A 54,868-nucleotide genomic window follows, 5' to 3' on the forward strand; every position below is an offset into this window, starting at 1 on the left:
CTTCCACCCCGCGGGAATTCGATGCGAAGACCAAGCAGTGGAAGGACGGGAGAGCGCTGTTCCTGCGCTGCACCCAGTGGCGTCAGGCCGGCGAGCACGTCGCTGATTCCCTGTCCAAGGGGGATCGGGTGATCGTGGTCGGAAAGCTGTCCCAGCGCGAATACACCGACCGCGACGGCGTCAAGCGCACCGTCATGGAGTTGGTGGCCGACGAGGTGGGGACGTCGCTGAAATACGCGGTGGCCAGACCGGTCCGGTCCAAGAACCGCAATGGCGGGCGGCCGAATCCGAAGGACGGGAACGCTCTCGGTGTCAGCGATGACCCGTTCAGCGATTTCCAGCCGAGCACCGATGAGGTGGCCTGATCATGGCGTGCGCACTGAGCCGGGCCGAGGAGCCCAACGGCAAGAAGTCGACCCAGCACTGGCATCAGTTGCCCACCAACGTGGTGCTGGACCTGGGCGAGTCCGACCCGGCGGTCGTTCTCGCGTGGCAGCCCGACCCCGAGACCGGGGTACAGGCGTACCTCAGTCTCGTCGAGGCCGCCGCGCTGGCCGAGGCGCTGATCACGACGCTGGAGCACTGCGAGTCGTTCACCAGCAACGACGGTCAGGACTCGGTGCCGGATTGGGTGCGCGACTCGTCCCCGAACGGGATCCCGCGCTACTTCGGTCCCGACGCGCGGCCGCTGGAGGAGTTCTGATGAACATCCTCCTGTGCCGCAACGCCATTCACCACAACGCCCGGAAAGGAATCTGATCATGGCGTACCTGGGGACCGCTGCACACGCCTGTGCGGACGGATCCGGTTTCGGTGGCCGCGGAGCGATCGAAATGCATTGGCACAACATGCCCGATGCCACGGTCGAACTGTTGTCCGCCGAGGACTGCCGCGGAGATATCCGGATCCGCTGGCGGTTCGACGCCACCATCGAGGGAATGTTCGCCAACCTCACGGTCAACGAGGCCCGCACCCTGCGGGACAACTTGACCGCGGCGATCGCGACCTTCGAACCAATCACCACGGCTGGCGACATCGACAACGAGGTCGACAACACAGTGCCCGTCAACGTGGACGGCACCGTGCTGACGTCGCCGGAACACCCGGTGCACTGCTGCCGGTGTGGTGGTCGGATCGCGTTGGTGTCCAACAGGAATGACTACTGGTGGACCCACGAACCGTTCTCCATCAACGACCACGAACCCGTCCTGACCGAACCGATCCCGTGCGCGCAGTGCGGTGCGGCGGTCGACTTGGTCGACGACGGAATCGAGGTCTACTGGGTCCACAGGGTCGATTCCATCAACAGCCACACCGCCATCCCCGCGCCCGCCGCGCCGGAGATCGGGGAGGTGGCGTGATGGGACGCAGTACCCTCGCCGCGCGAGCCGAGCGCTACGGACGGTTGATGGTGGCCATGCAGCCGGGCGCGCAGTTCCGGTTCACGTTCCTCTACGCCCTCGGCGGTGAGTATCGGTCGGTGACGGCTGAACTGACTCGCCCGGGTCTGGTGGAACTGATGGCCGCGGTCACCGACGCCCTCCGGGACGGCACTCCCGTCGTCGACAGTGAACCCGCTGTCGCGGACGCGAAAAGCCATTCCGTGTGGGTGGCCGAGCTGATCAAGGAACGCGACGAACTGAAGGACTACTGCAAGGAACTGCTCGATCAGGTGCAGTGCCTGCAGTGGGACCTCGGTGCGCTCCAAGCCCAGCACAACCTGTGCCCGGAACGGTCGGCGAACGGGAGCAAGTGATGGACCCGAACGTCGCACTGGCCCAGGTCCGGCAGTTGCTCCAGTCCAAAGACGAACTGGGGCTGTGGAAACGGGACTACGACTGCAACGACGCAGTCCGCATCCTCATCGACCTCGCCGATGGCGTGGCCGCGCTGGACCATTCACTGTCCCAGGGCGGCTACCTGCCCCGAGAGTGGGAATGGGCCCGGACCGCGGGGAGGGCGTGATGGTCATGATGGCCGAAGTTCACGTCATCGACCGATCAGCGCTGTCCGCGGTGATCGGGACCGCGCTGGAATACCTGGCCGAGGTCGGAGTCATCGTCGGTGACATCGCTGTCGCGGACGAACAGATCGTGTCGGCGATCCAGGCCCGGTGGACGGTGTTCACCGACAGCCCGGAGGTACCGGCATGACCGGCTCGGGATACCAGTGGTGTGGCTGCCGGGACTGTTTCGACATCGTGGTCGGACCAGCAACGGTGCTGATCCTGTGCGGGCTCTGCGAAGAGGCAGGGTGCGAGATTCAGGAAGGCGAGTGCCAGCGAGACGACGCCTACGAAGGTTGAGGCATCCGATCATGGCCAAGGCCAAGAAACCGATGAGCCGGCGAACGGAGCTACGGCTCGGGCGGGAGATCCAGGAACAGTACGACCGAGGTGCCAGCTGGGCCGCGATCACCGTGGACTTCGACCTACCGAAGTACAAGGTGCAGCGGCTGGCCAGAATCTACCGGGAGGACTGTGACCGGAGAGCTCACCAGAATCAGTTGACCTTGTTCGACTGAACGCTCCAGCCACAACCGAATATTGATTAAGCGGAGTCCGTGCCTGTCATTATCAGGCACGGGCTCCGCCCCTGTTTCTACCAGGTGATCCTTACTGATCTCGACACTTGCTGAAGCTCCGTCACGATGAGGTTTGCGCTGCGGTGCATGACCTGTTCGCTCAACGCGGCTCGTGGCCGAACTTCGGCCAAGGACCATATGGAGTCGACCCGTATCGATTGGCATGGTCTCTTCTTGCCGCCCAGACACCATGGGTAGCCTGCTGGCCTGCATCCGCACGGGGTGCTCCGGGTTATGTGTCGGTGGGTGTCTCTATGGTGTCGGCCATGACCGCTGGAGGCGTTGCCGGGGTGGGTTGCTGGGCGTATCTGCCTGAGCAGGAGCAGATTTGGCTGTCGGTGTTGTGGGGCAAGTCGGCTGGTCGTGCGGGTGGCACGGTGAACTTGCTGCTGTCGCACATGCTGGACACCGCGGCTGTTGCTGCGTTGATCTGGGACGAGTACCTGGCCGAGTCCGTTCGGTGGCAGGTTTCCGAGGCAGCCGGCGATGAGGAGGACGGGCGTCGGTTGTTCGCGTGGCTGTGCGGTGTCCATGATGTGGGCAAGGCGACGCCAGCATTTCAGTGCGTGGATGTCGAGGGCGCTGCTGCGGTCAGGGCCGTCGGCCTGGTCTGGGACGAGGCCGTGGTCAAAGTTCATCACTGGCGGCATGAACACGCGGGTGCGAAGGTTCTCGCGGAGTTCCTCAAGCAGGCGGGATGGTCTGCTGCGCAACATGGTTGGGTGTGGCCACTAGTGGCGGGGCACCACGGCAGGTTCCCGTCCTTCGGCGATTTGCGGCCGAAGGCTCGGACCGAGTTGAGGCTACGCGGGGGTGGCGATTGGCCCGCTGCCCAGCTGGCACTGCTTGAGGCGTTCACCAAAGCGGTTGGCTATGAGGATCTTCAGGCTGTCGAACCGAAGGCGGTGCCCTCGCGCGCATTGCAGTTACAGCTGAGCGGTTTCGTGGTGATGGCTGACTGGATCGCCAGCGACGAGGAACACTTCCGTGGACTGGATCAGCTGGGTGAGGTCAGCGCGGAGGGAGCCCGTAAGAGGGCGCGAGCCGCGTGGGACAGGCTCGGGCTGACTGGTGGCTGGGGGCGAATCGTTCCGCCTTCCGTCACTGATTTCACGGTGCGGTTCGGCGTCGAGCCGCGGCCTTCGCAGCGGGTGGCGATCGAATGCGCGGCTGGGATGGCGTGTCCGGGGTTGATGATCGTGGAAGCGCCTATGGGGGAGGGGAAGACGAAGACGGCATTGCTATGCGCGGAGGTGCTGTCGGCGCGGTTCGGATTCGACGGTGTGTTCGTGGGGATGCCGACCCAGGCGACGAGTGACCCGATGTTTACCGCGGTGCGTGCTTGGGTTGCGAAGGTCGACAAGGATGCTGCGGGTCGGGTGGCGTTGCTGCATGGCAAGCGTCGCTTCAACAAGGAATGGCAGGGTCTGGTCGAGGCAGGCCGCGACACCGGGTTCGCGGCTGTGGGCGAGGACGAGTTCGGGCTCGAAGATCTCTACGGGACTTCGGATTTCGATCCGTGCACTTGTGATCGGCCTGCGCGGACGGTGCCGGCGGAGTGGTTCTTCGGACCGAAACGGGGATTGCTCGCGCCGTTCGTGGTCGGCACTGTCGACCAGCTGTTGCTGGCGGCCACACGTACCAAGCATGTGATGCTTCGGATGGCCGGGTTGGCGGGCAAGGTTGTCATCCTCGACGAGGTCCACGCCGCCGATGTGTACATGTCAGCGTTCCTTGTCGAGGGGTTGCGGTGGCTTGGACAGGCGGGTATTCCGGTGATCTTGCTGTCGGCGACCTTGCCCCCAAGCCAGCGTGAGCAACTGCTCAGTGCCTACCTGGCTGGAGCTCGCCACCGAGAAGAGCTCGACCTGCCGTCGATGATCGAGGAAGCCGGGTATCCACGGGTGACCACTGCATGGGCAGACGACGCCGGTGAAGCAGTGATCGAGCAGGTTGCAGCGCCACCATGGCGAAGTGAGCCGCTACAGGTTCGGGTACAGGTGCTGCCCGAGGAGGACTCGATCAGCGATCTGTTGACCGATCGGCTTACCGACGGCGGGTGTGTGCTGGTGATCCGCAACACCGTGGCCCGAGCACAACAGACGTATCGGGAACTGCATGCGGTGTTCGGTGCGGCCGTCCATCTGTTGCACGCCCAGATGTGTGTGCGTCAGCGGGCTGAAGTCACCGAGGAATGCTTGATGTTGCTGGGACCGAGGAAAGATGGCACGCAGCGGCCGCTGACGATCTTGGTGGCGACGCAGATCGCGGAGCAATCTTTCGACGTCGATGCCGACCTGCTGGTCACCGATCTCGCTCCGATGGACCTGCTGTTGCAGCGGATCGGTCGTATGCACCGTCACGACGGCGTGTCGCGCCCGCCCGCAGTGCGGGAGCCAACCGTGGTGGTCACCGGCTTCACTCCCTACGCGAATGCCGTGCCTAGCTTCGACGTCGCCAGTGAAGCGATCTATGGCCGTTACCCGTTGCTGCGCAGCGCCGCCGCGGTCCTGCAGGCGTCGGGCAGGCAGTGGGACATCCCGGACAAGGTTCCCAAACTCGTGAACACTGCCTACGATCCGCAAACTCCTAGTCCGCAGGGTTGGGCCGACGCTGTAGCTGAGGCATGGCAGGAATGGTCGGATGATCAACGCCAGCGAGCCGATAACGCTGCGCGGTTCGTGCTGACTCGGTTCGGGGAACACGAGAACCCGACGCTGGCCGGATTGCATCGCGGCTCAGGCGAATACGTCTCCGATAGCGATGTTCGGGTGCGTGACGGCGAGGAAGGGATCGAGGTGATCCTCGTCCGTGCCGACGAGCTCGGGTATCGCAGCGAGAACGGACAACGTCTGGGGCCCAACGGCGAAGTCGCCGACGAGGTACTCGACCATGTCCTCGGCGGGACCCTGCGACTCCCCAGAAAGCTACGGGCCGCTGTCCTGGCCACGCTACGGCCGCTGGACGGATGGCGTGACCACCCATGGCTGCGCTACAGCCACGCCCTTGCGATCGACAACGACGGTCGCACAGCCGTAGGCGAGTATCGGGTCTGCTACGACGCGGCGCAGGGACTGATTTTCGAATGACCTCGCGGCGCACATGGTTGGGCCGCAAGATCCCCCGCAGATGCGGGGCCGACTTCGATGCCAGACGTTAGTCCGGGCCATACCCACCGCGAACATACCGGCGGGTTCCTTATCGGTCTCGCATATGGCTCGATCTCCATTGCGCTACCGTGGCAAACACTTTAGACGTTAATCGTTTCAAGCGAGGGGTGGGATGTGAATTCAGGTGATTTGATCAGATCAGTTCCTTTGGCGCCCTGCAGGTTCGACGACGGCTCGGTCGCCACGTTGCCAGTCGCGGACATGCTGGCGAACAGCCACCGGATCGTGGGCGTTGAGGTCGAAGTACCGACAATGCTGCCGGCGATACTGCGGCAGCTTCTGCTACCGATCACGGTGCATGCGCTGGGGTCACCGGCCACTCCAGACCAGTGGGGTGAGTGCTTCGAGCGAGGTCGGTTCGGTCAGGACGAGTGGGAGAGCATCGAGCGGTATCTGGCCGAGCGAGCCGATCGGTTCGATGTGCTAAGCCCCGTATCGCCCTTCGGGCAAGTGGCCGATCTGCGGACGGAGAAGGGGGATACCAAGGGAGCGGCGTTGCTCGTGGCGACCGCGCCGTCGGGCAACAATGTTCCGTTGTTTGCCGTCAGGACCGAAGCTGATCCGCTGCGGTTGCCTCTGGATGCTGCGGTGCGGTGGATGTTGCACACCCAATGCTGGGATCCCGCAGCGATCAAGACCGGAGTAATCGGCGACCCAAAAGCTAAGGGCGGCAAAACATCTGGAAACCCCACGGGGCCGCTCGGTCAATTGGGTGTGGTGATGCCGATCGGGCGCACCCTGTTTGAAACCCTCTTGTTGAACACTCCGATCGGTGTAGCGAAACGTCTCGGTGTCCCGCAGTGGGCGCGTGATCCGCTCGGTGCGCAGTGGGAGGTGCGTTCACCGGACGGTGTGTTGGATCTGTGGACGTGGCAGTCGCGGCGGATCCGACTCTTCGTCGAACTTGTCGATGGTGAGGCCGTGGTCGAGCGGGTAATCGTCGCGGCAGGGGACCGCTTCGCCGCTGGCGTTCCCGATTGGGAGACCCACACTGCGTGGCGAAGAGATAAACCGGCCACGGGATCCCCAGCGACGCCGTTGCGGCCGCTACGGCATATGGCAGGCAAGGCGGCATGGCGTGGGCTGGATGCGCTGCTGGCACTGGAGTCGGTCCCTGGTGATGCAGTGCAGACCAGCGAATTGCTCGATCAGCTCGCAGAAGTCGAAGGCGCGAACGTGATCGACGAGGAGTATCCGCTGCGGGTGGAGATCTTCGGCATCGTCTACGGCAATCAGTCCGCGGTCATCGAGGACCTGGTCCACGACACTATCTCTCTGCCGGTCGCGGCACTACGCGGTAGCGGGCGGGCATACGAGGTGCTGGTGGAGGCTGCCGATCAAGCGGAGCGACTGGTGAACGCGATCAACCGGCTCTCGGCGGATCTGCGCCGCGCGGTGGGTGCCGACCCAATCCCGTGGGATAAAGGCCAGCGACCGGGCGAGCAGTTGCTGGTCGCGCTGGATCCGGTCGTGCGGCGTCTGCTGGCCGGTGTGTCGGCTGACTCGGCTGACGAAGACAAGCTCACACGAGGGCAATTGGCGTGGGAGCTGATGGCCTACGACGCGGTGTTCCGCTGCGCCGAGCCGTTGTTCGCGCTGCCCTCGGCGGCATTCATGGGACGGACGGTGAAGTCGGGGTCCAAGGAGCAGCACTACAGCCTCGGGTTGGCGGCAAATTCCTTCCACGGCACGGTAAACAAGATCCTGGGTAGGGCTGCCGCCATGCGAGCACGCCTCGATGGAGAGGAATAACACTATGGCCCAACGATATTGGAACAAGTACATCAGTGGTGAAACCGGTAAGTGGACCGAGGTCCTTCCGCCCGGGGAGGACCTGGCCGCGCTGCGGTCGGGGCTGGGGCGTGAAGCGCTGACGGTACCGAAGATGTGGCAGTTCTACTCGGTCACCGCTGAACCTGACGGCGATCTGGAACGGTTCGGTGCGGCCAATACCCGCCAGCAGGCGGAGCATGCAGCCCTGACGCTTTTCGGAGTCCACCAGCAGTCCCAGCGGGTCTTGATGCACCAGCGCGACGCCGGGCTCGGTACGGCGCTACGTGCCTTGCGCCGCCATGACAAGAGCAGCGGCGACGCGGTGGACCGACGCGTGGAAGCTCTGGTCACGTCGACTTCGGTGGCGATGATGACCTACCGGCTACGTGGGCTGGTGATCCAGTTGCGTGATATCGGTCAGCCTTTGGACTACGACCGGCTGGTCAACCAAGTCGAACGCTGGCACTGGCCTGCGGGACGCCAGAGCGTCCGCAAAGGCTGGGCCCAGGGTTACCAGAGGTGGGGGGACCCCACCGAACCTGCTGGCAATTGATTCCAAACATCCTGTACTGCATACATATTCGAACAAGGACTACGTTCATGAAGACGAAGGTTCGTATCGACCTGCACATCCTGCAGACTGTCCCGCCGGCCAACCTCAACCGTGACGATCAGGGCAACCCGAAAGAAGCCATCTACGGTGGGGTTCGGCGATCCCGCGTGTCCTCGCAAGCGTGGAAGCGTGCCACGCGGATGCAGTTCGCCGACCAGATACCCGCCGAGGATCTGGGCACTCGCACACGGCGGGTGGCCGGTGAACTGGCCAAGCGATTGAAGGCCTGCACCACACTCGACGATGAGCAAGCCGCACGCATCGGGTCTGCGCTGCTGGCTCCTGTGGGTATCTCGGCGGGCAAGAAGGCCGGCGCGACAGCGTATCTGCTGTTCGTCGGCAACGGTCAGCTCGACGCCATAGTCGACTTGGTCGCTGGTCGTGCCACCGAACTAGCCGCATTTGATGACGCGGCGCTGGCCGAGGAGATGAGGGCGCTGCCGATCGCTGAGCAGTTCCGCGAGAACCATCCGCTCGACGTCGCTCTGTTCGGACGGATGGTCGCCGACATCCCCGCGTTGAATGTCGATGCCGCCGTGCAGGTTGCACACGCACTGTCGACCCATGCCACCGAAGCCGAGTTCGACTACTTCACCGCAGTAGACGACACCAACGAAGACGACGACCCCGGCGCGGGCATGATCGGCTCGATCGGCTTCAACTCTGCCACCCTCTACCGATACGCCACGATCGGGCTCAACCAGCTGCACCACAACCTCGGCGAGACCGACGCAGTACTCGATGCGGTCGATGCCTTCGTCGACTCCTTCACCCGATCGATGCCCACCGGCTACGGCAACTCCTTCGCCCACCGCACCCTGCCCTCTTTGGTCGCGGTCGTGGTGCGAGAAGACCAACCGGTCAACCTCGTCTCAGCGTTCGAGAAGCCGATCACCGCACCCCAAGGCGGAATCGCCGAACGTTCGGCACGGGCACTGGCCACCGAGCAGCAGCGCAGCGTCGAGCTGTGGGGTGACAAACCCGCCCACACCGCATTCGCCCACGCCTTCGGAAAAGACACCGAAGCCGAGCTCGCCAAAGCCTTCGGCACTTCGGTCACCTTCACCGCACTGCGCGAAGGACTTCGCGCTCAACTGCAGGGATACCTCGCCTGATGGCCGCTCCCGCCGACACCGTGGTGCTGCTGCTGCGATTGGCCGGACCACTGCAATCCTGGGGCGACAACAGCAGGTTCAACCGCCGCGAAACCCAGCCTGAGCCAACGAAATCCGGCATCGTCGGTCTGCTCGCAGCCGCCCTGGGCCTCGAACGCGGCGCCGACCTGACCGACTTGACCGACCTCTCGATAGGGGTGCGCACCGACCAGCCCGGCACATTGCTCCGCGACTTCCACACTGTGTCCGACTATCGCGGCGTCCCGCTCAAGCAGACCGGTGTGAACGCCAAAGGTCTTCAGAAGCCAACGGGCCCTGCGAAATACACTCACGTCACCTATCGCTACTACCTGCAGGACGCCGTGTTCGTCGTCGGACTCGAAGGGCGAGCCGACGTGGTCACCGACCTCGCCGCCGCCGTACAGCGACCAGCGTTCCCGCTCGCGCTAGGTCGACGCAGCTGCCCACCAACCCAGCCGATCATGCTCGGCCACCACGCGACCAACCTCCTGCAGGCCCTGTCCACACATGAGTGGCAGGCCAGTGACCGCGGCCGCGCAAACCACCTGCGCAACACCAAGCCCGCCACCGTCGATCTGCCCGTCACCATCGACGACCCGATCGGCGGGGAGGTCCGCAACGACGTCCCCGTCTCGTTCGGGCTGCGCGACAGGCAATTTCGGCAACGCCGCGTCCGCCACACCACCGTGCGTATCCCCAGCGGCGTCATCGATCCCGATCCCGCCGCTGACGGTGGCGCTGTTGTCGGGCACGACCCGTTCTCCCTCCTGAACTGGTGAAAGAGCGACCATGACCTACCTGTCCCGAATCCGTATCAACCCGCTGCGGTCCCCGAGCCGCAACCTGCTGGGCAATGCGCGCGCTATGCACAGCATCGTGATGCACGGCGTTCCCGGCGACGCGACCGGTGAGCGGATCCTGTGGCGCCTCGATGCCGACAACCCACACCGCCCGTGGCTGTACGTGCTGACCCACACCAAACCCGACTGGACCCACCTGATCGAATCCGCAGGCTGGCCCGGCGCCGAAGGCGAACACGCCCATATCGCCGACTACCGGCCATTGCTGGACAAACTACGCGCCGGCGACAGCTACGCCTTCCGTGTCACCGCGAGCCCCGTCCAAAACACAAAAGCACCAACCAAACTCACACAAGCCCAGAAAGACCGAGCCCAGGAGCGCCTCGACGCTGCCCAAACCACAGGCCGGCGGCCCCGCTCGCTACGCCTGGGACACCGCACCGCGGCCGCCCAGATGAATTGGTTCACCGAACGCACACCCGGCTGGGGATTCCGGATCCCTGCCACCGAGATCGAACCTCAGGTGCCCGGTATCGAACTCGATGACAGCCTCGCCTCGGAGGTGCTGATCCGGAACCGGCAGCGACTGAGCTTCGGGCACGGCACCTCACGCAGCACCAAACACCCGGTGGTGATCCACACCGCCACCTTCGAAGGACGGCTCGAGATCACCGACGCTCAACGCTTCACCGAGATCCTGCTGGCCGGGATCGGGCCGTCGAAAGCTTACGGGTGCGGGCTATTGACCTTGGCCGCATTGCCTGCCGCCTGAAATGGCCGATATCTGGTGGAAAGCCCACCCACATGACTTGCATCGCCTACAGGACCGCATCTCTACGGTGTACGTGGAACGCTCCCACGTCGACCGAGACGAAAACGCGGTCGTAGTGATCAACAAGAAGGAAACGGTTCGGATCCCAGCAGCATTGGTGGCCGCGATGCTGCTCGGGCCCGGCACTCGTATCACCCATGCCGCAGTCGCTTTGCTCGCCGATTCCGGCACCACGGTCTGTTGGATCGGCCAGCAAGGTGTTCGCATGTACGCGGCAGGAATGGGGTCTTCCCGCGGGGCAGGGTTACTCACCCAGCAGGCATACCTGGTGACCCGCCCGAAGGAACGGATCAAGGTCGCTCGCACGATGTATGGGATGCGGTTCCCCGGCGAGGATGTCAGCGAGCTGACCATGCAGCAACTTCGCGGCCGGGAAGGTACCCGGATACGGCGGATCTACCGTGATCACGCTGCACGCACGGGCGTCGAATGGAACGGTCGAAAGTACGTAGCCGGTGATGCCCACGCTGCCGGTGACGACCTCAACCGGGTGCTTTCGGCAGCCAACGCTGCGCTGTACGGGATTTGCCATGCCGTGATCACCGGACTCGGCGCGAGCCCCGGCCTGGGATTCGTCCATACCGGGTCTGCGTTGTCGTTCGTTCTCGACATCGCGGACCTGTACAAGGCCGAATACAGCATCCCGCTGGCGTTCGACCTGACTGCCGACGGGCTCACCGACGAACGTGACGCACGCCTGGGCCTACGTGACCTTATTGCCGAGCGACGGCTTCTGGCACAGATTGTCGACGATGTGCGATCACTGTTGAAGGTCGACGATCTGGCAGTAAGTGATACCGAACTGCCCCAACTATGGGATGAGCGGGTGGGTGTCGTCGACGGAGGCACGGATTGGGCCAGCCGAGAAGCCGACCTCGTACAGCCTGCGTTCGGTGACCAGCATGTGACAGTCATCGGACCTGAGCTCGACACACCGATCGAGTGGTAAGCCTGTGACAGTCATCGTCTTGATCGCTGTAGCGCCCGGACTACGTGGCCACCTCACCCGGTGGATGATCGAAGTCGATGCCGGGGTGTTCGTTGGCAAACCGAGCCGCCGCGTCCGCGATCGGTTGTGGCAGTTGCTTGCTGACCGAGTCAACGACGGCCAGGCCGTCATGATCGAACCTGCGAAGAACGAACAAGGCTGGACAGTTCGCACAGCGGGGCGAGATCGGTGGCACCCGGTCGACTTCGACGGTCTCATTCTCTCCGCGAGACGGCGACAACGGTAGGTATTTCCAACATGGCGCACGTGATCGAAGGGGCCAGTGCATTGCCACGGTGCTTATGCGTGGCCGAATCGAAGTCAATGAAAACGTGGCTCCATGCCAGAAAACCGGCAGGTCAGCAAGTGTCGGCCCCGCACCCGCGGGGATGGTCCACCGCGGCGCTGCTGCAGCTGGTGCCCGACAAGGTCGGCCCCGCACCCGCGGGGATGGTCCGCGCAGATCCCGAAAGAGGCCACGTTCATCGGGGTCGGCCCCGCACCCGCGGGGATGGTCCGCTTGGGTTCCACCTGGTCGCCGCTCGAATCCCGTCGGCCCCGCACCCGCGGGGATGGTCCTCGTTTTGGTCTGCATGATCAGCCTTCGGGGTCGTCGGCCCCGCACCCGCGGGGATGGTCCATTGGTGGCGAATGCTTCGAACACCTTCGGGACGTCGGCCCCGCACCCGCGGGGATGGTCCAAGCTCCTGGATCTTCTCCAGCGCCTTCAGCACGTCGGCCCCGCACCCGCGGGGATGGTCCTTGCTGCAGGGCATCGGTGAATTCCTCGAGGCGGTCGGCCCCGCACCCGCGGGGATGGTCCGGTATCTATGACGAGCCAGTTGAGTCGATTTGGGTCGGCCCCGCACCCGCGGGGATGGTCCTCCGAGTTGGCCTAGGAACGCGTCAGCACCGAAGTCGGCCCCGCACCCGCGGGGATGGTCCCCAGACAGAAGTCCGGGTGATGCAAACCCTGGCGTCGGCCCCGCACCCGCGGGGATGGTCCGTTCATGCCCACCATCGCGAGCGAGCTGGGGTTGTCGGCCCCGCACCCGCGGGGATGGTCCTGCGTACTGGCTGGCGCGGCGAACCGCGGGCAGGTCGGCCCCGCACCCGCGGGGATGGTCCGGCTGTTCAGGGCGATAAGGCTTCGATCGATAAGTCGGCCCCGCACCCGCGGGGATGGTCCTCGGTTGTGTCGCCCCGATGCTGCGGCGCGAGGGTCGGCCCCGCACCCGCGGGGATGGTCCGATGGCCGGCGCGGTCATCAAGGCGTACCACGCGTCGGCCCCGCACCCGCGGGGATGGTCCGGTCAGGCATCAGCGCAGTCCCGGGTAGACCTGGTCGGCCCCGCACCCGCGGGGATGGTCCCCCCGCAGCATGAGGACTGCGGGGTTCTCTTCCGTCGGCCCCGCACCCGCGGGGATGGTCCTCCCGCCGTGCCCGAGCACACGCCCGCCCCCGAGGTCGGCCCCGCACCCGCGGGGATGGTCCGCTGACGTGTCCAGGGTGTGGCTGCCACACCTCGTCGGCCCCGCACCCGCGGGGATGGTCCTCGCTGATCACCGACGGCACGATCCCGCCGGAGGTCGGCCCCGCACCCGCGGGGATGGTCCGCTGTTCGCGGTGCCGGAGGGAATGACGCCCAGGTCGGCCCCGCACCCGCGGGGATGGTCCGTCGCTCGCGGCGACCGCGCGGGTCGTGCCCTGGTCGGCCCCGCACCCGCGGGGATGGTCCGCTGTCACGCACCAGCGGTAGCAGGTTGCGCACGTCGGCCCCGCACCCGCGGGGATGGTCCCGGCTCATCATCTCCGCGGCTCCGGCCGGATCCGTCGGCCCCGCACCCGCGGGGATGGTCCGGACCTGACCACCGCCCGCAAAGACGCCATGAAGTCGGCCCCGCACCCGCGGGGATGGTCCGGAACTTACTCAGTCCCCGTTCTAAGCTCGTGGGTCGGCCCCGCACCCGCGGGGATGGTCCGACCGGCCCCAGACCGCCGCCCCCGATCGCGGTGTCGGCCCCGCACCCGCGGGGATGGTCCCATCATCGGAAACGCCCTGGTCTTCGGCATGTTGTCGGCCTCGCACCCGCGGGGATGGTCCGTCTCGACAGACCCCGCAACGACCGCCCGGGGTGCCGGCCCCGCACCCGCGGGGATGGTCCTTGGCGCGGCCCGTGGACTATCTCGGGCGATCAGTCGGCCCCGCACCCGCGGGGATGGTCCGACGAACGCGGCGTTTTGGCTGCTGCCGATGCGCGTCGGCCCCGCACCCGCGGGGATGGTCCGCGATCAGCGCGCAAGCGTTGCTGGAAACGCTGGTCGGCCCCGCACCCGCGGGGATGGTCCTTGCTCACTGAGCACGACATTCCACGTCGAGCCGTCGGCCCCGCACCCGCGGGGATGGTCCTTAAGCGCGGCCGCCAGGGCGGTGGTCGCCATGGTCGGCCCCGCACCCCGCGGGGATGGTCCGACGGAAACACGGCTGTGCCGCGCCGACACACGGTCGGCCCCGCACCCGCGGGGATGGTCCGTACCGCGTCGCGAAGGCTGAGACCTTCTCGTCGTCGGCCCCGCACCCGCGGGGATGGTCCGATGATCCCCGGCCTGACCACGTTCGTCCGGGTGTCGGCCCCGCACCCGCGGGGATGGTCCTAGAAGAGGGCGACTACTCCGGTGTCCTCATCAGTCGGCCCCGCACCCGCGGGGATGGTCCGAGAGACCCGACGCGGCGCATGACCTTGGCCCAGTCGGCCCCGCACCCGCGGGGATGGTCCCCAGCGGCGGCCGGCCAGCTGCGCCCACACGTTGTCGGCCCCGCACCCGCGGGGATGGTCCGGCTTGGGCGATGTCCTCGCGGGCAGGGATGTAGTCGGCTCCGCACCCGCGGGGATGGTCCGCTCGGCAGCCAGCCCGACGTGCCCGTGCGGGTGTCGGCCCCGCACCCGCGGGGATGGTCCGGTGTAGACAGCTGTAGCGGCCCAACAGGTTCCGTCGGCCCCGCACCCGCGGGGATGGTCCAGCGGACGGGTCAGAAGGGCTGGCAGGCAACGTGTCGGCCCCGCACCCACGGGGATGGTCCTCAGCACGTGCGCACCGATATCGCGCCGCCCATGTCGGCCCCGCACCCGCGGGGATGGTCCGTCCGGCCATGACGTGATCGTGATCGATGGGCCGTCGGCCCCGCACCCGCGGGGATGGTCCGCCGCAGCGGTCATTCAGCCAGACGTGCCCGGCGTCGGCCCCGCACCCGCGGGGATGGTCCGGCGCGCGAATTCGGGGCGTCGGTCGCCATCACGTACGCCCTGCACCCCGCGGGGATCCAGATCGGCTTGGCTGTGGGATGTTTGCGGAGAGGCGGGGTGGGGGCGCGTGAACGAGACGGGCAGGCCCCTGCCTGCCCGGCACCCCTGTCCGTCTCGGCACCGCAGAGGCTCCCGGCCGAGGAGGAATTCCCCGATCCCGGGCCGCCGCGTGACCACTGGCCGCACAGGGAAATTCCTCCTCGGGCGCGGAGGGGCGGTGCCGTTAGAATCGAGCGCCCCCACCCCGCCCCGGGCATAACGGGCACCCGGGAGATGACCACATGTCGGAGCCGGCCACGGAGGCCCAAGTGCCGGAATCGGTTGTTGATCAAGCCAATCCGTGAGGCCAAACCCATGTCGAAGGCGTGTAGAAGTTGGCCCTCTGCGGTGCAAAACCCGCGATCTACTCGCCGCATCGCGGAAAAACGTGTGCGGAACGTGGGCAGATCAGTCCCAGAGTTTGACCTGTGTTTCGCGCCCCCCGACACGCAGGCCGACCTGCGGTGATGGTTGCTCCCCTCGAAAGGATCACCAAGTACCCACATCAATGTGTACTTGGTGATCCTTTCGAGGGGAGCAGGTGAGTGAAGAGAGAAGTGTGTCGGGGGTAATAGTTATGTGAATAAAGGGTTTGGTGGGTAGGTGGTGGTGGTTGTGTTGGGTAATCAGCGTGGCGGTTGGGTAGGTGGTGGCGTTCGGTGACGTGGGGTGCGTAGGTGACGGTGGCGTAGGTGGCGAGGTCCGGAGCGCTGGAGCGGTGGTGAAGTCCGGCGTTTGCTGTGGCGTCGAGGTGGCCGTGTCCGGCGGGATCGGTTGCGTTTGCCAGTCCGGTGCTAAGTCCGGTCCGAAGGTGCTGTGCGGCTGGTGGATTCCCTGGGTGCGCGCCGCATGGTAGCCGTGCCGCCCCTCCGCGTCCTAGGACGATTTTCCGACCGGCGGGCCGGTGGGCCGGCGGCGGGTGGTGATCGGAAATTCGTCCTAGGTCGGGAGCCTCTGCGGCGCGGCGGGCAGACGGTGGGGGCAGGCCGCGGGGCCTGCCCCGTTGAGAGCGCGGCGCGCGCCCAGGGAATCCACGCTCTCGCCGGGTCTCCAATCCTGTTGACACGTACGTGTCAACGACTCACGGAAGGACTTCGGAGATCATGACTGACTCCGACACCATCACCGGACTACTCGTGACCGCATTGGAAAATGTGTGGGCAGTAATCCGATCCCGCCATCCTGATGTGCCCGAGGTCGTCCTGACCGTGGGAGCAGGTTCGACCGGCGGCAGCGACCTCACCCTTGGCCACTTCGCACCTCAGCGATGGGTACGCGGTGATTACGAACTCCATGAACTGTTCGTCGGCGGGGAAGGGCTCCAGCGTGGCGGTGTCGATGTGTTCGGCACGCTGCTGCACGAGGCCGCGCACGGTGTCGCGGTGACGCGAGCGATCAAGGACACCAGCCGCCAGGGCCGTTGGCACAACGAGCGGTACCGCGCCCTTGGCGTGGAACTCGGGCTGGCGCTGGCGCATCACCCAAAATTCGGATGGTCGGTCACGACCGTGCCGGACTTGACCCAGCAGCAGTACAGCGAGGTGCTGGATGAACTGGCTTTCGCGCTCGTGGCCTACCGCCGGCGGGAACCGAATCGGCGCGGCGGCCGTACGTCTAGCAACAACGGCCTGTCCGCAGCGTGTATGTGTGGCCGCAAGATTCGGGTATCCCGAACGACTCTCGCTGCTGGACCGATCTACTGCGGTACCTGTGGGGGTGAGTTCGTGACTGAGGGCGAACCTGAGGGTCTGAACTCAGTTCAGATTGAGTTCACGGACCTCAGTTCACGTTGAGTTCACGACAGCAGAAAGGCCCGGCGGAAACCGGGCCTGATCTGGTCAAACGTTGGTGCGCGATACTGGGATTGAACCAGTGACCTCTTCCGTGTCAGGGAAGCGCTCTCCCGCTGAGCTAATCGCGCGGGTCTTTTGCTCTTCAAAAAGAAGAGGCGGCGACGGGAATCGAACCCGTGTGCACGGCTTTGCAGGCCGTTGCCTCACCACTCGGCCACACCGCCAAGCAGGCCGTGTTGGCCCCTCGAGCGGATGACGGGATTCGAACCCGCGACCCTCACCTTGGCAAGGTGATGCGCTACCAGCTGCGCTACATCCGCATTTCGTCCCGGGCGCCTTTCGGCTGTCCCGCTGACGAGGTAGAACACTAGCCGACGATCTGCGCAGGTAACAAATCGCCTGGTAGATCGGGGTAATTTCGAACTACAGGCATGTGGTTCCGCCGGTCGGCCCGGGAGATGGGCGACCGCTGCGCACGAGTCGCCACCCATCCCACCCCGCCCCGGCGACACCCTCATGACGCCCCGGCAACACCCCGGTGAAACCTCACCCGCCCCACCACCCCCTGAAACCTCAGTTTTACGCCGTTGTGCACGCGATTTGGTGTGATGCGAACGGGGTGTGTAATCTTCATTCTCGTTCGAGAGGCACACAAACGCCGCTCCGAACAGTCGCCTCGGCGACAAGACCCCGGGTTCTATAGCTCAGCGGGAGAGCACTCGCTTCACACGCGAGGGGTCGCTGGTTCGATCCCAGCTAGAACCACAACAAAAGAGCAGGTCAGCGCCCTAAAAGGTGCTGGCCTGCTTTTTTCGTGCCAGGTATCAACCCTCGAAACTGTGTCCGTGCTGTCGTGGGTGACGACCTCGCGGCCGTCCTTGGTGATCGCGATATCCATCTCGAGGGTCGACACCGAACCGGGCGATAGCCGTGCACGCGGGTGGCACGCGTCGGTAGGGTGACCGTTCTGCGTCCGTCCGGGATGTGCGGTTTACGGCGGCGGGGAGTGTTGTGCACCGCGTGAAGTGAGTTCGATGTCAGAGTCTGTGCCGTTTGTCCGTACCGGGGATGCCGCGCCGGCCGATCCGGGCGGTACCCGGGCACCCATGTACACCCCGGAATTCGCCGCCGACCCGCATCGCGCGTATCGCGAGATGCGGGAGAAGTACGGGGCGCTGGTTCCGGTCGACCTCGCGCCGGGCGTATCGGCCACCCTGGTGGTCGGATATCGCACGGCGGTAAGAATTCTCAACGATCCCGAGCGATTTCCCGCCGATCCGCGGGTGTGGCAGGCCGGGGTGCCCTCCGACTGCCCGGTACTGCCCATGATGCAGTGGCGGCCGAGTTCCCTGCGCACCACCGGGGTCGAACATATGCGGTACCGGCAGGCCAATGCCGCCGCCCTGGCCGGGGTCGACCGATACGGGCTGCAGAGCGTCGTCGAACAGGTCTCGGTCTCGCTGATCAATTCGTTCTGCGCCTCGGGTTCGGCGGATCTGGTGCGCGACTACGCTTTTCCGCTCGCCTTCCAAGTGCTCAACCACCTGCTCGGCTGTCCGGTCGACCTCGCCGGGCAGGCGGCGCAGGGCTTTCGCGCGATCTTCGAGGGCATCGGCGCCGAACAGGGCAACATGCTGTTGGCCGACGCCCTGCACCAGCTGACGGTGCGCAAACGAACCCATCCCGCCAACGACGTCACCACCCGCATGCTCCACCACTCCGCCGAACTGACCGATATCGAGATGGTGCACCAACTGGTCACCCTCTACGGCGCGGGCATCGAACCGCAACAGAATCTGATCGTCAACACCCTGCTCCTGCTCCTGGTGGACGACCGGTTCGCCGGCAGTGCCCTGGGCGGCAGCCTCTCCACTCGCGACGCCCTCGACGAAGTGCTCTTCGACGACCCGCCGATGGCGAACTTCTGCATCAGCTACCCGCCCCGCTCCGTCCTCATCGACGACTGCTGGCTGCCCGCCCACCAACCCGTCGTCATCAGCATGGCGGCCTGCAACACCGACCCCGAGATCCGCAGCGGCCAATCGACCGGCAACAGATCCCACCTGGCCTGGAGCATCGGCCCCCACGCCTGCCCTGCCAGCTCCCTCGCCTACCTGATCGCCCAGGAAGCCGTAGACCAACTCCTCGACGCCCTCCCCGAAATCCGCCTGGCCCTCCCCGCCCCCCAATTATCCTGGCGCCCAGGCCCATTCCACCGAGCCCTCGCCTCCCTCCCCGTCACCTTCACGCCCGCCCCACCCCTCCCCGAAACCTGACCACGCCCGGCCGCGTCGATTCGGCACAACGGGATGTCCCGACTGGTCATCGCGACCAGTCGGTTGAATCCAGTCCATTGTTCGCCGGGGATGCTCGGTGAAATGTGTTCTGCGAGAGCGTGAGTCGCGGTTTGTTTCGCCGGTTCGCCACGCGCTCGTATGGTCCGCTCCTACGATAAATCAGTGCCAGATGCGTTTCCTGGCACAGGTTTTCACCATTTTCATCATGCACGACATGAGTGGAATCGGGGTGTGTCGATAGTGACCGAACCTGTCCAGAACGTAACCAATGAAACCCTGGAAAGTATTGCGGCCAATGGCATGTGGGCCGATGGACTGACCTTCACGCCGGAGGTGGTGCAGGTCGCGCGGGCGCTGCTGGCGGCGGTGCGCGGGGTCGCGCCGGCCGGGGTGCTGCCGCCGGAGTTGCAGGAGGTGGTGGATACCGTCCGGGGTGGCGCCGGGGTGGAGATCACGCAGATTCCCGGGGCCGACGGGGTGCTGTTGTCGGCGTTGACCGTGAAGCTGAACGGGGACGAGCCGCGTCCGGTGGTGGTGGTGCCCGCGGGGTGGAGTCCGCTGGGCTGGCTGCCGTTCGTGTGGACCTATCTGACATTGGCCGTGGCGGGTTATCACGTGCTGGCCTACACGCCGCGCGGTCTCGGCACGCCGGGTGAGGTCACCACGTCGCAGGGGTTCATCGACGTCGCCGGTGAGAAGGACCGGGCCGACGGCCACCGCGTGCTGGACTACGTGCGGGAACTGTTCGGGCCCGGTCCCGTCGGCATGCTCGGCGAGTCCTACGGTTCGGGGCTGAGCCAGTTGATCGCGGCCACCGACCCGGGGGAGCGGGTGTCGGCGGTCGTCGCACTGAGCACCTGGGGCAACCTGGCCACGTCGCTGTACGACAACGGAACCCGGCACCTGGCCGCGATGCAACTGCTGGTCGATTTCACCGGCGGCACGCGCGAGGAGAAGTTCGACCCGGACACCCTCCGGATCCTCGACCTTTTCGAGCGGGGCGAGAACATGGACGAGGTCGTGGCCTGGGGACTGGACCGCTCGCCGGAAACCTTCGTCGAGCTGACCAACTCGCTCGGCATCGCCACGTTCATGTCGAACACCTGGCACGAGACCCTCTTTCCGGTCAACGAAGCGCTCGACACGTTCAACCGGTTGACCGTGCCGAAGCGACTCAACGTGTGGATCGGCAATCACGGGGCACCCGAAGCCGCCGGACTGGTCGGAATCCCATTGGGTTTCCCCTTCCCCGGCCTGCTCACGCCGATGCGAGAAGCGCGTGACTGGTTGGACATTCACCTGCGGGGCATCGACCGCGGCCCATCCGAACCGGTCAGCGATCAGATCATGTTCACCTACCGCACCCAGCCGATCGCCGGTGGCGCGCAACGGATCACCGAGCCCGCGCCACGCGAAGCCAAGCTCGACTGGAGCGAGGTCAGCACCGAAACCGAACGCTGGTACCTCGGTAACGGCGGCGCGGACGGCACCCTCGTGCCGAAGCCGGAAACCGGGTGGACGCGCAGCTTCACCGTCGGCGACAAGGACTCCGCGGCCACCTCGGCCACCGCGGTCGCCGAGTTCCTGAAGACCGGGCAGCGGGAATGCTACGGCAATCCGCAGCTCTATCAGGTCGGGGACTTCGAGCGGGACCGCCTGCTGATCTGGCAGTCCGAAGCGCTGACGGGTGGTCGCCGCGTGCGCGGCATCCCGGCCCTGCGCCTGTCGGTGGGCAGCACGGCCTCGGCGGCCACCCTGGTGGCCTACCTGTTCGATGTGGCCCCCGACGACACGGCCCGGATCATCACCCACGAGCCCTGCACGGTGCTCGAGCTGGGGCCGGGGGAGCAGCGCGTCGTCCGCTGGCGCCTGCAAGGCGCCTGCTATGACATCCCGGACGGGCACCGCCTCGCACTGGTCGTCAACGGCTACGACAAGCTCTACTCCTACAGCCCGCCCGGCACCACCACCATCACCTCACCTGAGTACTCCGAGTCCTACCTGGACCTCGAACTCGGCTGAGCAGTCCCGCCTCTCGCGCGTCCGGTGTGGATCGACGATCCTCGATCCACACCGGACACAGCTCTACTTCTTGCCGGATACCGCGCCGGACCATCAGCCCGAGAATTAGAGCGCCTCCACCACGACGGGCGCGGTTGTGCGAGCAGAGCGTTCGGCGCGGCGCACCACGGCGACCGCGGTCACGACCGCGACGACGCTGAACCCGGCCGCCACCAGCGAGCCGCGCTGGAATCCCGCCGTCACTGCCGCGGCCGGGCCGGTCGACACGCTGCGGCCCACCGCGATCGCCACTGCCGCCACGATGGCGATACCGAGCGACCCGCCGATTTCGCGCGCCGTCTCCACCATGCCGCCCGCCAAACCGCTGACCTTCTCCGGGATTCCGATGAACGCGGCGACCTGGAGCGAGGTCTGGGACAGCCCGATGCCGATTCCGACGGCGACGAAGCCGGGGAACAGATCCGGCCAGTACGCGGCATGCGCCGGTATCCGGGCGAGCCACAGCAGCCCGGCCGCCGCGATCCCCTGCGCCAGCGCCAGCGACCATCCCGCACCGAGTCGAGTGAGCGCGACGGGTGCGATGCCCGCCGCGGCCCCCACGGCGGTCACCGCGATCGCGAGATAGGCGAGCCCGGTGCGCAGGGCCGAGTATCCGAGCGCCTGCTGCATGAGCAGCGAGGCCTGGAAGATGGTGGCGAAGAAGGCGGCGAACACCAGTGCCGCAACGAGATTCGCGGCATTCAAGGTCGGACGCCGGAACATCGACAGCGGCACCAGCGGCGACGCGGATCGAGCTTCGATGGCGGCGAACGCGGCCAGCAGCGCGCACCCGGCGATCAGGAAGCCCAGCGTCGTGGCCGAGGTCCAGCCGTGATCCACGCTCTTGTTGATGGCGTACACGAACGCGGTGAGCCCGGCGGTCACCGTGACCGCCCCGGCGATGTCGAACGGTCCCCGGTGGATCTTCCGGTCGGCGGGGACATATCTCGGGATCAGCGCGACCATGCCGGCCACGATCGGAACATTGATGAAGAAGATCCACTGCCAGCCCGGGCCCGCGGTGAGCGCGCCGCTCAGCACCACCCCGACCGAGGCGGCACTGCCGCCGGCGGCGCCGAACACGCCGAGCGCCTTGTTTCGGGAGGCCCCTTCGGGGAAGGTCGCGACGACCACCGCCAGGGCGGCCGGAGCGGCGAGTGCCGCGCCCACACCCTGTACCGCGCGTGAGGCGACCAGCGGGGCGAACGATCCGGACAGCCCGGCGGTGAGCGAGGCGCCCGCGAACAGTGCCAGACCCGTCCGCAGGATCCGGCGCCGGCCCAGCAGGTCACCGGCGCGGCCGCCGAGCAGGAGCAGGCCGCCGAGCAGCAGCCCGTAGGTGATGACCACCCATTGCAGATCACCGGCGGCCAGGCCGAGATCGGATTGGATGGACGGCAGCGCGACATTCACGATCGCGATATCGAGGGTGACGATGAATTGGGCGCCGCACATCAATGCGAGGATCGCTCCCGGCTTCATGGCGGTAGGCGGCCGCATCGGTGGTGCGGATTGCCCTACTGGGGAATGTGTTTCGTTGACCATGCTCCTGACAACCGGCCGGACGCCGGAAACTCGTCGCGGCAGTGTGCTCGGTCCGCGACGAGTTTCCGAGGCCGTGACGGTGGTGCACGGTATGTACTTCGAACAGGCATCGCCGTCCGGTGGCGGCATCGTGGTGCTGGCCGGCGAGCCCGATGCGGGCCACACCGCCGCGTGGTGTGCCCGCGTCAGCGCCCTGCGCGCCGACGGGCACCGCGCGATTCTGTGTGATGTGCGCGCACTTTCGGGTTGCGCGTCGGCGGTGGTGCAGGCGCTGGCACGAATCGCCCTGACGGCCAGGCGCTCCGGATGCCGGTGCGTGCTCGTGGGTGCGGACGATCGCCTGCTGATCCTGCTCGACCTGGCGGGACTGAGCGCGGTGTTCGACACCGCCGCGCCCGACTGCGGTGGGTGAACCATCAGTCCAGCTGGTGCGGTAACCCGAAGGCCCCGAACAGTTCCGGTTGCAGGAAGGTGTGCAACCGCGCGATCTCACCGCCCGAGCATTCCAGCACCTGAATGGCGAAGGCGGTCATCCGCCCGTCGGTCTCCCGGTACAGTGCGGCGGCGGGACACCCGTTGGCCTGGATCGGAATCAATCGCTTGCGACGGCATCCGATATCGGTTCCGATCAGCCAGCGGCGGAACGATTCCCGGCCGAACAGCCAGAACGCGACCGGCGGCATGTCGATGATCGCGTCGTCGCGCAGCAGCGACACGATACCGGCGATGTCGAATCGCTCGAAGGCGGCGACATAGCGTTCGAGTAGACCGGTGTCGATCGGATCGAGCGGCCGCGCGCCGCCGGCTCGCTGTGCCTGCGCCAGTGCCGCCCGGGCCCGGCGCAGCATGCTGTTGACGGCGTCGACGCTGAGATCCAGCAGTTCGGCCACCTCGGCGGCCCGCCAGCACAGTACGTCCCGCAGGATCAGGACGGCGCGCTGGCGCGGCAGCAGATACTGCAGGGCGGCGACGAAAGCGAGCCGGACCGACTCGTTCGACACGGCCTGCTCGGACGGATCGACGGTCGGGCTGCTCGGGAACGGCTGCACCCAGGTCGACTCCGGCAGCGGGGCGCCCAGCTCGCCGCGCGGGTCGGCCGCGGCGACCAGATCCATCGGCAGCGCCCGCCGCCGCCGGTCGGCGCTCGCGTCGATGCAGACGTTGGTGGCGATGCGGTAGGTCCACGGCCGCAGGCCCGCCGGATCGTTGAGCCGGGCCGCGGACCGCCACGCTCGCATCATCGTCTCCTGCACCGCGTCCTCGGCCTCCAGCACCGAGCCGAGCATGCGATAGCAGTAGGCGAGCAGGGCCGGTCGCAGCTCGGCCAGCGCATGCTCGACCGCGGGCGCGGCGAGGTCAGACGTCTGGTTCATGCGATTCTCCTCGCGGTCCGGGTGCCCGCGTCCTCGCACGGAACACCTTCGACAGATATGACCGCGCCGGCCGCCGAAATTCGTCGCGGTTCCGAGAACGCATCTGTGAGGGCGGACGGACGGGTCGGACGGATTGCTCAGCGCCGCGGGCGTCGGCCTGCTCGACGCGGTCCTCGTTGTCGGCGAGGTTCCGCAGGCGTCGCATCTCCTGGACGCCGAGCCATTATGCGCTGCCCGTGGTGACGAACATGGTGATGATCCGGTCCAGGAGACTCACAAGTCACCACCCGCGGCGAGCCGGTCGGATCGAACGGAAGCGTCGCGCGTCGAGACGACGTGACGGCAGGACGGTTCGAAGAGCGCATAGTCCAGCCTGTCGCCCTTAGAATTGTGGTCGTTTCACCCGTTGTCTCGGCGACTACTGTTGCGGCTCTATGGTTTTCGCAACGAAAGATGGATCTGTATGACGCACGTTCTGGTGAAATCGGCCGTGGCGGTGGGCTTCTCCGGTGGTCTCCTGCTCTCGGGGCTGGGAGCGGCTGCCGCGAACGTGCCGACCGGCGCGCCCATCGCCGACGCGGGATCGGCCACGCTCGCGCAGACCGGGTTCGGCACCGGCTCGGCGGGACTGGATCTGGCGACGGCGATGCTGCTCTGCAAGCTGACCGGTGGTGACTACCGGCTCTCGATCGGCATGTTGACCGGGCCCAGCGGCTGCCTCGGCGGGCTGCTCGGGATTCCGAAGCTCTAGTAGCGACCCGGCGTGGGATGCGCTCGGTTTCTCCCGGCGGTGCGGGTGACGCATACTGACGCCGTAGCGGTGAGGGCTAGTCAGGTGGAGTGTGGTGACTGAATCCGACGGGCGGGGCGGAAAGCTGGAGACGACAACGGTTTACAAGTCGTCGATACTGCGCACGCTGCTGCTGGCGGCGGGGGCGGGGTTCTTCGTCCTGGTGGGGTGCGTGCTCATGCTGACCACCGAGGCGAGCTCGATGGTCGTGGGCGCGATGGCGTTCGTGTTCTTCGGCTCGTGCTGGGTGCTGCTGGTGCTGCAACTGCCGCGGCGGAAGCCGGAGCTGGTCATCACCGATCGGGGCTTCACGCATCGCCGGCTCGGGTCGGTCGACTGGGCCGACGTCGACCGGGTGCAGGTGTCGAGCATCGGCGGGCAGCCGTTCGTCGATGTGGCGCTCCGGGATCCGGCGGCGTTCCTGGCCCGCTCCTCGCCGCTGATCCGAGTGCTCGGGCGGCTGAATCAGGGCCTCGGCTTCAGTCCGGCGGTGTTCTCCACGCAGACGATGCCGGCCTCGCCGCACGAGGTCGTCGCGGCCATGCGCCATCACCGCGGGTAGGGATCCATATCGCGCAGCCGTTCCCGGTGAATGCGCTGCAGTTCGCCGACCCGGCAGAGGAATCCCGCGATCAGTTCGAGTTCGTCGGGGTCATACCAGTTCAGCATCATCTTGAAGCTCTCCTCGGCCAGCGGGCGGATGAGCTCGCGCACGCGGCGCGTGGTCAGATCGGTGGCGACCACGATCACCCGACGGCGATCGGTGGGGTGCAGTGAGCGCGTGACATAGCCCTGCTTCTCCAGCCGGTTGAGCAGGACGGTGGCGCCCGCGGCGGTCAGACCGAGCCGTTCGGCCAGCATGCCCGGTGTCGTCGACCGTCCGCCGACGAGGACGATTTCCAGTGCGCGCCGGTCGGTCTCGTTCACCCCCAGCAGCCGGAGCAGTTCACGCGCCAGATCCTCGACCGTTCCGTGGTAGAGCTCCAGGGCTTTTCGGAGCTCCACTGCCATCCGAGCGGGTTCGGTGGACAATACAGGGACCCCATCCGATGGGCGGAACCTGAACCGGGCTGGTGGACACAGCCCGGTCCAGGCATTCTTGCGGACTCAGCTGACGGTCGTGGTGGTCAGCGTCGGGGACGGGTTCGGGTAGCACGACGTCGCGACATTGCCGATGAACGCCACCTTGGTCGTCATGGTCATGCCCGGGTTGGCGAAACTGGTCCCCGCGTACTTGCTGGTGATCGGGGTGCCCGGGCTGCCGGCCGTGACATTGATGGTCACCGCCGGCGGGGTGAAGCTGGTGCCGCCCGCGATCGGGCCCGGCACGGTCAGAACGACATTCCCGCCCGAGGTGGACACGGTGCCGGCCACGGTGCCGCCGGAAGCGGTGGCCGAGACCAGCGTCGAGTTCGCCGGGGTCGGGAAGGTCATCTTCAGGTTGCTGATGTTCGTCACGGAGAAGCCCGAGGCCGAACTGGGGACCGTGGAGGAGCCCGGGGTGAGGGTGATGGCCACGGCCGATCCCGACGCCGCCGAGCCCGGCGCGGTGCCGGTGACCGTGGTGGTCATGCTCGAGGTCTGGCCGATGCCGAAGATCGTGCCCTGGCAGCTCCAGTTCACGGTGACGGGCGCCGCATTCGCGGGCGCGGCCAAACAGAAAACAGTGGCCAGGGCCACCGGAGAAACAATACCGGCGCGAAGCAGTGTGGAGGCGGTCGTTCTCATAACTAACTCCCGAAATAGTGAAGCAACAGCGCGTTCCCGGTGGGGTGTGCCGCAACTTCAGGGGTTTGAAATGTAACCTGTTCGCATCATGCGGCGGCTGGAATTCGAAATAACGGTTTGGTATCGATGGCCGGTCAGGAGGTAGTTCTGGCAGATCGTTAACTGCAATTAGATATTTACGGTGGAAAGTTAATTTCATCAAGACTTCGATGCCATTCGATCGAACTCGGCGAGTATCCGGCAACAATCTTTATTGTCGTAAATAGGGGCGGTTTTCGTGGATCGGACCGGCATCGCGTAGCGTGATCGGCGAATAGGGGAGGGCTGAATGGTCAACGCGTTAGGGCAGCAGCAGGCTGCCGTCGAGCCGATCGCACGCCGCCGCGGCCTGCTCCGGTGGGTGCTGCCGGTACTCGGCTGGCTACTGCTCGCCGCGGGCGCGGCCGGGATCGGGCTGCACTACAACTCGCGGGTGTGGGAACCGGCCGTGCTGGCGGCGTCGTTCGCGTCGTACCTGATGGTCGGCGCGCTGGTCGCGGTCGTGGTGCTCGGACTGGCCCGCCGGTGGGTGAGCGCCGCGGTGGCCGTGCTGGTGTCGGCCGCCGCGCTGTGGTCGCACGCGCCGATGCTGTGGCCGGACGGGAGTGCCCCGCCCGGTACGGATCTGGTGATGATGCAGTCGAATCTGTTTCTCGGCCACGGGTCGGCCGAAGCGGTGGTACAGGCGGTGCGTGAGCGCTCGGTCGAGGTCCTGACCCTCGAGTAGTTGACCCCGGAACTTCTGGGCAAGCTGGACGCCGCCGGACTGGCCGACCTGCTGCCCCACCGATTCACCGCGCCCTCCGGCGGCGGGCAGGGGACCGGCATCTTCAGCCGCTACCCCTTGGAGGACGGCGTCAAGTTCGACGGCTTCTGGCTGAACAATCTGCGCGCCACCATGATTCACCCCGGCCGCGGCCCGGTATCGGTCTTCGCTGTCCACCCGATCCCGCCGCTCCTCAACGCCGGGGTGTGGGCGGACGAACTCGGCAAGATCCGCGACATCCTCGGCCAGGCGACCGGCCCGGTCGTGGTCGGCGGCGACTTCAACTCCACCTACGACCACGCCGCCTACCGAAACCTGGTGAGCGGCCGCTACGCCGACTCCGCCGAACTCCTCGGCGTCGGCGCCCTGCCGACCTGGCCGACCGACCGCTGGTGGGGACCGGTGATCGGCATCGATCGCATCCTCGTCGCCGACGGTCACGCGGTCGCGCTGTCCTCGCACACGATTCCGGACACCGATCATCGTGCGGTGATCGCGCGACTTCGCGTCTGACACGAGCGCCCGGCGTTCCGGCGATTCCCGGTGTGGGCGCAAATCCCCAGCGTAGAATCATCTTTCGGAGTGCCTCCGCCAATCCTGGGAGTCGCCATGACATTCCCGTCGGGGATTGCCGCTGCTCCGAATCGACTGCCGCTGCTGGGCCACATGGTGTCGCTGCTGCGTGATCCACTCGGATTCCTGAGTTCGCTGCCCGCACACGGGGATCTCGTGCGGATCGGGCTCGGCCCGGTCGACGCGGTGGCGGTCTGCGATCCGGGTCTGACCCAGGAACTGTTGCGGCGGGACCGGGTCTTCGACAAGGGCGGCCCCTGCTGGATCGGGTCCGCGAGGTGCTCGGCGACGGGTTGGTCACCTGCCCGTACTCCTCGCACCGCCGACATCGGCGACTGGTGCAGCCCGCTTTTCATCCGAGCCGGACCGCCGACTACGCGGCGGTGATGAGCCGATGCATCGGCGAGATGGTCGAATCCTGGGACGACGGCCAGAAGCTCGACATGAAAGCCGAACTCCACGCGATGACCTCGGCGGTGACGGCGGCGACCCTGTTCACCCACTCCGTCCCGCGGCCGGTCCTGCGGCAGATGCTGCGGGATGTCGATGACGTCGTGCGAATGCTGATGGCGCGGACCCTGCTACCGGCTCCGCTGCTGACATGGCCGACAGCGGGCAATCGGGCCTACGAACGCGCGATCACCGATCTGCGGGCGGCGCTGGCCGAGATCATCACCGCGCGTCGGCGGGCGGGTGCCGATCAGGGGGATCTGCTCTCCGCGTTGATCGCCGCGCAGGACGAGTACGGGGGCGGGCTCAGCGACCTCGAGATCAGCGACCAGGTCATCACCTTCTTCGTGGCGGGCACCGAAACCACGGCGACCGCGCTCGCGTGGGCGCTGAGTCTGCTCGACGCGCACCCCGATATCGCGGAACAGCAAAGGGCGGAGGTCGATTCAGTGCTGGCCGGACGGACCGCCGGCTATGGCGACCTGCCCCGCTTGCCGATCACGGGCCGGGTCATCACCGAGACCTTGCGGCTGCGTCCGCCGGTCTGGTTCGTGACCCGCACCGTGCGGGAGGACACCGAACTCGGCGGTCAGACGCTGGCCGCGGGTACCACGGTGCTGTACAGCGCCTTCACCATTCAGCAGCGGGCGGAGCTGTATCCCGACCCCGAGCTGTTCGACCCGGATCGATGGGCGACCGCCGGAAGGTCCACGGCGCGCGGCGGTTTCCTGGCCTTCGCGGGCGGCGCTCGCAAATGCATCGGTGAGGACTTCGCCATGACCGAGATGACGCTGGCCCTGGCGTCCATCACCGCCCGCTGGCGACTGCATGCCCTGCCCGGGACCGATCCACGACCGGCGCTGTCGGCGACCTTGCAACCCCGGGGGCTGCGGATGCGCGTCAACTCCGCGGTCTCGGCTACTCCTGAACGCCGAAGGGAAGCCGAGAATACCGACCGGACTTCATGATCCAGGCGATGTGGCCGCTGACCCAGTCGCAGACACCACGACTGAACTCCGCTGCCGGAGTTTCCGGGAACTCCGCGAATCGCGCCGACTCGGCCAGGAGCGTGTGCATCCGGGAATCCCGGAATTCCAGCACCCGGGCGGTGGCGACGGCGATATCGGGCGTGCCGTGCAGGGCCGCCGCGGTGATCCCGTTGATCGGAAACTCTTCGCCAGGACCGCTTTCCCGCGCGTAGGACAACAGATCGTTGTCGAGGTCGGCGAGATCGGCGGCAGCTTTCACCAGCTCGGTCATCCGGTCGCCGCACATGACCTCCGCCGGGACCTCGCGGCCCAGACTGATGTCGGTCAGCATGAGGCAGGCGATATTCGCACCGCCCAGCCTGCGCAGATGGACGTACGAGTTCAGCGGCGGCAGGGATCTGGCCTGTCGCCGCCCCGCCTCCCAGAGTTTGGTGAGCAGGTACTTCTCGGTGTCATCCGCCCAGCGGCGGCGCTGGACCGGGGAGCCTGCCGCCGCGACCCGGCCGTTCAGGTCGCGCAGCGCTCGCGCGACCGGCAGTGTGGGGTTGTCCGCCGGGGATTCCAGCACATGGACGAGGTCGCCGATGCTCGCGCTGAATTCGACGGGGTCGCTCCCGATTCGGTTCGCGTCGCAGTACAGATCGTCGAACGCGAACAGCCAGGTGATGAAGTCGGTCGCCAGCTGCGTGCCCTCGCGGGTTCCCCGGGGATAGGTGTAGGACCCCAGCGCGGCCGGTGCGCCCGAACGGAATTCGGCTCGCCGGTGCGGCGGCATCACGTCGTGCGCGTCGAGCCAGGCCATGCTCTCGGCTTCGATCGGTGTCAGCAGCGGATGCACCGAACTCTCCAGTGGACACCACAATTCCCGATCGCCGACGGCCGTCATCGCGGACTCCCCACAGACTGGACGGGCAGTTCGAATGCCAGTCGCACTCATGATCCACGATCGGCGCCCCACCGGCAGGTGAAATGGCGACGCCGACAGGCGAAATGGCCGGTCCGTCAGATGGACCGGCCATTCGCGTCACCGGGTCAGCGATGCTGAAGCTTGCGCTTCATCTCCTTGTCCAGGCCCTGTGCGTCCGACCGTGCCTGCTGGGCTTCCCGTTTGACGCCGGCGCCCAGGCGGTCCATGTCGCGCCGGGCGTCGTCGGCCATCTGGTCCATGTCGGATTCCATGCGCTGGGCCTGGCCCTTCATGCCCTTCTTGGCCTTGTCGGCGATCTGGCTGGGTTTTCGGCCGTGCTTGCTAGACATTCCAACCTCCGAATAGGTAGGTCTGGGGTCCGAACTGAAGGAAAAGGGACGCGTCCGCGTCCGCCGAATCTCCGAGCGCTGTCGACCGGCGTTCACCAACCGGGCGGGAACGCCGACAGCCGGGAAATCGCAGCAATTGTTGAGCAACAATTGCGCCTCGTAGAGCCTGCCCCTGCGGACCGCCGCTGTCAATCACTTTCCCGAAATCGGTCCCTGAGCGCGGGGTCGTCGAAACCGTGCACGCCGATGCGGTCGCGTCGGTAAGGTGGCTCTTCCGCGTCCGGGATGTGTGCTGTTCGGCGGCGGTGGAGTGTTGCGTACCGTGTGAAGTGGGTTCGATGTCAGAGCAAGTCGGTACGCGCGTACCGATGTATACCCCCGAGTTCGCCGCCGACCCGCACCGGGTCTATCGCGAGATGCGGGAACAGTACGGGTCTTTGGTTCCGGTGGAGCTCGCGCCGGGGGTGCCGGCCACACTGGTGGTCGGATATCGCACGGCGGTAAGGATTCTCAACGATCCCGAACGGTTCCCCGCCGACCCGCGGGCCTGGCAGGCGGGCGTGCCCGCGGACTGCCCGGTGCTGCCGATGATGCAGTGGCGGCCGAATGCGTTGCGCAACGCGGGATCCGAGCACGCGCGGTATCGGCAGACCAATACCGCCGGGCTCACCGGCATCGACCACTACGGGTTGCAGGGCACCGTCGAGCGGGTCGCGGTGTCGCTGATCAACTCGTTCTGCGCGGCCGGGTCCGCGGATCTGGTGCGCGACTACGCATTTCCGCTGGCCTTCCAGGTGCTCAACACCCTGCTCGGGTGCCCGGTCGAGATCGCGGCTCAGGCGGCCGAGGGAATGCGCGCCATCTTCGAGGGCGTCGGCGCCGAACACGGCAACACACTGCTCATCGGCGCCCTGCTGCGGCTGACCCAGCACAAGCGCGCCCACCCGGCCCACGACGTCACCACCCGCATGCTGCGCCACCCCGCCGGCCTCACCGACACCGAGATGGTGCACCAGCTGGCCACCCTCTACGGCGCGGGCATCGAGCCGCAACAGAACCTGATCGTCAACACCCTGGTCCTGCTGCTCCTCGACGACCGCTTCCGCGGCAGCGCCCTCGGCGGCAGCCTCTCCACCCGCGACGCCCTCGACGAAGTCCTCTTCAACGACCCGCCGATGGCCAACTTCTGCATCAGCTTCCCGCCCCAGCAGGTCCTCATCGACGACACCTGGCTCCCACCCGACCAGCCGGTCGTGATCTCCATGGCCGCCTGCAACACCGACCCCACCATCCGCGGCGCCGGGTTCTCCGGCAACCGCTCCCACCTCGCGTGGGGCGTCGGCCCCCACGCCTGCCCCGCCAGCTCCCTCGCCTACCTCATCGCCCAGGAAGCCGTCGACCAACTCCTCGACGCCCTCCCCGAACTCCACCTGGCCATCCCCGCCCCCGAATTGTCCTGGCGCCCAGGCCCCTTCCACCGCGCCCTGCTCGCCCTCCCCGTCACCTTCACCCCCACCCCACCCCTCCCCGAACGCTGACGTCCCCCGCCGCCCGGGCGTCGATTTGGCAAACGGGCGGGGTAACGCGCTAGTGTTGTCTCACTCCGGCACGGGAAACCCCGAGCCGGACAGCCGCTTCGGCGGCGAGACCCGGTTCTATAGCTCAGCGGGAGAGCACTCGCTTCACACGCGAGGGGTCGCTGGTTCGATCCCAGCTAGAACCACAGAGAAACGGCCGGTCATCGCAGGTTTGCGATGACCGGCCGTTTTTCGTGCAATATACGTGCAATATCGTGGTCGGGATGCGCGGGCCGCGGCCATCGGGCTGCAGCCGGTGCCGCTGTGTGGCATGAGAATTCCCGGCCACCGTCGGGATGCGACATGAGTCCGGCGACCGGCCCACCGTCCCGGCTGGTCGGTCAGAGTTGGGTGTGCCCGGAGCCGGTGAGAATGATCAGCGGCATCATCAGGGTGCCGAGGATGTCGTTTGCGGTGCATTGGGCCGAGGCGCTGGAGCTGCCGGTCGGCTGGCTGCCGCAGTTCTGCACCGTCATGGACTTGGTCGACGAACCCTGTGTGGCGGTGAGGCTGTAGACGCCTTCGGGAAGCTTCGAGCGATAGACGTACTGGATGATCCCGGTACCGGCCTTGGATCCGGCTTGTGGGGTGAACGTGCCGACGTTCTGCCCGTCCAGGGTGACCGTGACCGGCGCCAGCGCGTCCGCGCCGCTGGTGGCCACGAAGATTGTGCAGGTATTGCCTGCCCCCTCACATCCTCCGATGCCGGTGTCGATCTGGGTCAGATTCACATTGTCGACCGCGGCCGACGCCGATGCCGCCGCGACGACCGGTATCGCCAGCGTGGCCACCGTGAGGGCGGCCCAACTCATTTGCCTCATCTGTACTTTCCCGTTGACGTTGACGTTGACGTTGTCGTTACCGGCACCGGAGTGCCGCTCCGACGGTAACCGCGTAGCGAGACCCCGCGCGTACGAATCGAAAAGCTGGTATTTCAGTATGTCCCGCGCTTCGCGTCCCAGCGTCCGCGCTGCTGTCCAGGCGTTCGAGCGTCAACTCATCAGCGCGTGCAGGTGTAGCCGATCGGTTGGTGTGGGAGTCGCGGCCCGATTCGTAGCGTTGAACAGGTGGACATCACCTCGCTGATCTCCCGCCGCACCGCAGTCGCCGTCTCCACCCTCGTGGTCGCCACGGTGGGTGTTCTGCCCGCCGCCGCCTTCGCCGCTCCGGAGGCTCCGGGCATCGCCGCGGTCGCCCCGGACGAGGATTCGCCGTCCGCCGTGCTGGCCTCCACCCCGTGGAAGACCACCGGCGCCCTGGACCGGAACGGCAACCGCGTCGCCCTGGACAACCCGGCCGTGTCGAACTTCGTGGGCTGGGCCTACTTCAAGGCCGACGGCACGTTCACCATGTACAACCTCGACGACACCCCGAAGATGCACGGCGACTGGACCGTCGCCCCCGATGGCTCGTCCCGCTGGATCGCCGCCAAGAACGACGCCGGCGACGTCCTCTTCACCCGCGTCGTCCCCATCATCCAGCTCGACAAGCACGCCTTCACCTACCGCGTCACCCCCAACGCCGCCGACCCGAGCGTCTACTACGACATCGTCCACACCCCCACCAACCACGCCGAGCCGGGCACCGACGACCGTGGCCCGGGTGCGCACGGCACCCAGGGCAACCAGGGCGAGGGCGGCTACCACCACAACAACGGCAACCAGCACTGACCTGCGGCCTCACGCCACGAACCCGGTCCTGCCGAGAGGGGGCCGGGTTCGTCGTCTGTCGGATCGACGTCGGTGCGTTCAGGCGCGATGGGGGCGCTTCGCGGGCGCAGTTCGCATCGCGCCGAGAATGGAGGTGACCAAGGTATCGACGAACGCGGCATCGGCGGGTCGGCGAGTCAGTAAGTGGCGGAAGTGGATTGGGGCGATCAGTAGCTCGATGGCGAGGCGGCCGTCGGTGTCGGGTGGCAGTTCACCACGGACTACGGCGCGATCGATGATTGGCTGGTTCGCGCGATATCTGGTTTCCCAGAAGGTGTTCCGGGCTTCGGCGATCTCCTCGGAGTCGACGACGTAGGCCAGGGCGCGGGCCAGGCCGTCGCCGAGGGGGGTGTCGAGGTAGCCGATCAGGGCGGTGGCGAAAGCAGTCAGGTCGCCGTGGGCGGTGCCGGTGTCGGGTAGGGGGAGGGTGAGTTCGCTGGCGGTGAGGAGGACGTCGAGGATGAGGTTCTCCCGGGTGCCCCAGCGGCGATAGATGGAGCTGTCGCGGACTCCGGCGCGGCGGCTGATGTCGGGGATGCCGACGTTTTCGACGCCCTGCTCGGTGACAGCCTCGAGAACGGCGCGGTGGACGGCCTCCGTGACCTTGGCCGCTCGGCCTCCGGGGCGGCGTTGTGGCGCGGCGTTCTCGGGTTCGGTCATAAGGATATTTAAAGCAGATTGTCTTGCTTTTAGCTAGTCGCCGTGCGTACGCTCACAAAAGCAGAAGGTTCTGCGAACCGCTGGAGTGGGAGGCGCACAATGACGTCGTTGCCGGAACTGGGGAAGCAGGTGATGGTCAGCGCGCGAGCCTTGACCCACACCACCGAACGCGCAGCTCAGCGGATGGGAGTGGCCCCCTTCCTACCTCGGTTGTTCGCGGACCGGTTCACCTGCCTCGGTGGTATTCCGATCGAGGAGTTCCGCGCCCGGCTGGCCGGATGCCGATCCTTCGACGACGCCCGCTGGGCCGGGCACTGGGAAGGCTTCGCCGACGAGCACCTGGCCCTGGCCGACGCGGCTCTCCTCCGGTTGGGCGGACCCCGGGCCGAGCGGCTGGCCGATCCGAACGCCACCGTCGACCTGCGCGAACTCGGTGAATTGCTCGCACCGGCGGTGACGATCCTCGCCGACCGGGGGACAGTCGCCGATCCCGCCGCGGTGGCCCGCTTCTGCGCAGAGCATCCCGGGGCCACCGATGCCGCGATCGCGCTGGACGAGTTGATCAAGGCGCTGGTGTACGAGTTCGTCGCCGCCTGGCCCGGGTGGACTCCGCGGCGGCTGCGCGCCTACGAGCGGTCCCACCGGTTGTGCGAGGTCCTGACGCTCGCTCTCGCGCCCGCGATGGGCGTGACCATCGAGGTGGTGCGCATCCCGGTCGGGGACGGCGAACAAGTGCGCGGCATGCTGGTGCTTCCGGCCGGATCGGCGACGCCCGCCCCCGCCGCACTGGTCACCAACGGACTCGAGGGCACGATCGCGGAACTGCTCATTCCGATGCTGACGCAGCGGGATTCGGGTATCGGCCTGTTCGTCATGGAGATGCCCGGCACCTACTCCTACCGCCGACCGCTCTCGGCCGCCTCCCAGCAGGTGTACACGAAGGTCATCGACTTCCTGGCCGCCGAACCGCGGATCGACGCGGACCGGATCGGCATGGTGGGGTTCAGCTTCGGCGGATACTGGTCGACGCGCATGGCCGCGGTCGATGACCGGCTCTCGGTCGCGGTGTCCAACGGTCCGCTCACCCATCGCAGCTTCGGCGGGCGCAACTCGATCGGCCTGCCGGAGATCATGGTGTCGACCCTGGCCGCCACCACGGGCGCCCGGAGCCCGCTGGAGCTGTCCGGAAAACTTGCGAAACTCTCACTCGCACAGCACTATCGCGACATCGCGATACCGATCCTCATCATCAACGGCACCCACGACACCCTGGCCGCCACCCAGGACTCGATCGATATCGCCGCCCACGCCCCGCACGGAGTGCTGGCGCTGTACGCCGGAGACGATCACTGCGCCATGGGCCATGCCCCACTCTGGTCCGAGCTCACCACCCAGTTCCTACGCGAGCACCTGCCGGCCTCCACCCCCACTGTCGAATCCGAAGCGAAGGCGACGAAACGATGACCCTCCCGACGACCCTGCCCCGAACCCGGCGGATCCTCCATCGCGGCGAACACCGCATCGACACCCAGATCGACACCGGCGACGGCTGGCGCGACCTCGACGAATCCACCGGCGGCAGCGGAGTTTCCGTGATCCCGTCCGTGTTCTCCACCGACTTCGAGATCGCGCGCTACGACGCCCTCGGACTGTCCGACGGCGCCACGGTCCTGCCGGTGTGCCCGCCCTCGTTCCGCGACTTCATGCTCTTCGAGCAACACGCCGTGGACGCCGCCCGCGGGCTGACCAAGCGCTTCATGCCGTCCGGGTACCGGATCGCGAAGCTCTACGAGGCGGTCACGCGCCGGACCTTCCCGCCGTTCCGGCCCCACTCGCTGTGGTACTCCCAGCCGATCTACTACATGTCCAACGCCCTGACCATCGTCCCGTCCGGGGTTCCGGTCGCCGCGCCGCCGTACACCCGCGCACTGGATTTCGAGCTCGAACTCGGCGTCGTGCTGGGCGAACCATTGCGGGACGCCACCGTCGAGCAGGCCGCGGCCGCCATCGCCGCGGTCGTCGTGGTCAATGACTTCTCCGCCCGAGACGTGCAACTGCCGGAGATGCGTTCGGGTTTCGGGCCGCAGCGGTCCAAACACTTCATCACCTCGATGTCGGCGACCGCGGTCGCCGGACCGGCGGTCGTCGACCGGCTCGATTCCCTGATCGCGACGGTCACCATCAACGGGAACACCGTGTCGCGCACCGGAACCCACGGCATGCGCTATTCGATGGCCGAGGCCATCGCGCACGTGTCGCGCGGCGAACAGCTCTATCCGGGCGAACTGCTCTGCAGCGGCACCCTGCCCGGCGGCAGCGGCATGGAACTGGGCCGCTGGCTGGAACCGGGCGACGACCTGCGCCTGGAAATCGACGGCATCGGTGTCATCGAACACCGCATCGAGACGTAGAGGAGACGCCCATGCGGATCGAAGCCCGCGCTCATGAGAGCGCCCTCCAACTCGCTGCCCAACCCGCGGGCATCCTCGTCCCCGGCCACGGCGAGCCGATGGTGCTCGACCCGAACGACCTGACCCGCGCGCTATACCGCTCATGACCCGCCGAAGAAATCGAGCCCCATGTCATATCGACCTGCGGCTCGATTTCCTTGCGGGACGACTCAATTGGTCTTGCACAGCCATTCGGTGCCGTAATGCGCGGCATTCCCGCCATCGAGATGCACCCACGTCCCGCGCCCGTCATCACACGGCTCGCCTTCGACGTGCGCCGGCGCCGGAGGCTTCGACGGCGTCACGCCCGCGCTCCCGGTGAACAGGCCGTCCGGCAACGGAATCGAGATCCCCGGCACCGGCTGCCACACATCCGCGCTCGCGGTAGCGGAGGCGAAGAACGGAACGGCTACCGCGACCCCTGCCGTCAGAACTGCTGCGAAACCCTTCACGGGCGACCTCCCTGGCCGATGGTGCATCAACACTTGGACATCTGATCTATAGGTAGCCGATCGGTAACCATTACAGGCCCCCGTGGTTGTGGGGCGCACGGTGTACGGATCGGGTCGATCAGATGGGGTGGTAGCCGGCGCCGGGGCGGCCGGCGACGTTGATGTCGGTGAGGATCTGGTCGATGGGGCGGTAGAAGGCGGGGGAGTGGAGGGGGTTGGCGGGGGTGATGCAGGGGAAGTCGAGGGGGATGTTGTCGTAGCCGACGATGCCGCCCTGGAGCATGCCGACCAGGCGGTCGCCGGCGGTGATGGGGCCGCCGGAATCGCCGTGGTTGGAACAGGTCTGGCTGAGGGCGACTTCCTCGAACGGGCCCCAGTTGATGCTGCAGTTGAAGCCGGTGCTGCGGCCGTTGACGCAGACCTGGGCGCCCGGGCCCGGGGTCGGGGCGGTGCCCGCGATGGTGCTGCCGCCGACGGTGCGGGTGGGAACGACACGGGCGGGATCGAATTCGATGACGGCGTAATCGAGGTCCCGGCCGTTGTCGGAGTAGGCGACCGTGCCGATGGGGCCCGCGCCGCGGTTGATCTCCGCTTCCACCTTGGTGCCCGTGGGCGCGCAGTGGCCCGCGGTCAATCCCACGAGCCTGCCCGCGTCGTCGTACCCGATGGTGGTGAGCGAACAGATCGCCCTGTTGCCGAGCACGATGCCGGAGCCGCCGCCCAGCGGCACCGTCACGTCGGCCGAGGCCGTGCCGGCGGTCAGCGTGCCGACGGCAATGGCGGCGGTGATCAGGCCCGATGCTAGCGAACTCCGAGCAATCGACATCACCCGAGAATTCGCGCTCGCACACCCGAGGGGAAGAGAGTGTGATGCTCATCACACACACTGCTTGGTGTTCATGCGGATGCGCATTGAAGTGACCAGGCTCGATCCACCCCTGGAACGGAGACGCTGCGGGCCGGGACACCGTCTGGTGACCCGGCCCGCAGCGCGCTGCGGAGTGCGCGGACTAGCCGCGGCCGCAGATGCCGTTCAGCAGGACGCCCATGCTGCTGATCTGGGCGACGTCGCCGTTGGCGAGGGCGTTGGCGAAGTTGTCGATGGCGGTGCGCTCGTCACCGGAGGCCTCGATGGCGCGCAGGCGGTCGGCGACCTCGCTGCGCTGCTGCGGGCTCGGGCCCAGGGAGCCGTAGCTGTTGTAGATGTCGCCGGCGGTCTGGCAGGCGGGGGAGAGGGCGCTGGCGGTGCCGGCGGGGAGGACGAGCATGGCGCCGATGGCGCTGGCGGCCAGGAGGGAAGCGGGCAGGATTTTGCGCATACGGTTACTCCTCGAAGCAAGGTTCGGTTTATCGGCTCCGAGTCTGCCTGATGGAGTGGTGAATCCGATCATCCGCCGCCGTCGAGTCGGCGTGGTTGGCGGATTCCGGCCGTGGGGTCGGCGTGGTTGGCGGCCCGCGGCGTCCAGCTCGGCGGCCGTCGGGGGAGTGCCCGATGTGCTCCGGTACTGCCGCAAGGTCGCCGGCTCGTCGAGGACCAGCCAGGTGACCGCATCGCTGAGCCCGCCGCGCCGCTCCCACAAACCTGCTCTGTACCGGCGCTCGCCGGTGTCGGGTCGGTGGGCAATAGAAAAACGGCAGGCACCGGGGTGGGTGCCTGCCGTCGGTCGTCCGGCCTCAGGCCGCGGTCGGAACCTCGAGTCCCCGCCGCGTCCGGACCGGCCACCGCAGGTGATCGGCGTCGATCACGTACGGGTGGGTGTGGACGTAGAAGCCGTCGGCCCGCAGTTCCGCGTCGCCCAGCCGCTCCGGATCGATGCTGCCGACCGGGTGCAGGTGCGTGATCACCTCCGGATCCTCGCGCGGCCACAGCCGCGCCGCCACGGTGATGCCCGCCGTCGCCAGCACCGCCAGGGTCACCCACGTGACCGTGAATCCCGCTGTGGTGGTGAGCCATCCGGTGACCGGGTAGGTCAGCAGCCACGCCAGGTGCGAGAGCGAGAACTGGGCCGCGAACAGCGCGGGACGATCCGATGCCTGCGAGGATCGGCGCAGCACCTGACCGGTCGGGGTCAGGATGGCCGCGGTCCCGGCGCCCACGGTGGCCCACACCGCCACGGCCGCGACCCATCGCCAGCCACCCGCGTCCGCCGGTGACAGCGCGATGGCGGCGGCCAGGCCGGTGAGCAGGGTGACCGCGCCGGCCAGCATGACCGGGCGCGCGCCGATCCGATCCAGCACGCGGGGAACCGACAGCGCCACCAGCATGGTGCCGAAACCATTGGCCGCCAGCAGTATCGCCACCCCGGACTGGGAGCCGCCGAGGGTGTCGCGGACGTAGTTGACGGTATTGACCATGATCACCGAACCGGCCGCCGCGACCACCAGATTCAAGCCGAGCAGTCCGCGCAGCCGCGGGGTCGCGCCGAAGATGCGCACCCCGGCCGTGATCCGCTCCCGGAACGAATCACCGCCGGTGGCAGTCGAATTCGGGATCCGGGTGGCCAGCACCAGGACGGCCGAGACCGCGAAGCCGATCGCGGTGCCCACGAACAGCCAGTGGAAGCTCATGACCGTCAGCGCGGCCGCGGCGAGCATGGGGCTCAGCAGCGTCTCCATGGTGGCGGCCAGCTGCGCCGCCGACAGCGCGCGGGTGTACTCGCGCTCGTCGGGCAGGATGTCGGGGATGACCGCCTGATAGGTGGGTGTGTATGCGGCCGAGGCGGTTTGCAGGATCGCGATCAGGACGTAGATCTGCCAGATCTGATCGATGAACGGCAGCGCCAGCACGACGGCGGCACGCGCCAGATGCAGCCCGGTCAGGAAGCCGCGGCGAGGCAGGCGGTGCGCGTAGGCGGCGACCACCGGCGCGACGGTCACGTACATCAGCATCTTGATGGTGAGCGCGGTCCCCAGCACCGCGGCGGCCGCGCCGCCCGCAAGATCGTAGGCCAGCAAACCCAGTGCGACGGTGGTCAATCCGGTGCCGAAGAGGCCCGAGACCTGTGCGGTGAACAGCCGCAGATAGTCCCGATTGCGGAAGAGGGAGCTGAGCATGGGGGTGGATCGCATCGGAATTCTCCTCTTCGTGGTGTTCGACAGGAGGGACGTTAATACCCCCATGGGGTATATGCAACATTGGTTCCTGTGATGCGGCCCACGGGCCCCGGGGAGGGTCGAACCTGTTGACTAAATACCATAGGGGGGTATGGTAGCCACGAGAAGGCAGCCGGAACCGGCTGTCCCGAGCGAAGAGGAGCGCCACGTCATGAGCACCACCACCGTCACTGTCACCGGAATGACCTGCGGTTGCTGCGCGAACTCCGTGAGCAAGGAGGTCGGCAAGATCTCCGGCGTCACCGGCGTGAACGTTGACGTCGACAGCGGCCGCGTCGTCGTCGACAGCGACGCCCCGATCGCGCCCGGCGTCCTCGCCACCGCGGTCGCCGACGCGGGCTACGCCCTCGCCGACTGATCCGGCATTCACCCCGAAAGCGGCAGATACTCCTCGGTATCTGCCGCTTTCGCGTGTTGCCACGCCGACATTCGCCGATGGCGAGGGATTCTCGCGAACTTATGGCAACCTATCCGGTGCTTCAGCGAAGGCTGGGATGCGGATCGAGGAGCGGTGTATGGGGAAGATGGGTAGGCGGAAGCGGTCTCGGCTCATTACGCAGGGACTGATGACTTCCGGGAAGACGCGGCCGGAGGCCGCGCAGGGGAAGCGGGACGCGGCCGTCGCCGCCGAGCCGGTGGCCGTCGCGGCGCAGCCGGTCGCGGAGCGGGATGCCGCGGCTGTGGCTTCGGAATCCACTGCCGGGCAGCGCGATATCAAGGCGCTGGCCGAACGGGTCAAGGCCCGGCGCAAGGAGAACGGCTGGACGCAGGCCGATGTGGCCAAGAAGGGCGGTCCGTCCGCCGGGGCGATCAGTCAGATCGAGCGGTGCCTGATCGAGGAGCCCGCCGAGGATCTGCTGGCCAAGCTCGACGCGGCGCTGGAATGGCCGTCGGGCACCGCGGACGGCATCGTGCGCGGACTGGTCGGCGCCGCGAGTTAGTCGTGCCGGCCACCCGGCCGAGGTGGCGAGGCCCCGATCGGATCACCGATCGGGGCCCAGCCGTATTCGAAGCGATTGTGCGCCAGGTGATTACGTGTGCGCCGCGCCGTCGATGCGGATCTCGGTGCCGCTGATGAAGCGGCCGTCGTCGGAGACCAGCATGGCGATCACGCCCGCCACGTTCTCCGGGCCCGCCAGCTCTTCCGGATTGTCCTGCGGCAGCACGGCGATCAGGCGGCCGAACAGCGACCAGTCGGAGTCCTGCGGCAAGTAGCCGGGGGTCGCGTCGGTGATGCCGGACTTGATGCCGCCGGGCGCCACGCACACCGCGCGCAGACCCTGCTTGCCGTATTCCAGGGCCAGCGTGTGGGTCATGCTCTGGATGCCGCCCTTGCTCGCCGAGTACGCGGCCATGTACGGGTGCGCGAAGCTGGCCGAGGTGGAGCTGAAGTTGACGATGGTGCTGCGCGGGTTCGCCAGCAGTGCGGGCAGGGCCTCCCGGATCACCAGGAAGGTGCCGGTGAGGTTGACCGCGATGATCTGGTTCCACAGATCCAGCGACGTTTCGTGGGTGTGGGCCGCGCGCAGGATGCCCGCCGCGTTCACGACGGCGTCCAGCCCGCCCAGCGCCTCGATGGCGGTGCGCACCCCGGCGACGACCTCGGCCTCCTGGCCGACGTTCAGCTCGACCGTGGTCAGCCGGGCGTCGGTACCGGCCTCGGCGGCCTGCTTGCGGGTCAGTTCCAGGCCCTCGACATTGACGTCGGCCCCGGCGACGACCGCGCCTTCGGACAGCAGGCGGAGGACGGTGGCCTGGCCGATGCCGGATCCGGCGCCGGTAACCAGAATGCGGCGCTGCTCGAGACGGTTCATGGGTCACTTCCTGATCGGTGGAACCAGCTTCGTCGGTGAAGCTAGTTTCTGACACGATATGCCGAAAATGGCACGCGACGCCAGGAAACGTTTTCGGCCTCGGTACAGTTCCCCGGGTGAGCAGCGAGCGAAACCGCGCCGGGCGACCGGCCCTGAGCGAGACCCGTCGCGCGGCCACCCGCCGCGAAGTGGCCACGGTGGCGGCGCACCTGTTCATCGAAAACGGTTACGCCACAACCACGGTCGAGGAGATCGCGGCGGCCGCCGGGATGGGGTTGCGCACCTTCTACCGCTATTTCGCGGGCAAGGAGGACGTGGTCGCGCCACTGCTGGCCATCGGCACCCAGGCCTGGGCCGACGAACTGGCCGCCTGCCCGCCGGAACTGCCGCTGCGTGAGGCGCTGAGCCGGTCCTACCGGGTCGCGACCCTGGGCACGCTGGCCGCGGAGGGCATCGTCGAGAACCGGCTGCGGCCACTGGTGCGGGCCGCCACCCAGCTCCCGGCGCTGCGCGCGACCTGGCTGCGCGTGCAGTACGACTGCGAGACCCAGCTCATCCCGATCATCGCCGCCCGCACCGGCCGCACCGACGACGACCTCGATGTGGCCTTGGCCGCGGCCATGGCCAATACCGCGGTGCGGCTGGCCACCGAACTGTGGGCCGCGGGCGAGGAATCCGGTTCCGCCGCCGATGTTCTCGACACCTGCCTGGCCCGGCTGGCCACCGACAGCCTGCTGTAGCCGCCGGTCCGGGCACTGTGGCGTTCGATACCCCTGGGGGGTTGCCGTCCGTCGGCGGCTATCATGGCGGACGTGGCTGATCAGCGCGTTGCGCCGGGAGCGACCGGATACGTCCGGCTGCTCGGTGTGCTGGCGCTGTTGCTCGGGATCGCGGCCATGCACGCCGGGGTGTTCTCGGTCGGCCACGATATGCCCGCGGCCTCCGCGCCGAGCGTGGTGACGGCCGCATCGATGACGGCCTCGGGTCACGCGCCCGATCCCCACGGTGATCATTCCGGCGGGCACACGAGCTCGCACGGATGTGACTACCTGATCCTTACGGGTCTGGCGCTCGGCATCGGCCTGGTCCTCCTGCACTGGATCGCCGATCGGTCCCGCGATCTCCGTCCGCCCGCGTTCGCGTCCTGGCGGATTCACCGGGAACGTCCCCCGCCCTGGACCTCGCTCTCCCTCTCCGAACTGTCGATTCTGCGGATCTGACAGGTCGTGCGCCGCGCCCGGACCCGGGTTCGCGGCCGACCTTCCGATCCCGGCCGACGCCCTGCGTGGGCGCGCCCAGAACCCGACGACTCAGGGAGAAATCATGTCCTCCAACCGTTCCCCGCTCGCGCGTCCGCTGACCCGGCGCGGGCTGTTCGCCGTCGGCGCCGGCGCCGCGGCCGCCGCGACGCTGGCCGCCTGCTCGAAGAACCCGGCCGCGACCCGTGGTCTCGTGACACCCGACTCCGAGGCCGTCCGTGCCGCCGAGGCCGCTCGCCGCGCGGCGGGCGCGGGCGTGCGCGAGCTGAGCCTGCGCGCCGAACCGACCGTGGTCGACCTGGGTGGCGTGCGGGTGCCGACCTGGGCCTTCGGCGGCCGGGTGCCCGGACCCGAAATCCGTGTCGCCCAGGGCGAAGTGGTGCGCGCCGACGTCGCCAACGCACTGCCCGCCCCGACCACCGTGCACTGGCACGGCATCGCCCTGCGCAATGACATGGACGGCGTCCCCGACGTCACCCAGCCGCCGATCGCGCCCGGCGGGACCTTCCGCTACGAGTTCACCGCGCCCGACCCCGGCACCTACTTCTTCCACCCGCACGTCGGCGTCCAACTCGACCGCGGCCTGTACGCGCCGCTCATCGTGGAGGATCCGGCCGACGGCAAGGACTACGACGTGGAAGCCGTAGTGGTACTGGACGATTGGCTCGACGGCGTCGACGGCCGCGACCCCGACCAGGAGTTGCGGCAGTTGCGGGACCAGGGCATGGCGGGGATGACCATGGGCGGTTCCGGCATGAACCACGGCGGCATGACCATGGGCGGAGGCGGCATGGCCAGGTCGGCCGACCCCAACGCGCCGCTCGGCTCCGACGCCGGCGACGTCACCTACCCGTACTTCCTCGTCAACGGCAAACTCGGCACCGACCCAACGGTATTCACCGCCCGGCCCGGTCAGCGCATGCGGCTGCGGATCATCAATGCCGCCGCCGACACCGCGTTCCGGGTCGCGCTGGGCGGGCATCAACTGCGCGTCACCCACACCGACGGCTTCCCGGTGCGGCCCGTCACCACCGCGAGCCTGCTCATCGGCATGGGCGAGCGCTACGACGCCATCGTCGAACTGACCGGCGGCGTCTTCCCGCTGGTCGCCGCCGCCGAAGGCAAGAACGGCCGCGCCTTCGCGCTGGTCCGCACCGGCGGCGGCACCCCGCCCCCGGCCGATGCGCAACCCGCCGAACTCGCCGTCGCCCCGCTCACCGCGGACCGCCTGACCTCCGCCGAACCGGTTCGGCTCCAGGCGAAACAGCCCGACCAGACCCTCGACGTCACCCTCGGCTCCGACAGGAAGAACTACGTCTGGACCATCAACGGCAAGGCCTATCCCGACCACGCCCTGCTGAACGTCTCCCAGGGTCAGCGCATCCGCCTGCGCTTCCGCAACCAGTCGATGATGTTCCACCCCATGCACCTGCACGGCCACACCTATCAGGTCGTCAACCGCGACGGCACGGGCCCGCGCAAGGACACCTCCATCGTCACGCCCATGCAGACCGTCGAAGTCGACTTCGACGCCGACAATCCCGGCCAGTGGATGCTGCACTGCCACAACGCCTATCACGGCGAAGCGGGCATGATGGGCATCCTGTCCTACGTGCGCTGAGGATCGGTCATCGGCCGCTGGTCCGACAGGGGACCGGCGGCCGAGCCGCTCGAGGTCGCGCTCGATGCCGCCCTGAATCCGTTGCGGCGTGGCAACATCCATCTCATCGAGACAGAGTGTCCATGGTCGATACTCTCTATTCGGATGGGGGTCAGTACGTATAGTCGAGCTGTGCCGAAGCTGTGGAACGAGACGATCGAGGCGCACCGGAGTCAGGTGCGGGAGGCGATCCTGGACGCGGCGGGCGCGCTGGCCTCCGATCGCGGGCTGCGCGGGGTGACGATGTCGCAGATCGCGGAGCGGGCCGGGATCGGGCGGGCCACGCTGTACAAATACTTCTCCGATGTCGAGACCATCCTGCGGACCTGGCACGTGCGCCGCATCGACGGACATCTGCGCGAACTCGCCGCGGTACGCGACGGTGTGGGCACGCCGGGAGAGCGGCTGGCGGCGGTGCTCACCAGTTACGCGCACATCGCCCGGCAAAGCCGAGGCCATGACCGGGAATTGGTGACCTTCCTGCACCCCGACGAGCAGGTCGTCCACGCGCACAACCAGCTTCGCGAGTTGATCGGTCAATTGGTCGAGGAGGGAGTGCGTTCCGGCGACCTGCGCCACGACATGCCCGCCGCCGAACTCGCCACCTACAGCCTGCACGCCCTCGGCGCGGCCGCCGAGGCGGGCGACGACGCGGGCATCGCCCGGCTGGTGGCGCTCACGATGGGCGCGCTGACGTCCCGCCCCTGATCGGAAACGGGGCGCGTCGGAGCCCGGAGTGGCAGGATCGATGCGGTGAACGAACCATTGCACCCCAACGACATTCGGATCTCCGATGCCGAGCGTCGGGCGGGTGAGGAACGGCTGCGCAAGGCCGTCGATGCCGGGCTGCTCGACCTCGGCGAGTACGACACCCGGGTGCAGGCGATCTGGCAGGCCCGCACCCGCGGCGAACTGACCGTGGTGGAGGCGGATCTGCCGCAGCACAAGGAGCCCGGACCCTCGGGCGGGCGGATCGCCATGACCGTGCTGACCATCGTGTGGCTGTCGCTGAGCGGGCTGAGCCTGGTCGTGTGGCTGCTGCTCGGGGTCACCCTGGAGTGGCTCTACCCGTGGTGGGTGTGGGTGCTGGTGCCGCCGGGCGTGGTATTGGGCACCTTGCGCGCGTTCGGAATCGGGCGCGCATAGCGCGGGTCGGTCGGTGATGCGGGGGATGTCCTCGGTGGGCTGGTCTCCGCCGGGTCCGAAGGGGCTGCGGGTCCTCGGCGGTCGCGGCAGGATGTGCCTGGTTGGGTACCACGCCCGCCGAGGGGGACTGCCGTGTACAGCGTCCGGTCCCGTGGTGCGCGCGGAACCGTGGAGGCCGCCAAGGGCGAGCGGCCAACGTCGACAAGGCTAGGGCGGAGGTCGTCGCGTCCGGGGTGTACCGCGGGGTCACGCCTCTGCGGTTTTGGGCCACGCCACGGACGCGCGTGCCGTGCGGCGCGCGGGGCGCGGACAAGGGGCGCGCGGGCGACACGCCCGAGGTCGCTCGAAATTAGCTGAAGAATTGCTCAATTGGGCCAGTCGCGGCGATCGGATGGGAGATCATCTGCGACATGCTCGACGACTCCTGGTGTGTCCGTTCGATACACAGCGCTGCCGTGCTGGTCGAGTTCGCCGCTAGCCGCGCGATGACCAGAGCCGCCGTCCTGGCCGGGACGGGGCTCACCGAGGCCGATCTGGACGACCCGGACATCGAGATAGATATCGCCCAGGAGTTCCGGCTCATCGAGAATATCCTGGACGCCACCGGCGACGAGCCGGGTTTGGGCCTGCTGGCCGGGTTTTCGGTGCATCTGAGCATGCTCGGCAGCCTCGGCATCGCCATGAGCAGTTGCTCCACCGTGCGCGAGATGGCCGAGCTGTGGGCGCGGCACGCCGAATTGTCCTTCGCCTACTGCCGATTCGGCATCGAGGACGCGCAGGGCCGGGTGCTGGTCACCCTCGACACCGAGCCGGCGCCGCCACGACTGCGCCGCTTCGCCATCGAACGCGACCTGGCGGCCCTGCGCATCATCCAGCGCGAGCTGCTGAACTGGGACATCCGGGTGCACCGCCTGGAGCTGACCCTGCCCTACGCGCCGGTCTACGAGGCGGTCGGCATGCTGCTCGGGATCGGCGATATCGGCTACGACCGGCCCGCCGACGTGCTGGTCCTCGACGCCGCCGACCTGCGACGCCCTATGCCGCAGGCGAATTCGATGCTGCGCCGCCAGTACGAGCAGCTGTGCGCCGAGATCGTGGAACGCCGCCGCGCCCGGGTCGGGCTGGCCGGCCAGGTGCGCGCCCTGCTCATGCGCCACGGCCGCGCCATCGACCAGGCCACCATCGCCGCCGACCTGCACATGAGCGTGCGCACCCTGCGCCGCCGCCTGGCGGACGAGGGCACCACCTTCCGGGAACTCGCCTGCGAGACGACGGGCCTGCTCGCGGAGGAATTGCTGGCCACCGGATTCACCGTCGACACGGTGGCCACGCGCCTCGGCTACACCAGCGTGTCGGCGTTCGCGACGGCGTTCCGCGATTGGAAGGGACAGACCCCCGGGCAGTTCGCGCGCTCGGAGCCCGCGCCGCCGAACCGACGGCTGCGCCGCTAGCCGCGCGTGCGGTCGCGCCGACGGCCGCAGATCTGAATCAGGTTTCAACAATGGCCTGATAGCCGGTGTATGAACTGCACTTTCACTCGGCGTGTGCGACAGATCACACGTGGGGTTCGATACTGCCGGTATTGACCGGGATGGGCTTTTCCAGCATGGTGTCCGAAGAACTAAGCGCTTAGTAAGTTGCCTGCTCGCCGGACCGCACCGACCATCGGAGGACTCTCACATGACCAGATTCGAGGGCAAGACCGCCATCGTCACCGGCGCGAGCCGCGGGATCGGGCTCGGCATCGCGCAGCGCCTGGTCGACGAGGGTGCGCGGGTCGTCATCACCGCCCGCAAGCAGGAGGCGCTCGACGAGGCGGTGGCCGCGCTGGGCGGACCGGACAAGGCGCTGGCCGTGGCCGGGCGCGCGGACGATGTGGCCCATCAGGCCGAGGTGGTGAAGCGGGCCGTCGACACCTTCGGCAGCGCCGACCTGCTGGTCAACAACACCGGCATCAACCCGGTCTACGGGACCATGATGCAGCTCGACCTCGAGGCCGCCCGCAAGATCGTCGAGGTCAACTGCCTGGCCGCGCTGTCGTGGGTGCAGCAGGCGTACGGCGCGTGGATGAAGGATCACGGCGGCGCGGTCGTGAACGTCTCCTCGGTGGCCGGGCTCAAGCCCGCGCCCGGGATCGGCTTCTACGGCGCGAGCAAGGCGATGCTGACCCACATCACCCAGGAGCTCGCGGTCGAACTCGGCCCGGACATCCGGGTGAACGCGGTCGCTCCGGCGGTGGTGAAGACCAAGTTCGCGACCGCGCTCTACGAGGGACGCGAGGAAGCCATCGCGGCCACGTACCCGCTCAAGCGCTTGGGTGTGCCCGAGGACATCGCGAGCGTGGTCGCGTTCCTGCTGTCGGCCGACTCCGCCTGGCTCACCGGGCAATTGCTCGTCGTCGACGGCGGCATCACCCTCACCGGTGGCGTCTAGTGGCGGACATGTCGGCGTGGCGGGTCCACGAACTGGGTGAACCCGCGACGGTCATGCGCCTGGACACGGTCGCCCGTCCCGAGGCCGGGCCCGGGCAGCTGGTCGTGCGGGTGCTCGGTGCGGCGGCGAACTTCCCCGATGTCCTCATGTGCCGCGGCCGGTACCAGGTGCGGCCGGAGTTGCCGTTCACGCCGGGCGTCGAGCTGTGCGGTGAGGTGGTGGCCCTCGGCGCGGACGTGACCGGATTCGCCGTCGGCGAGCGCGTGCTCGGCGGGACCGCCCTGCCGCACGGCGCGTTCGCCGAATACGCGGTGATGAACGCGAACCAGACCTTCTCCGCGCCACCGGATCTCGACGACGCCGAGGGCGCGGCCCTGTACATCGGCTACCAGACCGGATGGTTCGGCCTGCATCGGCGCGCCGCCCTGCGCCCGGGGGAGACCCTGCTCGTCCACGCGGCCGCGGGCGGTGTCGGCAGCGCCGCCATCCAGCTCGGCAAGGCCGCCGGCGCCCGGGTCATCGGCGTGGTCGGCGGGCCCGAGAAGGCGGAGTACGCCCGCGAACTCGGCGCGGACATCGTGATCGACCGCAGGACACAGGATTTCGTCGAGATCGTGAAGGCCGCCACCGACAACCGCGGCGCGGACGTCGTCTACGACCCGGTCGGCGGCGACACCTACGCGCGGTCGACCAAGTGCGTCGCGTTCGAGGGCCGCGTCCTGGTGGTCGGTTTCGCGGGCGGAGAGATCCAAAGCGCCGCCCTGAACCACGCGCTGGTGAAGAATTATTCGATCGTCGGACTGCACTGGGGTCTCTACAACACCCACGACCGCGCGGCGGTCGCCCACTGCCACCGGGAACTGACCCGGCTGGCCGCTGACGGCGCGATCCGCCCCCTCATCAGTGAGCGACTGGCCCTGGCGGACCTCGCCGGCGCCGTCCAGCGCCTGGCCGACGGCAAGACCGTCGGCCGTGTCGTCTACACCCCCTAATCCCCTCGGGAGAACCCTATGAGCAACGAAACACAGCGGGTAGCGATCGTCACCGGGGCCGCGCGCGGCATCGGCGCGGGCGTGGCGCGGCGGCTGGCGGCCGACGGGATGGCCGTCGCCGTGCTGGATCTCGACGAATCCGCCTGCAAACCGGTGGTCGCGGACATCGAGGCGGCCGGTGGCCGGGCCGTCGCCATCGGCGCGGACGTGTCCGACGAGCAGTCGGTGACCGCCGCGGTGGAACGGGTGGCCGCCGAGCTCGGCGCCCCGACCGTGCTGGTCAACAACGCCGGCATCATCCGCGACAACATGCTGTACAAGATGACCGTCGACGACTGGGACGCCGTCATGGGCGTGCACCTGCGCGGCGCGTTCCTGTGCACCAAGGCCGTGCAGAAGTACATGGTGGAGCAGAACTTCGGCCGCGTCGTGAACCTGTCGAGCACCTCGGCGCTGGGCAATCGCGGCCAGGCCAATTACGCCGCCGCCAAGGCCGGGATCCAGGGCTTCACCAAGACACTCGCGTTCGAACTCGGCAAGTTCGGCGTCACCGCCAACGCGATCGCGCCCGGCTTCATCGAGACCGAGATGACCCACGCCACCGCCGAACGCCTGGGCATGTCCTTCGAGGACTTCCGCCAGGCTCTGATCGCCACCATCCCGGTGGCGCGGTCGGGCAAGCCGGAGGACATCGCGCACACCGTCTCGTTCCTGGTCAGCGACGGCGCGGGCTTCGTGTCCGGCCAGGTCATCTACGTGGCCGGCGGGCCGAAGAACTAGCGGCGCAGCGCAATCGGAACGGAAGGAACGCGAGCGATGCAGGTATTCGAGGGTTTGCCCGAGCTGGAGAAGGCGGTCGGCACCCATCTGGGCTACAGCGACTGGCATACGGTGACTCAGCTTCAGATCGACATGTTCGCCGACGCCACCGGCGACCACCAGTGGATCCACGTCGACCCCGAGCGCGCCGCCGCCGGACCGTTCGGTGCGACCGTGGCGCACGGCTTCCTGACCCTGTCGTTGCTGCCGATGCTCGCCCACAGCGTCTACACCGTGGAGGGGCTGTCGATGGGAATCAACTACGGGACCAACAAGGTTCGGTTCCCCGCCCCGGTGCCGGTGGGCTCCCGCGTCCGGGCGGGGGTGGAGCTGGTGTCGCTGACTCCGACGAACGCGGGCGCGCAACTGGTCTCGCGGGTCACCGTGGAGATCGACGGCTCCGCCAAACCGGCCTGTGTCGCCGAGCACGTCGCCCTGCTGGTGCCGTGATGAGCGCGCCGAACAGCGCCCCGGCCGGCGGCGAGCTGCCCGGGCTGGACCTGACCCGCCTCGCCGCGTGGCTCGAGCGCGCCCGGCCCGGCTTCGCGGCCGGTCCGCTGGCCGGACGGTTCATCTCGGGCGGCCGCTCCAATCTCACCTATGTGGTGGGAGACGGCGTCTCCGAATGGATTCTGCGCCGCCCGCCGCTGGGGCACGTGCTGGCCACCGCGCACGATATGGGTCGCGAGTTCCGGGTCATGAGCGCCCTGGCCGACACCGCCGTCCCGGTCCCGCGCACCTATGTGTTGTGCACCGATCCCGAGATCCTGGGCGCGCCGTTCTATCTCATGGAAAACGTTGCGGGCGTGCCCTATCGGGAGGCGGCCGAACTCGAGGCGCTCGGACCCGAACGGACCCGCGTGATCTCCGAGGGCATGGTCGACGCGCTGGCCGCACTGCACAGAGTCGACCCGGAATCGGTGGGGCTCGGAGACTTCGGGAAGGCGAGCGGCTTCCTGGCCCGGCAGGTGCACCGCTGGAAGAAGCAGCTCGACGCCTCCTACACCCGCGACCTGCCCGCCGCCGAGGCGCTGTACGCGCTGCTCGCCGCGGAGCAGCCCGAGCAGTCGCCGGACGGCATCGTGCACGGCGACTACCGGCTCGACAACGTCCTCGTCGACGCGCAGGACCGGGTGGCCGCCGTCGTCGACTGGGAGATGGCCACCGTCGGCGACCCGCTCACCGATGTCGCGCTGCTGGTGCTGTATCAGCGGCTGGGCGATCTGGGCGTGCCCGGCGACATGTCCGGCGCGTCCGGCTATCTCACCGAGGCCGAGACCCTCGCCCGCTACGCCGAGCGCAGCGGCCGCGACCTCGCGAACCTCGGGTTCTACCAGGGGCTGGCCGCCTTCAAACTGGCCGCCATCCTCGAAGGCATCCACTACCGCTACCTGCACGGCCAGACCGTGGGCGCCGGATTCGATGCCATCGGCGACGCCGTCGAACCCCTGCTGCTGGCCGGGATCGACGCCGTCAGGAAGAGCGGCCGATGACCGGCACGGTCCGAGACGAACTCCGGCGCGCGGTGGAAACCCTGCCCCGTACCTCGGGCGCGCCGAGGTGGACCGGATCGGTCGGGGAAGCGCAGGGCGTCACCGCGCGACGCTCGCCACCCTGATCGATCCGCCGATGGCGGGGCACGGAGTCGGGGCCAGGTACATCCGACTCCGGCCGCTCCGCCCGAAAACGGTGCCGTGACACCCGGTGTCACGGCACCGTTTTCGTATCCGCTCAGCAGCCGGGACGGCTCAGGGGAAGCGAAATCTGTTGGTGCACAACCCACATGAAGCGCCAAGGAACCATACTTGAATCCGGAATCAAGTTCGGATAACGTTCCTGGCGAGACAGTAACCACTGTGTGCGACCCACGATCAGGAGTTGTCGATGTTCGAGCTGTCGGAGCGGGCCCGCGGATACCGGGACGAGCTGCTCGCCTTCATGGACGAGCGCGTCTACCCGGCCGAAGCGGTGTACGAGGCGCAGATGGCGGAATCCGGGGATCCGCACTTCCATCCGCCGGTGCTCGAGGAGCTGAAGACCGAGGCCCGCAAGCGCGGGCTGTGGAACCTTTTCCACCCGCACCCGGAATGGGGCCCGGGCCTGACCAACCTGGAATACGCGCACCTGGCCGAGATCATGGGCCGCAGTGTGGTTCTCGCGCCCGAGGCCACCAACTGCAACGCCCCCGACACCGGCAATATGGAGGTGCTGACCCTGTTCGGCACCCCCGAACACAAGGAACAGTGGCTGCGCCCGCTGCTCGACGGCGAGATCCGCTCGGCGTTCGCCATGACCGAACCCGCGGTCGCCAGCTCCGACGCCACCAATATCCAGCTGCGCATGGAACGCGACGGCGACGAGTACGTGCTCAACGGCCGCAAATGGTGGACCTCCAATGCCCTGCACAAGAACTGCAAGGTCATGATCGTGATGGGCAAGACCGATCCGGACGCGCCCACCCACCGCCAGCAGTCGATGATGGTCGTGCCCATGGACACCCCCGGCGTCACCGTGCTGCGCGGACTGCCGGTCTTCGGCTACCAGGACCGCGAGGGCCACGCCGAGGTGCTCTTCGAGAACGTGCGCGTCCCCGTCACCGCCCTGCTCGCCGGTGAGGGCGACGGATTCATGATCAGCCAGGCCCGCCTGGGCCCCGGCCGCATCCACCACTGCATGCGAGCCGTCGGCATGGCCGAACGGGCCCTGGACCTCATGATCGACCGGGCGCAGTCCCGCGTCACCTTCGGCGAGCCGGTGGCCAACCGGGCCAATGTCCAGGACTGGATCGCCGAGGCGCGCATCGAGATCAATATGGCCCGGCTGCTCACCCTGCAGGCCGCCTACCTGATGGACACCGTCGGCAACAAGGCCGCCCGCACCGAGATCGCCGCCATCAAGGTCGCGGCCCCGAACGTGGCGCTGAAGGTGATCGACCGCGCCATCCAGGTGCACGGCGGCGCCGGCGTCTCCGACGACTTCCCGCTCGCCAACATGTACGCCCACATGCGCACTCTGCGCTTGGCCGACGGCCCCGACGAGGTGCACAAGCGATCCATCGCCCAATGGGAACTGCGCCGCCGCGACCCCGACTGGGGAAAGCGCGCCCGCTAGCCGCGCGCCGGAAGTTCTCCGGTGGCTGCGAGACTGTACCGGTGACCGGATCAGAGGATCGCTCGCGCGCGGACGAGACGCGGGCACGGCTGCTGGACGCTGCGATCGTCGCCTTCGCCGAGCGCGGCTTCCACGGCTCCACCACCCGCGACATCACCTCGATCGCCGGATTGAGCACCGCGGCCATCTACGTGCACCACCGGTCCAAGGAGGAACTGCTCTACCAGGTTTCGCGCGCCGGGCACGAGAACACCCTGGCCCGGTTGCGCGACGCACTGTCCACCTCCGACGATCCGGTGGAGCAATTGGTCGCGGTGATGCGGGATTTCGCCATCGACCACGCGCGCGGCCACACCGGCGCGCGGGTCGTCAACTATGAGCTCGCCGCCCTGAGCCCCGAACATCAGCGGGAGATCAAGGACATCCGCCGCGTCATCGACACCGAGATGCGGCAGCTCATCGAACGCGGCGTCGCGGCGGGCGTGTTCGACAACCCGAATCCGCGCATGGCCGCGGTGGCGTTGCTGTCGCTGGGCATCGACCTGGCCCGCTGGTACCGCGACGACGGGCCGCTCTCGCCGGAGGAGATCGGCGACTACTACGTCGATCTCGCGCTGCGGATCGTCGGCGCGCGCCGCTAGATCAGGACTGGGCCCGGCCCTGCTGCCACTCCGGCCACGGGACCGACCAGTCGCCGTTCTGCCAGATATCGAGCGGCTCGCCGCCGGTATTGCGGACCTCCACCACATCGCCGGGGACGACGAAGTCGAA

The 54,868-nt window shown here is 67.7% G+C and carries 59 protein-coding genes, 5 tRNA genes and 2 CRISPR repeat arrays (2 of these 66 cut by a window edge); of the genes, 47 read left to right on the forward strand and 17 right to left on the reverse strand.

Annotated elements, in window-relative coordinates:
• From ssb to ACQPYY_RS13440, 16 genes are all read left to right on the forward strand, one after another.
• Positions 1-365, forward strand: partial view of a single-stranded DNA-binding protein gene (gene ssb, locus ACQPYY_RS13365; protein ID WP_433593970.1) — the 3' portion only. 103 nt of this gene lie to the left of the window's left edge; the window shows 365 of its 468 coding nt (coding positions 104-468); its start codon lies beyond the left edge, outside the window; the stop codon is at positions 363-365.
• A 2-nt stretch (positions 366-367) separates the two neighbouring features.
• Positions 368-703, forward strand: coding sequence for a hypothetical protein (locus ACQPYY_RS13370; RefSeq protein WP_433593971.1), 336 nt, complete (start codon positions 368-370; stop codon positions 701-703).
• A gap of 130 nt (positions 704-833) precedes the next feature.
• Entirely contained in the window at positions 834-1,361 is a 528-nt protein-coding gene (locus tag ACQPYY_RS13375) for a hypothetical protein (RefSeq protein ID WP_433593972.1), read from the forward strand.
• Positions 1,361-1,756, forward strand: a complete 396-nt coding sequence (locus ACQPYY_RS13380; protein ID WP_433593973.1) for a hypothetical protein — start codon at positions 1,361-1,363, stop codon at positions 1,754-1,756. Before ACQPYY_RS13375 ends, ACQPYY_RS13380 begins: the two co-directional genes overlap by 1 nt.
• Positions 1,756-1,965 (forward strand): hypothetical protein, encoded by a 210-nt coding sequence (locus ACQPYY_RS13385; RefSeq protein ID WP_433593974.1) that lies wholly within the window; start codon positions 1,756-1,758, stop codon positions 1,963-1,965. The genes ACQPYY_RS13380 and ACQPYY_RS13385 overlap by 1 nt, the downstream gene beginning before the upstream one ends.
• The gene (locus ACQPYY_RS13390) at positions 1,965-2,153 is read left to right on the forward strand and encodes a hypothetical protein (RefSeq protein WP_433593975.1); all 189 of its coding nucleotides are present in this window, start codon (positions 1,965-1,967) and stop codon (positions 2,151-2,153) included. Before ACQPYY_RS13385 ends, ACQPYY_RS13390 begins: the two co-directional genes overlap by 1 nt.
• 163 nt (positions 2,154-2,316) lie before the next feature.
• Complete coding sequence (locus ACQPYY_RS13395; protein WP_433593976.1) at positions 2,317-2,523, forward strand: hypothetical protein; 207 nt, start codon at positions 2,317-2,319, stop codon at positions 2,521-2,523.
• A 326-nt stretch (positions 2,524-2,849) separates the two neighbouring features.
• A complete protein-coding gene (gene cas3 / locus ACQPYY_RS13400) occupies positions 2,850-5,672 on the forward strand; it encodes a CRISPR-associated helicase Cas3' (protein ID WP_433593977.1) in 2,823 nt (940 codons plus the stop codon).
• A gap of 195 nt (positions 5,673-5,867) precedes the next feature.
• Positions 5,868-7,505, forward strand: a complete 1,638-nt coding sequence (gene casA, locus ACQPYY_RS13405) for a type I-E CRISPR-associated protein Cse1/CasA (protein ID WP_433593978.1) — start codon at positions 5,868-5,870, stop codon at positions 7,503-7,505.
• A 4-nt stretch (positions 7,506-7,509) separates the two neighbouring features.
• Entirely contained in the window at positions 7,510-8,079 is a 570-nt protein-coding gene (gene casB, locus ACQPYY_RS13410) for a type I-E CRISPR-associated protein Cse2/CasB (RefSeq protein WP_433593979.1), read from the forward strand.
• A gap of 47 nt (positions 8,080-8,126) precedes the next feature.
• On the forward strand, positions 8,127-9,254 hold the full coding sequence (gene cas7e / locus ACQPYY_RS13415) for a type I-E CRISPR-associated protein Cas7/Cse4/CasC (protein WP_433593980.1): 1,128 nt from the start codon (positions 8,127-8,129) through the stop codon (positions 9,252-9,254).
• On the forward strand, positions 9,254-10,054 hold the full coding sequence (cas5e, locus tag ACQPYY_RS13420) for a type I-E CRISPR-associated protein Cas5/CasD (RefSeq protein WP_433593981.1): 801 nt from the start codon (positions 9,254-9,256) through the stop codon (positions 10,052-10,054). Before cas7e ends, cas5e begins: the two co-directional genes overlap by 1 nt.
• Positions 10,055-10,064: 10 nt before the next feature.
• Positions 10,065-10,847: a type I-E CRISPR-associated protein Cas6/Cse3/CasE gene (gene cas6e, locus ACQPYY_RS13425; RefSeq protein ID WP_433593982.1), complete on the forward strand. Its 783-nt coding sequence runs from the start codon at positions 10,065-10,067 to the stop codon at positions 10,845-10,847.
• A gap of 1 nt (position 10,848) precedes the next feature.
• Positions 10,849-11,856 (forward strand): type I-E CRISPR-associated endonuclease Cas1e, encoded by a 1,008-nt coding sequence (cas1e, locus tag ACQPYY_RS13430; RefSeq protein WP_433593983.1) that lies wholly within the window; start codon positions 10,849-10,851, stop codon positions 11,854-11,856.
• Between the two features lie 4 nt (positions 11,857-11,860).
• Positions 11,861-12,142, forward strand: coding sequence for a type I-E CRISPR-associated endoribonuclease Cas2e (gene cas2e, locus ACQPYY_RS13435; RefSeq protein ID WP_433593984.1), 282 nt, complete (start codon positions 11,861-11,863; stop codon positions 12,140-12,142).
• 121 nt (positions 12,143-12,263) lie between these two features.
• A CRISPR array of direct repeats spans positions 12,264-14,307; the repeat unit is 28 nt; unit sequence GTCGGCCCCGCACCCGCGGGGATGGTCC.
• Between the two features lie 94 nt (positions 14,308-14,401).
• Positions 14,402-15,161: a CRISPR direct-repeat array (repeat unit 28 nt; unit sequence GTCGGCCCCGCACCCGCGGGGATGGTCC).
• A gap of 1,182 nt (positions 15,162-16,343) precedes the next feature.
• The gene (locus tag ACQPYY_RS13440) at positions 16,344-17,033 is read left to right on the forward strand and encodes a hypothetical protein (RefSeq protein WP_433593985.1); all 690 of its coding nucleotides are present in this window, start codon (positions 16,344-16,346) and stop codon (positions 17,031-17,033) included.
• 53 nt (positions 17,034-17,086) lie between these two features.
• Here ACQPYY_RS13440 and ACQPYY_RS13445 read toward each other — a convergent pair.
• The 3 genes from ACQPYY_RS13445 to ACQPYY_RS13455 form a co-directional block, all read right to left on the reverse strand.
• Positions 17,087-17,161: transfer RNA gene (locus tag ACQPYY_RS13445), tRNA-Val, on the reverse strand.
• A 25-nt stretch (positions 17,162-17,186) separates the two neighbouring features.
• Positions 17,187-17,257, reverse strand: a tRNA-Cys gene (locus ACQPYY_RS13450).
• 23 nt (positions 17,258-17,280) lie between these two features.
• Positions 17,281-17,353: transfer RNA gene (locus tag ACQPYY_RS13455), tRNA-Gly, on the reverse strand.
• A 373-nt stretch (positions 17,354-17,726) separates the two neighbouring features.
• Here ACQPYY_RS13455 and ACQPYY_RS13460 point away from each other — a divergent pair.
• The 3 genes from ACQPYY_RS13460 (at position 17,727) to ACQPYY_RS13470 (ending at position 21,352) form a co-directional block, all read left to right on the forward strand.
• Positions 17,727-17,798 (forward strand) — tRNA-Val (locus ACQPYY_RS13460).
• Positions 17,799-18,139: 341 nt separating this feature from the next.
• A complete protein-coding gene (locus ACQPYY_RS13465) occupies positions 18,140-19,309 on the forward strand; it encodes a cytochrome P450 (protein WP_433593986.1) in 1,170 nt (389 codons plus the stop codon).
• A 261-nt stretch (positions 19,310-19,570) separates the two neighbouring features.
• On the forward strand, positions 19,571-21,352 hold the full coding sequence (locus tag ACQPYY_RS13470) for an alpha/beta fold hydrolase (protein WP_433593987.1): 1,782 nt from the start codon (positions 19,571-19,573) through the stop codon (positions 21,350-21,352).
• A gap of 105 nt (positions 21,353-21,457) precedes the next feature.
• On the opposite strand, the gene ACQPYY_RS13475 is transcribed toward ACQPYY_RS13470, so the two are convergent.
• Entirely contained in the window at positions 21,458-22,873 is a 1,416-nt protein-coding gene (locus ACQPYY_RS13475; protein WP_433593988.1) for an MFS transporter, read from the reverse strand.
• Positions 22,874-23,009: 136 nt separating this feature from the next.
• Between ACQPYY_RS13475 and ACQPYY_RS13480 the strand changes: the two genes are divergently transcribed.
• Positions 23,010-23,348, forward strand: coding sequence for an STAS domain-containing protein (locus ACQPYY_RS13480; protein ID WP_433593989.1), 339 nt, complete (start codon positions 23,010-23,012; stop codon positions 23,346-23,348).
• A 4-nt stretch (positions 23,349-23,352) separates the two neighbouring features.
• On the opposite strand, the gene ACQPYY_RS13485 is transcribed toward ACQPYY_RS13480, so the two are convergent.
• Positions 23,353-24,309, reverse strand: coding sequence for an RNA polymerase subunit sigma-70 (locus ACQPYY_RS13485; protein ID WP_379097256.1), 957 nt, complete (start codon positions 24,307-24,309; stop codon positions 23,353-23,355).
• Positions 24,310-24,772: 463 nt separating this feature from the next.
• Here ACQPYY_RS13485 and ACQPYY_RS13490 point away from each other — a divergent pair, with 463 nt between their 5' ends.
• Positions 24,773-25,060, forward strand: a complete 288-nt coding sequence (locus tag ACQPYY_RS13490; protein ID WP_433593990.1) for a hypothetical protein — start codon at positions 24,773-24,775, stop codon at positions 25,058-25,060.
• A 94-nt stretch (positions 25,061-25,154) separates the two neighbouring features.
• Entirely contained in the window at positions 25,155-25,661 is a 507-nt protein-coding gene (locus tag ACQPYY_RS13495; protein ID WP_433593991.1) for an STM3941 family protein, read from the forward strand.
• Here the strand turns inward: ACQPYY_RS13495 and ACQPYY_RS13500 are convergent.
• Entirely contained in the window at positions 25,649-26,110 is a 462-nt protein-coding gene (locus ACQPYY_RS13500) for a MarR family winged helix-turn-helix transcriptional regulator (RefSeq protein ID WP_433593992.1), read from the reverse strand. The two genes, ACQPYY_RS13495 and ACQPYY_RS13500, sit on opposite strands and share 13 nt — an antisense overlap.
• A gap of 96 nt (positions 26,111-26,206) precedes the next feature.
• Positions 26,207-26,779, reverse strand: coding sequence for a hypothetical protein (locus tag ACQPYY_RS13505; protein ID WP_379097268.1), 573 nt, complete (start codon positions 26,777-26,779; stop codon positions 26,207-26,209).
• Positions 26,780-27,155: 376 nt separating this feature from the next.
• Here ACQPYY_RS13505 and ACQPYY_RS13510 point away from each other — a divergent pair, with 376 nt between their 5' ends.
• From ACQPYY_RS13510 to ACQPYY_RS13525, 4 genes are all read left to right on the forward strand, one after another.
• Positions 27,156-27,593: a hypothetical protein gene (locus ACQPYY_RS13510; protein ID WP_433593993.1), complete on the forward strand. Its 438-nt coding sequence runs from the start codon at positions 27,156-27,158 to the stop codon at positions 27,591-27,593.
• Complete coding sequence (locus ACQPYY_RS13515) at positions 27,594-28,145, forward strand: endonuclease/exonuclease/phosphatase family protein (RefSeq protein WP_433593994.1); 552 nt, start codon at positions 27,594-27,596, stop codon at positions 28,143-28,145. It abuts the gene before it with no gap.
• A 96-nt stretch (positions 28,146-28,241) separates the two neighbouring features.
• The gene (locus ACQPYY_RS13520; protein ID WP_433593995.1) at positions 28,242-28,592 is read left to right on the forward strand and encodes a hypothetical protein; all 351 of its coding nucleotides are present in this window, start codon (positions 28,242-28,244) and stop codon (positions 28,590-28,592) included.
• Entirely contained in the window at positions 28,484-29,623 is a 1,140-nt protein-coding gene (locus ACQPYY_RS13525; protein ID WP_433593997.1) for a cytochrome P450, read from the forward strand. Before ACQPYY_RS13520 ends, ACQPYY_RS13525 begins: the two co-directional genes overlap by 109 nt.
• On the opposite strand, the gene ACQPYY_RS13530 is transcribed toward ACQPYY_RS13525, so the two are convergent.
• Entirely contained in the window at positions 29,574-30,530 is a 957-nt protein-coding gene (locus ACQPYY_RS13530) for a terpene synthase family protein (protein WP_433593998.1), read from the reverse strand. The two genes, ACQPYY_RS13525 and ACQPYY_RS13530, sit on opposite strands and share 50 nt — an antisense overlap.
• A 146-nt stretch (positions 30,531-30,676) precedes the next feature.
• Complete coding sequence (locus ACQPYY_RS13535) at positions 30,677-30,901, reverse strand: hypothetical protein (RefSeq protein ID WP_379097279.1); 225 nt, start codon at positions 30,899-30,901, stop codon at positions 30,677-30,679.
• A 338-nt stretch (positions 30,902-31,239) separates the two neighbouring features.
• Between ACQPYY_RS13535 and ACQPYY_RS13540 the strand changes: the two genes are divergently transcribed.
• Entirely contained in the window at positions 31,240-32,439 is a 1,200-nt protein-coding gene (locus ACQPYY_RS13540) for a cytochrome P450 (RefSeq protein ID WP_433593999.1), read from the forward strand.
• A gap of 113 nt (positions 32,440-32,552) precedes the next feature.
• Positions 32,553-32,624, forward strand: a tRNA-Val gene (locus ACQPYY_RS13545).
• 195 nt (positions 32,625-32,819) lie between these two features.
• Here ACQPYY_RS13545 and ACQPYY_RS13550 read toward each other — a convergent pair.
• A complete protein-coding gene (locus ACQPYY_RS13550) occupies positions 32,820-33,290 on the reverse strand; it encodes a hypothetical protein (protein WP_433594000.1) in 471 nt (156 codons plus the stop codon).
• A gap of 255 nt (positions 33,291-33,545) precedes the next feature.
• Between ACQPYY_RS13550 and ACQPYY_RS13555 the strand changes: the two genes are divergently transcribed.
• A complete protein-coding gene (locus tag ACQPYY_RS13555; RefSeq protein WP_433594001.1) occupies positions 33,546-34,148 on the forward strand; it encodes a DUF4822 domain-containing protein in 603 nt (200 codons plus the stop codon).
• Between the two features lie 78 nt (positions 34,149-34,226).
• Here the strand turns inward: ACQPYY_RS13555 and ACQPYY_RS13560 are convergent, their stop codons facing one another.
• A complete protein-coding gene (locus ACQPYY_RS13560) occupies positions 34,227-34,847 on the reverse strand; it encodes a TetR/AcrR family transcriptional regulator (RefSeq protein ID WP_433594002.1) in 621 nt (206 codons plus the stop codon).
• A 99-nt stretch (positions 34,848-34,946) separates the two neighbouring features.
• Here ACQPYY_RS13560 and ACQPYY_RS13565 point away from each other — a divergent pair, with 99 nt between their 5' ends.
• Genes ACQPYY_RS13565 through ACQPYY_RS13575 form a run of 3 tightly spaced genes read left to right on the forward strand, consistent with a single transcriptional unit; the run spans position 34,947 to position 37,404 of the window.
• On the forward strand, positions 34,947-36,311 hold the full coding sequence (locus ACQPYY_RS13565) for an alpha/beta hydrolase family protein (protein ID WP_433594003.1): 1,365 nt from the start codon (positions 34,947-34,949) through the stop codon (positions 36,309-36,311).
• Positions 36,308-37,258 (forward strand): fumarylacetoacetate hydrolase family protein, encoded by a 951-nt coding sequence (locus ACQPYY_RS13570; protein WP_433594004.1) that lies wholly within the window; start codon positions 36,308-36,310, stop codon positions 37,256-37,258. Before ACQPYY_RS13565 ends, ACQPYY_RS13570 begins: the two co-directional genes overlap by 4 nt.
• Positions 37,259-37,269: 11 nt before the next feature.
• Entirely contained in the window at positions 37,270-37,404 is a 135-nt protein-coding gene (locus tag ACQPYY_RS13575; protein WP_433594005.1) for a hypothetical protein, read from the forward strand.
• Positions 37,405-37,467: 63 nt separating this feature from the next.
• Here the strand turns inward: ACQPYY_RS13575 and ACQPYY_RS13580 are convergent, their stop codons facing one another.
• The 4 genes from ACQPYY_RS13580 to ACQPYY_RS13595 all read right to left on the reverse strand — a co-directional run bounded on the left by ACQPYY_RS13580 (position 37,468) and on the right by ACQPYY_RS13595 (position 40,818).
• On the reverse strand, positions 37,468-37,749 hold the full coding sequence (locus ACQPYY_RS13580) for a hypothetical protein (RefSeq protein WP_433594006.1): 282 nt from the start codon (positions 37,747-37,749) through the stop codon (positions 37,468-37,470).
• A gap of 118 nt (positions 37,750-37,867) precedes the next feature.
• Positions 37,868-38,575, reverse strand: coding sequence for a S1 family peptidase (locus tag ACQPYY_RS13585; RefSeq protein ID WP_433594007.1), 708 nt, complete (start codon positions 38,573-38,575; stop codon positions 37,868-37,870).
• A 184-nt stretch (positions 38,576-38,759) separates the two neighbouring features.
• Positions 38,760-39,068, reverse strand: a complete 309-nt coding sequence (locus ACQPYY_RS13590; RefSeq protein ID WP_379097330.1) for a hypothetical protein — start codon at positions 39,066-39,068, stop codon at positions 38,760-38,762.
• Positions 39,069-39,423: 355 nt separating this feature from the next.
• Entirely contained in the window at positions 39,424-40,818 is a 1,395-nt protein-coding gene (locus ACQPYY_RS13595; protein ID WP_433594008.1) for an MFS transporter, read from the reverse strand.
• 196 nt (positions 40,819-41,014) lie between these two features.
• Here ACQPYY_RS13595 and ACQPYY_RS13600 point away from each other — a divergent pair, with 196 nt between their 5' ends.
• Both ACQPYY_RS13600 and ACQPYY_RS13605 read left to right on the forward strand, forming a co-directional pair.
• Positions 41,015-41,221: a heavy-metal-associated domain-containing protein gene (locus ACQPYY_RS13600; protein WP_433594009.1), complete on the forward strand. Its 207-nt coding sequence runs from the start codon at positions 41,015-41,017 to the stop codon at positions 41,219-41,221.
• 208 nt (positions 41,222-41,429) lie between these two features.
• Positions 41,430-41,804 carry a helix-turn-helix domain-containing protein gene (locus tag ACQPYY_RS13605; protein ID WP_433594010.1) on the forward strand — a complete coding sequence of 125 codons (375 nt, stop codon included), beginning with the start codon at positions 41,430-41,432 and terminating at the stop codon, positions 41,802-41,804.
• 90 nt (positions 41,805-41,894) lie between these two features.
• On the opposite strand, the gene ACQPYY_RS13610 is transcribed toward ACQPYY_RS13605, so the two are convergent.
• Positions 41,895-42,677 carry an SDR family NAD(P)-dependent oxidoreductase gene (locus ACQPYY_RS13610; protein ID WP_379097335.1) on the reverse strand — a complete coding sequence of 261 codons (783 nt, stop codon included), beginning with the start codon at positions 42,675-42,677 and terminating at the stop codon, positions 41,895-41,897.
• Between the two features lie 116 nt (positions 42,678-42,793).
• On the opposite strand from ACQPYY_RS13610, the gene ACQPYY_RS13615 reads away from it, so the two are divergent.
• From ACQPYY_RS13615 to ACQPYY_RS13675, 13 genes are all read left to right on the forward strand, one after another.
• A complete protein-coding gene (locus ACQPYY_RS13615) occupies positions 42,794-43,417 on the forward strand; it encodes a TetR family transcriptional regulator (RefSeq protein ID WP_357285467.1) in 624 nt (207 codons plus the stop codon).
• Between the two features lie 72 nt (positions 43,418-43,489).
• On the forward strand, positions 43,490-43,897 hold the full coding sequence (locus ACQPYY_RS13620) for a DUF6153 family protein (RefSeq protein ID WP_433594011.1): 408 nt from the start codon (positions 43,490-43,492) through the stop codon (positions 43,895-43,897).
• 103 nt (positions 43,898-44,000) lie between these two features.
• The gene (locus ACQPYY_RS13625) at positions 44,001-45,557 is read left to right on the forward strand and encodes a multicopper oxidase family protein (protein ID WP_433594012.1); all 1,557 of its coding nucleotides are present in this window, start codon (positions 44,001-44,003) and stop codon (positions 45,555-45,557) included.
• Positions 45,558-45,728: 171 nt separating this feature from the next.
• Positions 45,729-46,304 (forward strand): TetR/AcrR family transcriptional regulator, encoded by a 576-nt coding sequence (locus tag ACQPYY_RS13630; RefSeq protein ID WP_433594013.1) that lies wholly within the window; start codon positions 45,729-45,731, stop codon positions 46,302-46,304.
• A gap of 45 nt (positions 46,305-46,349) precedes the next feature.
• Positions 46,350-46,742 carry a DUF1707 SHOCT-like domain-containing protein gene (locus ACQPYY_RS13635; protein WP_433594014.1) on the forward strand — a complete coding sequence of 131 codons (393 nt, stop codon included), beginning with the start codon at positions 46,350-46,352 and terminating at the stop codon, positions 46,740-46,742.
• A 485-nt stretch (positions 46,743-47,227) separates the two neighbouring features.
• Entirely contained in the window at positions 47,228-48,193 is a 966-nt protein-coding gene (locus tag ACQPYY_RS13640) for an AraC family transcriptional regulator (RefSeq protein ID WP_433594015.1), read from the forward strand.
• A gap of 229 nt (positions 48,194-48,422) precedes the next feature.
• Positions 48,423-49,175, forward strand: a complete 753-nt coding sequence (locus tag ACQPYY_RS13645) for an SDR family oxidoreductase (protein WP_357285453.1) — start codon at positions 48,423-48,425, stop codon at positions 49,173-49,175.
• Positions 49,176-49,183: 8 nt separating this feature from the next.
• Positions 49,184-50,167 (forward strand): NADPH:quinone oxidoreductase family protein, encoded by a 984-nt coding sequence (locus tag ACQPYY_RS13650; protein WP_433594016.1) that lies wholly within the window; start codon positions 49,184-49,186, stop codon positions 50,165-50,167.
• An 18-nt stretch (positions 50,168-50,185) separates the two neighbouring features.
• The gene (fabG, locus tag ACQPYY_RS13655; RefSeq protein ID WP_433594017.1) at positions 50,186-50,947 is read left to right on the forward strand and encodes a 3-oxoacyl-ACP reductase FabG; all 762 of its coding nucleotides are present in this window, start codon (positions 50,186-50,188) and stop codon (positions 50,945-50,947) included.
• 36 nt (positions 50,948-50,983) lie between these two features.
• Positions 50,984-51,436, forward strand: coding sequence for a MaoC family dehydratase (locus ACQPYY_RS13660; RefSeq protein ID WP_433594018.1), 453 nt, complete (start codon positions 50,984-50,986; stop codon positions 51,434-51,436).
• On the forward strand, positions 51,436-52,479 hold the full coding sequence (locus tag ACQPYY_RS13665) for a phosphotransferase family protein (protein ID WP_433594019.1): 1,044 nt from the start codon (positions 51,436-51,438) through the stop codon (positions 52,477-52,479). Before ACQPYY_RS13660 ends, ACQPYY_RS13665 begins: the two co-directional genes overlap by 1 nt.
• A gap of 385 nt (positions 52,480-52,864) precedes the next feature.
• Positions 52,865-54,097, forward strand: coding sequence for an acyl-CoA dehydrogenase family protein (locus ACQPYY_RS13670; RefSeq protein ID WP_379097366.1), 1,233 nt, complete (start codon positions 52,865-52,867; stop codon positions 54,095-54,097).
• Positions 54,098-54,138: 41 nt separating this feature from the next.
• Positions 54,139-54,738: a TetR family transcriptional regulator gene (locus tag ACQPYY_RS13675; RefSeq protein ID WP_433594020.1), complete on the forward strand. Its 600-nt coding sequence runs from the start codon at positions 54,139-54,141 to the stop codon at positions 54,736-54,738.
• 1 nt (position 54,739) lies between these two features.
• Here ACQPYY_RS13675 and ACQPYY_RS13680 read toward each other — a convergent pair whose 3' ends face one another.
• Positions 54,740-54,868 carry the end of an Ig-like domain-containing protein gene (locus ACQPYY_RS13680; RefSeq protein WP_433594021.1) on the reverse strand. Its footprint extends 1,062 nt past the window's final position, so the window shows 129 of its 1,191 coding nt (coding positions 1,063-1,191); its start codon lies beyond the right edge, outside the window — the gene reads right to left on this strand; the stop codon is at positions 54,740-54,742.

It is taken from the genome of Nocardia sp. CA-145437 (assembly GCF_050956485.1).
Classification (GTDB): Bacteria; Actinomycetota; Actinomycetes; order Mycobacteriales; family Mycobacteriaceae; genus Nocardia.

Bases quoted from the DNA above. Each gene is read 5' to 3' on its own strand.
- ACQPYY_RS13375 (WP_433593972.1), top strand. From the start codon at position 834: ATGCATTGGCACAACATGCCCGATGCCACGGTCGAACTGTTGTCCGCC.
- ACQPYY_RS13370 (WP_433593971.1), top strand. From the start codon at position 368: ATGGCGTGCGCACTGAGCCGGGCCGAGGAGCCCAACGGCAAGAAGTCG.
- ACQPYY_RS13610 (WP_379097335.1), bottom strand. From the start codon at position 42,677: ATGAACCGTCTCGAGCAGCGCCGCATTCTGGTTACCGGCGCCGGATCC.
- ACQPYY_RS13535 (WP_379097279.1), bottom strand. From the start codon at position 30,901: ATGTCTAGCAAGCACGGCCGAAAACCCAGCCAGATCGCCGACAAGGCC.
- ACQPYY_RS13660 (WP_433594018.1), top strand. From the start codon at position 50,984: ATGCAGGTATTCGAGGGTTTGCCCGAGCTGGAGAAGGCGGTCGGCACC.
- ACQPYY_RS13390 (WP_433593975.1), top strand. From the start codon at position 1,965: ATGGTCATGATGGCCGAAGTTCACGTCATCGACCGATCAGCGCTGTCC.
- ACQPYY_RS13590 (WP_379097330.1), bottom strand. From the start codon at position 39,068: ATGCGCAAAATCCTGCCCGCTTCCCTCCTGGCCGCCAGCGCCATCGGC.
- ACQPYY_RS13550 (WP_433594000.1), bottom strand. From the start codon at position 33,290: ATGAGTTGGGCCGCCCTCACGGTGGCCACGCTGGCGATACCGGTCGTC.
- cas6e (WP_433593982.1), top strand. From the start codon at position 10,065: ATGACCTACCTGTCCCGAATCCGTATCAACCCGCTGCGGTCCCCGAGC.
- ACQPYY_RS13595 (WP_433594008.1), bottom strand. From the start codon at position 40,818: ATGCGATCCACCCCCATGCTCAGCTCCCTCTTCCGCAATCGGGACTAT.
- ACQPYY_RS13640 (WP_433594015.1), top strand. From the start codon at position 47,228: ATGACCAGAGCCGCCGTCCTGGCCGGGACGGGGCTCACCGAGGCCGAT.
- ACQPYY_RS13395 (WP_433593976.1), top strand. From the start codon at position 2,317: ATGGCCAAGGCCAAGAAACCGATGAGCCGGCGAACGGAGCTACGGCTC.
- ACQPYY_RS13650 (WP_433594016.1), top strand. From the start codon at position 49,184: ATGTCGGCGTGGCGGGTCCACGAACTGGGTGAACCCGCGACGGTCATG.
- cas7e (WP_433593980.1), top strand. From the start codon at position 8,127: ATGAAGACGAAGGTTCGTATCGACCTGCACATCCTGCAGACTGTCCCG.
- ACQPYY_RS13475 (WP_433593988.1), bottom strand. From the start codon at position 22,873: ATGAAGCCGGGAGCGATCCTCGCATTGATGTGCGGCGCCCAATTCATC.
- casB (WP_433593979.1), top strand. From the start codon at position 7,510: ATGGCCCAACGATATTGGAACAAGTACATCAGTGGTGAAACCGGTAAG.
- cas1e (WP_433593983.1), top strand. From the start codon at position 10,849: ATGGCCGATATCTGGTGGAAAGCCCACCCACATGACTTGCATCGCCTA.
- ACQPYY_RS13380 (WP_433593973.1), top strand. From the start codon at position 1,361: ATGGGACGCAGTACCCTCGCCGCGCGAGCCGAGCGCTACGGACGGTTG.
- ACQPYY_RS13560 (WP_433594002.1), bottom strand. From the start codon at position 34,847: ATGACCGAACCCGAGAACGCCGCGCCACAACGCCGCCCCGGAGGCCGA.
- cas5e (WP_433593981.1), top strand. From the start codon at position 9,254: ATGGCCGCTCCCGCCGACACCGTGGTGCTGCTGCTGCGATTGGCCGGA.
- ACQPYY_RS13440 (WP_433593985.1), top strand. From the start codon at position 16,344: ATGACTGACTCCGACACCATCACCGGACTACTCGTGACCGCATTGGAA.
- ACQPYY_RS13540 (WP_433593999.1), top strand. From the start codon at position 31,240: ATGTCAGAGCAAGTCGGTACGCGCGTACCGATGTATACCCCCGAGTTC.
- ACQPYY_RS13510 (WP_433593993.1), top strand. From the start codon at position 27,156: ATGGTCAACGCGTTAGGGCAGCAGCAGGCTGCCGTCGAGCCGATCGCA.
- ACQPYY_RS13565 (WP_433594003.1), top strand. From the start codon at position 34,947: ATGACGTCGTTGCCGGAACTGGGGAAGCAGGTGATGGTCAGCGCGCGA.
- ACQPYY_RS13570 (WP_433594004.1), top strand. From the start codon at position 36,308: ATGACCCTCCCGACGACCCTGCCCCGAACCCGGCGGATCCTCCATCGC.
- ACQPYY_RS13490 (WP_433593990.1), top strand. From the start codon at position 24,773: ATGACGCACGTTCTGGTGAAATCGGCCGTGGCGGTGGGCTTCTCCGGT.
- ACQPYY_RS13530 (WP_433593998.1), bottom strand. From the start codon at position 30,530: ATGACGGCCGTCGGCGATCGGGAATTGTGGTGTCCACTGGAGAGTTCG.
- ACQPYY_RS13605 (WP_433594010.1), top strand. From the start codon at position 41,430: ATGACTTCCGGGAAGACGCGGCCGGAGGCCGCGCAGGGGAAGCGGGAC.
- ACQPYY_RS13520 (WP_433593995.1), top strand. From the start codon at position 28,242: ATGACATTCCCGTCGGGGATTGCCGCTGCTCCGAATCGACTGCCGCTG.
- ACQPYY_RS13500 (WP_433593992.1), bottom strand. From the start codon at position 26,110: ATGGCAGTGGAGCTCCGAAAAGCCCTGGAGCTCTACCACGGAACGGTC.
- ACQPYY_RS13625 (WP_433594012.1), top strand. From the start codon at position 44,001: ATGTCCTCCAACCGTTCCCCGCTCGCGCGTCCGCTGACCCGGCGCGGG.
- ACQPYY_RS13485 (WP_379097256.1), bottom strand. From the start codon at position 24,309: ATGAACCAGACGTCTGACCTCGCCGCGCCCGCGGTCGAGCATGCGCTG.
- ACQPYY_RS13385 (WP_433593974.1), top strand. From the start codon at position 1,756: ATGGACCCGAACGTCGCACTGGCCCAGGTCCGGCAGTTGCTCCAGTCC.
- fabG (WP_433594017.1), top strand. From the start codon at position 50,186: ATGAGCAACGAAACACAGCGGGTAGCGATCGTCACCGGGGCCGCGCGC.
- ACQPYY_RS13645 (WP_357285453.1), top strand. From the start codon at position 48,423: ATGACCAGATTCGAGGGCAAGACCGCCATCGTCACCGGCGCGAGCCGC.
- ACQPYY_RS13665 (WP_433594019.1), top strand. From the start codon at position 51,436: ATGAGCGCGCCGAACAGCGCCCCGGCCGGCGGCGAGCTGCCCGGGCTG.
- ACQPYY_RS13585 (WP_433594007.1), bottom strand. From the start codon at position 38,575: ATGTCGATTGCTCGGAGTTCGCTAGCATCGGGCCTGATCACCGCCGCC.
- ACQPYY_RS13575 (WP_433594005.1), top strand. From the start codon at position 37,270: ATGCGGATCGAAGCCCGCGCTCATGAGAGCGCCCTCCAACTCGCTGCC.
- ACQPYY_RS13465 (WP_433593986.1), top strand. From the start codon at position 18,140: ATGTACACCCCGGAATTCGCCGCCGACCCGCATCGCGCGTATCGCGAG.
- ACQPYY_RS13600 (WP_433594009.1), top strand. From the start codon at position 41,015: ATGAGCACCACCACCGTCACTGTCACCGGAATGACCTGCGGTTGCTGC.
- cas3 (WP_433593977.1), top strand. From the start codon at position 2,850: ATGACCGCTGGAGGCGTTGCCGGGGTGGGTTGCTGGGCGTATCTGCCT.